Source organism: Thalassobacillus sp. CUG 92003 (genome assembly GCF_013618635.1).
Lineage (GTDB): Bacteria > Bacillota > Bacilli > Bacillales > Halobacillaceae > CUG-92003.
Window position 1 is genome coordinate 1 of the sequence record NZ_JABLSJ010000010.1, and the last position, 56,262, is coordinate 56,262.

62 protein-coding genes, 12 tRNA genes and 2 pseudogenes (1 of these 76 only partly in view) are annotated in these 56,262 nt (G+C 45.2%); 17 read left to right on the forward strand and 59 right to left on the reverse strand.

Annotated features, from left to right (window positions below; all coding sequences use genetic code 11):
* Positions 1–60 precede the first annotated feature (60 nt).
* From HOP45_RS14645 to HOP45_RS14705, 13 genes are all read right to left on the reverse strand, one after another.
* A tRNA-Ile gene (locus HOP45_RS14645) sits at positions 61–137 on the reverse strand.
* 54 nt (positions 138–191) lie between these two features.
* A tRNA-Gly gene (locus HOP45_RS14650) sits at positions 192–265 on the reverse strand.
* 79 nt (positions 266–344) lie between these two features.
* A tRNA-Pro gene (locus HOP45_RS14655) sits at positions 345–418 on the reverse strand.
* 6 nt (positions 419–424) lie between these two features.
* Positions 425–501, reverse strand: a tRNA-Arg gene (locus tag HOP45_RS14660).
* A 78-nt stretch (positions 502–579) separates the two neighbouring features.
* Positions 580–664, reverse strand: a tRNA-Leu gene (locus tag HOP45_RS14665).
* Positions 665–714: 50 nt separating this feature from the next.
* Positions 715–796 (reverse strand) — tRNA-Leu (locus HOP45_RS14670).
* A 5-nt stretch (positions 797–801) separates the two neighbouring features.
* A tRNA-Lys gene (locus tag HOP45_RS14675) sits at positions 802–877 on the reverse strand.
* An 11-nt stretch (positions 878–888) separates the two neighbouring features.
* A tRNA-Gln gene (locus HOP45_RS14680) sits at positions 889–963 on the reverse strand.
* Positions 964–970: 7 nt separating this feature from the next.
* Positions 971–1,047 (reverse strand) — tRNA-Asp (locus tag HOP45_RS14685).
* Between the two features lie 13 nt (positions 1,048–1,060).
* A tRNA-Glu gene (locus HOP45_RS14690) sits at positions 1,061–1,132 on the reverse strand.
* A 10-nt stretch (positions 1,133–1,142) separates the two neighbouring features.
* A tRNA-Ser gene (locus tag HOP45_RS14695) sits at positions 1,143–1,233 on the reverse strand.
* Between the two features lie 2 nt (positions 1,234–1,235).
* Positions 1,236–1,310: transfer RNA gene (locus HOP45_RS14700), tRNA-Asn, on the reverse strand.
* A 232-nt stretch (positions 1,311–1,542) separates the two neighbouring features.
* A complete protein-coding gene (locus tag HOP45_RS14705) occupies positions 1,543–2,016 on the reverse strand; it encodes a SprT family protein (protein WP_255437682.1) in 474 nt (157 codons plus the stop codon).
* A 79-nt stretch (positions 2,017–2,095) separates the two neighbouring features.
* Here HOP45_RS14705 and cmpA point away from each other — a divergent pair, with 79 nt between their 5' ends.
* Positions 2,096–2,206, forward strand: coding sequence for a cortex morphogenetic protein CmpA (gene cmpA, locus HOP45_RS14710; protein ID WP_181350143.1), 111 nt, complete (start codon positions 2,096–2,098; stop codon positions 2,204–2,206).
* Positions 2,207–2,264: 58 nt separating this feature from the next.
* On the opposite strand, the gene HOP45_RS14715 is transcribed toward cmpA, so the two are convergent.
* From HOP45_RS14715 to acpS, 15 genes are all read right to left on the reverse strand, one after another.
* Complete coding sequence (locus HOP45_RS14715; RefSeq protein WP_219914639.1) at positions 2,265–4,469, reverse strand: Tex family protein; 2,205 nt, start codon at positions 4,467–4,469, stop codon at positions 2,265–2,267.
* A gap of 81 nt (positions 4,470–4,550) precedes the next feature.
* On the reverse strand, positions 4,551–5,147 hold the full coding sequence (locus HOP45_RS14720; RefSeq protein ID WP_370458040.1) for a SpoIIE family protein phosphatase: 597 nt from the start codon (positions 5,145–5,147) through the stop codon (positions 4,551–4,553).
* Between the two features lies 1 nt (position 5,148).
* Complete coding sequence (sigB, locus tag HOP45_RS14725; protein WP_181350144.1) at positions 5,149–5,943, reverse strand: RNA polymerase sigma factor SigB; 795 nt, start codon at positions 5,941–5,943, stop codon at positions 5,149–5,151.
* The gene (gene rsbW / locus HOP45_RS14730; RefSeq protein WP_181350145.1) at positions 5,915–6,391 is read right to left on the reverse strand and encodes an anti-sigma B factor RsbW; all 477 of its coding nucleotides are present in this window, start codon (positions 6,389–6,391) and stop codon (positions 5,915–5,917) included. The genes sigB and rsbW overlap by 29 nt, the downstream gene beginning before the upstream one ends.
* Positions 6,392–6,394: 3 nt before the next feature.
* Positions 6,395–6,724 carry an STAS domain-containing protein gene (locus HOP45_RS14735; protein ID WP_181350146.1) on the reverse strand — a complete coding sequence of 110 codons (330 nt, stop codon included), beginning with the start codon at positions 6,722–6,724 and terminating at the stop codon, positions 6,395–6,397.
* Between the two features lie 57 nt (positions 6,725–6,781).
* On the reverse strand, positions 6,782–7,792 hold the full coding sequence (locus HOP45_RS14740; RefSeq protein ID WP_181350147.1) for a PP2C family protein-serine/threonine phosphatase: 1,011 nt from the start codon (positions 7,790–7,792) through the stop codon (positions 6,782–6,784).
* A 12-nt stretch (positions 7,793–7,804) separates the two neighbouring features.
* The gene (locus HOP45_RS14745; protein WP_181350148.1) at positions 7,805–8,206 is read right to left on the reverse strand and encodes an anti-sigma regulatory factor; all 402 of its coding nucleotides are present in this window, start codon (positions 8,204–8,206) and stop codon (positions 7,805–7,807) included.
* A gap of 2 nt (positions 8,207–8,208) precedes the next feature.
* A complete protein-coding gene (locus HOP45_RS14750; protein WP_370458041.1) occupies positions 8,209–8,565 on the reverse strand; it encodes an STAS domain-containing protein in 357 nt (118 codons plus the stop codon).
* A 5-nt stretch (positions 8,566–8,570) separates the two neighbouring features.
* Positions 8,571–9,440: an RsbT co-antagonist protein RsbRA gene (locus tag HOP45_RS14755; protein WP_181350150.1), complete on the reverse strand. Its 870-nt coding sequence runs from the start codon at positions 9,438–9,440 to the stop codon at positions 8,571–8,573.
* Positions 9,441–9,711: 271 nt separating this feature from the next.
* Entirely contained in the window at positions 9,712–10,062 is a 351-nt protein-coding gene (locus HOP45_RS14760) for a type II toxin-antitoxin system PemK/MazF family toxin (RefSeq protein WP_181350151.1), read from the reverse strand.
* 5 nt (positions 10,063–10,067) lie between these two features.
* Positions 10,068–10,349 (reverse strand): CopG family ribbon-helix-helix protein, encoded by a 282-nt coding sequence (locus HOP45_RS14765; protein WP_181350152.1) that lies wholly within the window; start codon positions 10,347–10,349, stop codon positions 10,068–10,070.
* Positions 10,350–10,516: 167 nt separating this feature from the next.
* On the reverse strand, positions 10,517–11,686 hold the full coding sequence (gene alr / locus HOP45_RS14770; protein WP_181350296.1) for an alanine racemase: 1,170 nt from the start codon (positions 11,684–11,686) through the stop codon (positions 10,517–10,519).
* Positions 11,687–11,920: 234 nt separating this feature from the next.
* Positions 11,921–12,937: a LolA family protein gene (locus HOP45_RS14775; RefSeq protein WP_181350153.1), complete on the reverse strand. Its 1,017-nt coding sequence runs from the start codon at positions 12,935–12,937 to the stop codon at positions 11,921–11,923.
* Positions 12,938–12,990: 53 nt separating this feature from the next.
* Complete coding sequence (locus tag HOP45_RS14780; RefSeq protein ID WP_181350154.1) at positions 12,991–14,514, reverse strand: NAD(P)H-hydrate dehydratase; 1,524 nt, start codon at positions 14,512–14,514, stop codon at positions 12,991–12,993.
* A gap of 53 nt (positions 14,515–14,567) precedes the next feature.
* On the reverse strand, positions 14,568–14,930 hold the full coding sequence (gene acpS, locus HOP45_RS14785) for a holo-ACP synthase (RefSeq protein ID WP_181350155.1): 363 nt from the start codon (positions 14,928–14,930) through the stop codon (positions 14,568–14,570).
* Between the two features lie 131 nt (positions 14,931–15,061).
* On the opposite strand from acpS, the gene HOP45_RS14790 reads away from it, so the two are divergent.
* A complete protein-coding gene (locus tag HOP45_RS14790) occupies positions 15,062–15,826 on the forward strand; it encodes a rhomboid family intramembrane serine protease (protein ID WP_181350156.1) in 765 nt (254 codons plus the stop codon).
* Positions 15,827–16,029: 203 nt separating this feature from the next.
* Here HOP45_RS14790 and cshA read toward each other — a convergent pair whose 3' ends face one another.
* Entirely contained in the window at positions 16,030–17,499 is a 1,470-nt protein-coding gene (gene cshA / locus HOP45_RS14795) for a degradosome RNA helicase CshA (protein ID WP_181350157.1), read from the reverse strand.
* A 226-nt stretch (positions 17,500–17,725) separates the two neighbouring features.
* On the opposite strand from cshA, the gene HOP45_RS14800 reads away from it, so the two are divergent.
* Positions 17,726–18,634, forward strand: a complete 909-nt coding sequence (locus HOP45_RS14800; protein ID WP_181350158.1) for a DMT family transporter — start codon at positions 17,726–17,728, stop codon at positions 18,632–18,634.
* A gap of 122 nt (positions 18,635–18,756) precedes the next feature.
* Positions 18,757–19,611 (forward strand): DegV family protein, encoded by an 855-nt coding sequence (locus tag HOP45_RS14805; RefSeq protein WP_181350159.1) that lies wholly within the window; start codon positions 18,757–18,759, stop codon positions 19,609–19,611.
* 174 nt (positions 19,612–19,785) lie between these two features.
* Here HOP45_RS14805 and HOP45_RS14810 read toward each other — a convergent pair whose 3' ends face one another.
* From HOP45_RS14810 to HOP45_RS14830, 5 genes are all read right to left on the reverse strand, one after another.
* On the reverse strand, positions 19,786–21,066 hold the full coding sequence (locus tag HOP45_RS14810; protein ID WP_181350160.1) for an MFS transporter: 1,281 nt from the start codon (positions 21,064–21,066) through the stop codon (positions 19,786–19,788).
* Position 21,067: 1 nt separating this feature from the next.
* Complete coding sequence (locus tag HOP45_RS14815; protein ID WP_181350161.1) at positions 21,068–21,784, reverse strand: alpha/beta hydrolase; 717 nt, start codon at positions 21,782–21,784, stop codon at positions 21,068–21,070.
* Positions 21,785–22,361: 577 nt separating this feature from the next.
* Positions 22,362–22,775, reverse strand: coding sequence for a YppG family protein (locus HOP45_RS14820; protein ID WP_181350162.1), 414 nt, complete (start codon positions 22,773–22,775; stop codon positions 22,362–22,364).
* 92 nt (positions 22,776–22,867) lie between these two features.
* Positions 22,868–23,152: a glutaredoxin family protein gene (locus tag HOP45_RS14825; protein ID WP_181350163.1), complete on the reverse strand. Its 285-nt coding sequence runs from the start codon at positions 23,150–23,152 to the stop codon at positions 22,868–22,870.
* 168 nt (positions 23,153–23,320) lie between these two features.
* A complete protein-coding gene (locus tag HOP45_RS14830; protein WP_181350164.1) occupies positions 23,321–23,953 on the reverse strand; it encodes an SDR family oxidoreductase in 633 nt (210 codons plus the stop codon).
* 131 nt (positions 23,954–24,084) lie between these two features.
* On the opposite strand from HOP45_RS14830, the gene HOP45_RS14835 reads away from it, so the two are divergent.
* Positions 24,085–25,182 carry an SDR family oxidoreductase gene (locus HOP45_RS14835; protein WP_181350165.1) on the forward strand — a complete coding sequence of 366 codons (1,098 nt, stop codon included), beginning with the start codon at positions 24,085–24,087 and terminating at the stop codon, positions 25,180–25,182.
* Between the two features lie 71 nt (positions 25,183–25,253).
* Complete coding sequence (locus HOP45_RS14840; RefSeq protein WP_181350166.1) at positions 25,254–25,529, forward strand: hypothetical protein; 276 nt, start codon at positions 25,254–25,256, stop codon at positions 25,527–25,529.
* Positions 25,530–25,590: 61 nt separating this feature from the next.
* On the opposite strand, the gene HOP45_RS14845 is transcribed toward HOP45_RS14840, so the two are convergent.
* Together HOP45_RS14845 and HOP45_RS14850 are read right to left on the reverse strand one after the other, a co-directional pair.
* Positions 25,591–26,724: an ABC transporter permease gene (locus HOP45_RS14845; protein ID WP_181350167.1), complete on the reverse strand. Its 1,134-nt coding sequence runs from the start codon at positions 26,722–26,724 to the stop codon at positions 25,591–25,593.
* Positions 26,714–27,418 (reverse strand): ABC transporter ATP-binding protein, encoded by a 705-nt coding sequence (locus HOP45_RS14850; RefSeq protein ID WP_181350168.1) that lies wholly within the window; start codon positions 27,416–27,418, stop codon positions 26,714–26,716. The genes HOP45_RS14845 and HOP45_RS14850 overlap by 11 nt, the downstream gene beginning before the upstream one ends.
* A 174-nt stretch (positions 27,419–27,592) precedes the next feature.
* Between HOP45_RS14850 and HOP45_RS14855 the strand changes: the two are divergent.
* Positions 27,593–28,670 (forward strand): annotated as a pseudogene (locus HOP45_RS14855) (DUF3626 domain-containing protein).
* Positions 28,671–28,760: 90 nt separating this feature from the next.
* On the opposite strand, the gene HOP45_RS14860 reads toward HOP45_RS14855, so the two are convergent.
* From HOP45_RS14860 to HOP45_RS14885, 6 genes are all read right to left on the reverse strand, one after another.
* On the reverse strand, positions 28,761–29,234 hold the full coding sequence (locus tag HOP45_RS14860; protein WP_181350169.1) for a thioesterase family protein: 474 nt from the start codon (positions 29,232–29,234) through the stop codon (positions 28,761–28,763).
* A gap of 22 nt (positions 29,235–29,256) precedes the next feature.
* Complete coding sequence (locus tag HOP45_RS14865; RefSeq protein WP_181350170.1) at positions 29,257–30,225, reverse strand: 3-hydroxyacyl-CoA dehydrogenase NAD-binding domain-containing protein; 969 nt, start codon at positions 30,223–30,225, stop codon at positions 29,257–29,259.
* Entirely contained in the window at positions 30,222–31,118 is an 897-nt protein-coding gene (locus HOP45_RS14870) for a beta-keto acid cleavage family enzyme (protein ID WP_181350171.1), read from the reverse strand. The genes HOP45_RS14865 and HOP45_RS14870 overlap by 4 nt, the downstream gene beginning before the upstream one ends.
* Positions 31,119–31,384: 266 nt before the next feature.
* The gene (locus HOP45_RS14875; RefSeq protein ID WP_181350172.1) at positions 31,385–31,921 is read right to left on the reverse strand and encodes a TetR/AcrR family transcriptional regulator; all 537 of its coding nucleotides are present in this window, start codon (positions 31,919–31,921) and stop codon (positions 31,385–31,387) included.
* A 72-nt stretch (positions 31,922–31,993) separates the two neighbouring features.
* Positions 31,994–32,464 carry an NUDIX hydrolase gene (locus tag HOP45_RS14880; protein ID WP_181350173.1) on the reverse strand — a complete coding sequence of 157 codons (471 nt, stop codon included), beginning with the start codon at positions 32,462–32,464 and terminating at the stop codon, positions 31,994–31,996.
* Between the two features lie 25 nt (positions 32,465–32,489).
* The gene (locus HOP45_RS14885; RefSeq protein ID WP_181350174.1) at positions 32,490–32,819 is read right to left on the reverse strand and encodes an HIT family protein; all 330 of its coding nucleotides are present in this window, start codon (positions 32,817–32,819) and stop codon (positions 32,490–32,492) included.
* Positions 32,820–32,998: 179 nt separating this feature from the next.
* Between HOP45_RS14885 and HOP45_RS14890 the strand changes: the two genes are divergently transcribed.
* Positions 32,999–33,367 (forward strand): iron chaperone, encoded by a 369-nt coding sequence (locus HOP45_RS14890; RefSeq protein WP_181350175.1) that lies wholly within the window; start codon positions 32,999–33,001, stop codon positions 33,365–33,367.
* Positions 33,368–33,423: 56 nt separating this feature from the next.
* Here the strand turns inward: HOP45_RS14890 and HOP45_RS14895 are convergent, their stop codons facing one another.
* The 7 genes from HOP45_RS14895 to HOP45_RS14925 all read right to left on the reverse strand — a co-directional run bounded on the left by HOP45_RS14895 (position 33,424) and on the right by HOP45_RS14925 (position 41,112).
* Positions 33,424–34,521 carry an alanine/ornithine racemase family PLP-dependent enzyme gene (locus tag HOP45_RS14895; protein WP_255437683.1) on the reverse strand — a complete coding sequence of 366 codons (1,098 nt, stop codon included), beginning with the start codon at positions 34,519–34,521 and terminating at the stop codon, positions 33,424–33,426.
* Positions 34,518–35,606, reverse strand: a complete 1,089-nt coding sequence (locus tag HOP45_RS14900) for an N-acetyltransferase DgcN family protein (RefSeq protein ID WP_181350176.1) — start codon at positions 35,604–35,606, stop codon at positions 34,518–34,520. The genes HOP45_RS14895 and HOP45_RS14900 overlap by 4 nt, the downstream gene beginning before the upstream one ends.
* A 240-nt stretch (positions 35,607–35,846) precedes the next feature.
* Positions 35,847–36,248, reverse strand: coding sequence for an acyl-CoA thioesterase (locus HOP45_RS14905; RefSeq protein ID WP_181350177.1), 402 nt, complete (start codon positions 36,246–36,248; stop codon positions 35,847–35,849).
* Between the two features lie 97 nt (positions 36,249–36,345).
* Entirely contained in the window at positions 36,346–37,017 is a 672-nt protein-coding gene (locus HOP45_RS14910; protein ID WP_181350178.1) for an SIMPL domain-containing protein, read from the reverse strand.
* Positions 37,018–37,090: 73 nt separating this feature from the next.
* The gene (locus tag HOP45_RS14915; RefSeq protein ID WP_181350179.1) at positions 37,091–37,819 is read right to left on the reverse strand and encodes a YqcI/YcgG family protein; all 729 of its coding nucleotides are present in this window, start codon (positions 37,817–37,819) and stop codon (positions 37,091–37,093) included.
* A gap of 667 nt (positions 37,820–38,486) precedes the next feature.
* The gene (abc-f, locus tag HOP45_RS14920) at positions 38,487–40,370 is read right to left on the reverse strand and encodes a ribosomal protection-like ABC-F family protein (RefSeq protein ID WP_255437684.1); all 1,884 of its coding nucleotides are present in this window, start codon (positions 40,368–40,370) and stop codon (positions 38,487–38,489) included.
* Between the two features lie 277 nt (positions 40,371–40,647).
* Positions 40,648–41,112, reverse strand: a complete 465-nt coding sequence (locus tag HOP45_RS14925) for a MarR family winged helix-turn-helix transcriptional regulator (RefSeq protein ID WP_181350181.1) — start codon at positions 41,110–41,112, stop codon at positions 40,648–40,650.
* A gap of 147 nt (positions 41,113–41,259) precedes the next feature.
* Here HOP45_RS14925 and HOP45_RS14930 point away from each other — a divergent pair, with 147 nt between their 5' ends.
* Complete coding sequence (locus HOP45_RS14930; protein ID WP_181350298.1) at positions 41,260–41,871, forward strand: class I SAM-dependent methyltransferase; 612 nt, start codon at positions 41,260–41,262, stop codon at positions 41,869–41,871.
* A gap of 14 nt (positions 41,872–41,885) precedes the next feature.
* On the opposite strand, the gene HOP45_RS14935 is transcribed toward HOP45_RS14930, so the two are convergent.
* Entirely contained in the window at positions 41,886–42,794 is a 909-nt protein-coding gene (locus HOP45_RS14935) for a diacylglycerol/lipid kinase family protein (RefSeq protein WP_181350182.1), read from the reverse strand.
* A gap of 93 nt (positions 42,795–42,887) precedes the next feature.
* A complete protein-coding gene (locus HOP45_RS14940) occupies positions 42,888–43,550 on the reverse strand; it encodes a DUF4396 domain-containing protein (protein WP_181350183.1) in 663 nt (220 codons plus the stop codon).
* A gap of 189 nt (positions 43,551–43,739) precedes the next feature.
* Between HOP45_RS14940 and HOP45_RS14945 the strand changes: the two genes are divergently transcribed.
* Positions 43,740–44,186: a MarR family winged helix-turn-helix transcriptional regulator gene (locus HOP45_RS14945; protein WP_181350184.1), complete on the forward strand. Its 447-nt coding sequence runs from the start codon at positions 43,740–43,742 to the stop codon at positions 44,184–44,186.
* Between the two features lies 1 nt (position 44,187).
* Positions 44,188–45,570, forward strand: a complete 1,383-nt coding sequence (locus HOP45_RS14950; protein ID WP_181350185.1) for an MATE family efflux transporter — start codon at positions 44,188–44,190, stop codon at positions 45,568–45,570.
* 168 nt (positions 45,571–45,738) lie between these two features.
* Here the strand turns inward: HOP45_RS14950 and HOP45_RS14955 are convergent, their stop codons facing one another.
* The 4 genes and pseudogenes from HOP45_RS14955 to HOP45_RS14970 form a co-directional block, all read right to left on the reverse strand.
* Positions 45,739–46,128 carry a hypothetical protein gene (locus HOP45_RS14955; RefSeq protein ID WP_181350186.1) on the reverse strand — a complete coding sequence of 130 codons (390 nt, stop codon included), beginning with the start codon at positions 46,126–46,128 and terminating at the stop codon, positions 45,739–45,741.
* A gap of 122 nt (positions 46,129–46,250) precedes the next feature.
* The gene (locus HOP45_RS14960; protein WP_255437685.1) at positions 46,251–46,682 is read right to left on the reverse strand and encodes a hypothetical protein; all 432 of its coding nucleotides are present in this window, start codon (positions 46,680–46,682) and stop codon (positions 46,251–46,253) included.
* A gap of 1 nt (position 46,683) precedes the next feature.
* Positions 46,684–47,194: pseudogene (locus HOP45_RS14965) on the reverse strand (GNAT family N-acetyltransferase).
* A 100-nt stretch (positions 47,195–47,294) separates the two neighbouring features.
* Entirely contained in the window at positions 47,295–47,852 is a 558-nt protein-coding gene (locus HOP45_RS14970) for a hypothetical protein (protein WP_181350187.1), read from the reverse strand.
* Positions 47,853–48,043: 191 nt separating this feature from the next.
* Here HOP45_RS14970 and HOP45_RS14975 point away from each other — a divergent pair, with 191 nt between their 5' ends.
* On the forward strand, positions 48,044–48,502 hold the full coding sequence (locus tag HOP45_RS14975) for a LytTR family DNA-binding domain-containing protein (RefSeq protein WP_181350188.1): 459 nt from the start codon (positions 48,044–48,046) through the stop codon (positions 48,500–48,502).
* Complete coding sequence (locus HOP45_RS14980) at positions 48,499–48,912, forward strand: DUF3021 domain-containing protein (protein ID WP_181350189.1); 414 nt, start codon at positions 48,499–48,501, stop codon at positions 48,910–48,912. The genes HOP45_RS14975 and HOP45_RS14980 overlap by 4 nt, the downstream gene beginning before the upstream one ends.
* Before the next feature lie 196 nt (positions 48,913–49,108).
* On the opposite strand, the gene HOP45_RS21040 is transcribed toward HOP45_RS14980, so the two are convergent.
* Positions 49,109–49,639, reverse strand: coding sequence for a class I adenylate-forming enzyme family protein (locus tag HOP45_RS21040; RefSeq protein WP_370458044.1), 531 nt, complete (start codon positions 49,637–49,639; stop codon positions 49,109–49,111).
* A 28-nt stretch (positions 49,640–49,667) separates the two neighbouring features.
* Positions 49,668–50,489: an AMP-binding protein gene (locus HOP45_RS21045; RefSeq protein WP_370458049.1), complete on the reverse strand. Its 822-nt coding sequence runs from the start codon at positions 50,487–50,489 to the stop codon at positions 49,668–49,670.
* 304 nt (positions 50,490–50,793) lie between these two features.
* On the opposite strand from HOP45_RS21045, the gene HOP45_RS14990 reads away from it, so the two are divergent.
* Both HOP45_RS14990 and HOP45_RS14995 read left to right on the forward strand, forming a co-directional pair.
* Positions 50,794–51,462 carry a hypothetical protein gene (locus tag HOP45_RS14990; RefSeq protein WP_181350190.1) on the forward strand — a complete coding sequence of 223 codons (669 nt, stop codon included), beginning with the start codon at positions 50,794–50,796 and terminating at the stop codon, positions 51,460–51,462.
* Positions 51,463–51,480: 18 nt separating this feature from the next.
* A complete protein-coding gene (locus HOP45_RS14995; protein WP_181350191.1) occupies positions 51,481–52,758 on the forward strand; it encodes an efflux RND transporter periplasmic adaptor subunit in 1,278 nt (425 codons plus the stop codon).
* A gap of 59 nt (positions 52,759–52,817) precedes the next feature.
* Here the strand turns inward: HOP45_RS14995 and fabG are convergent, their stop codons facing one another.
* Positions 52,818–53,558, reverse strand: coding sequence for a 3-oxoacyl-ACP reductase FabG (gene fabG / locus HOP45_RS15000; RefSeq protein WP_181350192.1), 741 nt, complete (start codon positions 53,556–53,558; stop codon positions 52,818–52,820).
* A 188-nt stretch (positions 53,559–53,746) separates the two neighbouring features.
* Between fabG and HOP45_RS15005 the strand changes: the two genes are divergently transcribed.
* Together HOP45_RS15005 and HOP45_RS15010 are read left to right on the forward strand one after the other, a co-directional pair.
* The gene (locus tag HOP45_RS15005; RefSeq protein WP_181350193.1) at positions 53,747–54,745 is read left to right on the forward strand and encodes an LLM class flavin-dependent oxidoreductase; all 999 of its coding nucleotides are present in this window, start codon (positions 53,747–53,749) and stop codon (positions 54,743–54,745) included.
* Between the two features lie 102 nt (positions 54,746–54,847).
* Positions 54,848–55,519, forward strand: a complete 672-nt coding sequence (locus HOP45_RS15010) for a VOC family protein (protein WP_181350194.1) — start codon at positions 54,848–54,850, stop codon at positions 55,517–55,519.
* Positions 55,520–55,760: 241 nt separating this feature from the next.
* Here HOP45_RS15010 and HOP45_RS15015 read toward each other — a convergent pair whose 3' ends face one another.
* Positions 55,761–56,262: the 3' portion of a hypothetical protein gene (locus tag HOP45_RS15015; protein WP_181350195.1), read on the reverse strand. It continues 44 nt past the right edge of the window; the window shows 502 of its 546 coding nt (coding positions 45–546); the start codon falls outside the window, past its right edge; the stop codon is at positions 55,761–55,763.

Here is a 56,262-nt window from a genome sequence, read left to right on the forward strand (position 1 = left end):
TATAGAAGAAACTGAATTGACGTACTGGTTGGTTTGTTCAGTTTTCAAAGATCGAAGTAATGGTGGGCCTGAGTGGACTTGAACCACCGACCTCACGCTTATCAGGCGTGCGCTCTGACCGACTGAGCTACAGGCCCCAATCCATTATTAATGACTCGGTATGCTTATCATTAAGTTGCTATTAATTGTAATGGAGCGGGTGATGGGAATCGAACCCACGACATCAGCTTGGAAGGCTGAGGTTTTACCACTAAACTACACCCGCGTTTATAAAGTTTCATTAGCTTTGCTTAGAGTTAATACGAAAATATCCAGAGATATTTAAAATTAGAATGCTAATGGGATCGGGAAGACAGGATTCGAACCTACGACCCCTTGGTCCCAAACCAAGTGCTCTACCAAGCTGAGCTACTTCCCGTTCAAATGGTGCGCCCGAGAGGAGTCGAACCCCTAACCTTCTGATCCGTAGTCAGACGCTCTATCCAATTGAGCTACGGGCGCTTGGTTTATCAAAGCGACATCTTTCAATATACCATGATCTATTAAACTACGCAATAGTTTTTTTAACAATGATATAAATGCGGTCGAGAGGACTTGAACCTCCACGGGGTGAACCCCCACTAGGCCCTCAACCTAGCGCGTCTGCCGATTCCGCCACGACCGCGTGTATGAATCAAAATAAAATGCCGTGTTAATCACAGCAAGAGAATTGAATGCGGGTGGAGGGACTTGAACCCCCACGCCGTGAAGCACTAGATCCTAAATCTAGCGTGTCTGCCAATTCCACCACACCCGCATAAATGGTGAGCCATGGAGGATTCGAACCTCCGACCCTCTGATTAAAAGTCAGATGCTCTACCAACTGAGCTAATGGCTCTCGTATAAGGTTGGCTGGGCCAGCTGGATTCGAACCAGCGCATCACGGTACCAAAAACCGATGCCTTACCGCTTGGCTATGGCCCAACAAAAATGGCGGTCCGGACGGGACTCGAACCCGCGACCTCCTGCGTGACAGGCAGGCATTCTAACCAACTGAACTACCGGACCTAGGTATAAAAAATGACCCGTACGGGATTCGAACCCGTGTTACTGCCGTGAAAGGGCAGTGTCTTAACCACTTGACCAACGGGCCTTATGGATAATGGCGGAGAAGGAGGGATTTGAACCCTCGCGCCGCTTACGCGACCTACACCCTTAGCAGGGGCGCCTCTTCAGCCACTTGAGTACTTCTCCGTTGGCTCCACCGGCAGGATTCGAACCTGCGACAAATCGGTTAACAGCCGATTGCTCTACCACTGAGCTACGGTGGATCAATAAATAGATAAGTAATCCTTAAGCCTGTACGATTGTTGAAATCACTGTCATAGCGATGTGCAAAAAAGATTATGTCAGTGCCGGTTAACGGCTTCACTAATTAACAGCGACGGTAAATATAATATAATATCTCCGCCCTGTTGTCAAACCTTTTTGCCAACAAATTTAGATAAAATCACCGCAGAAACAGGCTTGTTTTTTTAAGGCTTATATAATTTAACATGCGGTTTACGTTTCGTCAATGGGTATAGTCTTCTTTTCGATTTTTCCCTTACAGCGGCCGCAACGATACCGTTTAGTGTCCACTTGTCTGACTCTACGAAATTCCTGCTGACAATATGTGCACATATAATGATGGCGCCTTCGATTTGCCTGGGAGGGTAAAAATTTGCAGTGGCGCGGCGAGCCTGTTTGTTTCATCAATGTCTTGAACGCTTGTGAGCGGTGGTGATAAGGCTGTCCTTCAACGTGCAGATGATAATGGCACAATTCGTGTTTGATGATGCCGATCAATTCTTCCCTTCCCAGTTCCTGCAAATACTTCGGATTGATTTCGATCAGGCATTTATTAGGGATATACCTGCCACCTGTGGTTCGTAAACGTGGATTGAATACGATGTCATCCGGATAGGGCTTTTTAAAATATATGTCTGAAAGCTCACGAGTCAACGCTTGCAGTTCCTGGTCGGTCATTTGCAACATAACTAGGCACACTCCCTGGTGGTTTTGCATAGTTTATCATAACACGTATTTTGCTTAAAAGAACCAAAGGAGGGATTTGATGCCTGAGTGGCTGCGCAACCAAATGTCTCGTGCCTTTTACAAGAAAGATAAATACCAGATCAAAATGCTTAATCAATGCTGGTATTTTTATCGAAGGGAATATAAATAAGACACTAGAACGGAATGGTAATTGTCCTGGCGTCTTAGCTCGATTGCTTACGTGAAGTTTATTTTTGGACCATGGATAGGGCAATTCGTTGCTTCTGCAGGTCGACACTCTCCACCCATACGGTCACGACATCCCCGACGGAGACGACGTCCATCGGATGCTTCACGAATCGGTTGGAGAGCTTGGAAATATGAACAAGCCCATCCTGTTTAACACCCACATCCACAAAGACACCAAAATCCACGACATTCCGAACTGTTCCTTCTAACTCCATTTCCTGTTCTAAATCTTCCATGGAAAGCACGTTCTGCTTTAGGATCGGTTTAGGCAAGTCATCCCGCGGGTCTCGGCCCGGCTGAACCAGGGCTTTGATGATATCCTGCAGGGTAGGTACGCCTACTCCTAATTGTTCCGCCGTTTGGTTGATATCAAGCGATGATAGCCTCTCTTTCAGTTCATCACTTCCCAAGGCTTCATTCTCTTCGCCTGCCATCGCTAATAGTTCACGTGCAGCCTGATAGCTTTCCGGATGAATCGGCGTCCGGTCTAACGGCTCTTCCCCATCCATAATTCTTAAGAACCCAATACTTTGTTCGTATGTTTTATTGCCAAGACGCGGGATGGTTTTAAGCTGCTTCCGATTTGTGAACTTTCCGTTTTCTTCCCGTTGTTTAACCACATTGGAAGCGACGGTTTTACTCAACCCTGACACGTATTGTAAAAGGGATGCCGAGGCTGTGTTCATGTTGACGCCTACTTGGTTTACAGCTGTTTCCACAACAAAGGTGAGGGAGTCATTCAGTTTCTTTTGGGACACATCATGCTGATACTGGCCGACGCCGATGGACTTCGGATCGATTTTGACCAATTCTGATAAGGGATCCTGAACGCGCCGCGCAATCGATACGGCGCTGCGTTCCTCGACTTGAAAATCAGGGAATTCCTCACGGGCAAGTTTGGAGGCCGAATAGACACTGGCGCCTGCTTCATTAACAATCATATAAGCTAAATCAAGCTGATGTTTCTGGATCATGTCTGCGATGAAATGCTCCGTTTCCCGGGAAGCTGTCCCATTTCCAATCGCGACAAGCTGGATCGGATAGCGCTCGATGAGATCAAGCAGGATTTTTTCAGAGCCGGCTATATCACTTTTAGGTGGTGTCGGGTACATTAAGGATATTTCCAGCACTTTACCTGTTTCATCTGTCACGACCAGTTTACAGCCTGTTCGATAAGCCGGATCGACGCCTAAAACAACTTTTCCTTTCAAAGGTGGCTGCAGCAGCAAGCTTTTCAGGTTCTTAGAAAAGACTTCGATGGCTTGATCTTCGGCTGTTTCTGATAAGGATGTACGAATCTCCCGTTCGATCGACGGTAGCGAAAGCCGTTTATAGCTATCTTCAATCGCTTCGTTCAATACTTCGCGCAGAGCGTCTTTAGTTGATGGCTGAATAATTTGCTCCTGCAAATAGGTGAGGACCACATCGACAGGCGGATGGATCGCAACTTTTAAAACGTCTTCCTTTTCACCCCGGTTAAAAGCCAGGATCCGGTGAGAGGCGACGGATTTGATGGGCTCTTCGTAGTCGTAATACATTTCAAAAATGCCCTTTTCATCTATCTCCTTATTCTTCGCTTCTGTATGCACAACACCAGACTGGAATGTTTTCTTGCGGATATATTCACGGTAAGCAGGATCATCTGAAATCCATTCAGCGATAATGTCATTCACGCCTGCTTTGACATCATTGACTGTATGTAAAGCGTGCTCTTCAGCTAGATAAGCTTCGGCTTCTTCGTCAAGATTGATATCTTCCTGGGTCCACACCTGTTGTGCTAATGGTTCCAGACCTTTTTCCTTGGCTTTTGTTGCCCGGGTGCGTCGTTTCTGTTTATAGGGCCGGTAAAGATCCTCCACCCGCTGCAGCTTGGCAGCTTGTTCGATTTCCTGTCTCAATTCATCGGTGAGTTTCTCTTGTTCGTCAATTAACCGGATCACTTCTTCTTTACGTTGCTCAAGGTTCTGAATATATTGCCATTGGTCTTGAATGGCTTTAATTTGGACTTCATCGAGACCGCCTGTAAACTCTTTGCGGTAACGCGCCACAAACGGGACCGTGTTGCCTTCATCCAAGAGATTAATGACCTTACCGACGGTTTGCTTGGCAAGCTGTAATTCGCGCGCAACGCGTTCTATCAATACGGCGTTGTTGTCTATATCACTCAAAAAGATAACCTCCTCAAAAATGTTGCTCTCCCTCATTGTACCAAACTTATATTCTCACTGCTGACTACATTTTGGCAACAAAAAATGACCTTACCCTGCTTTGGATAAGGCCATTTTTTATACGATTTGCATAGCAATCAAGGTTGTATCATCGTTGTGGTTGATCTCATTCATTTCGTCATATCGACGGGTGACAAGATCCACATCTCTCATACTGACGCGTTCGGACGAAAGCTGGCGGTCGTCCACCCCATCAGAAAATAACAGAAACATCATCCCGGATTCTATTTCCCCGCGAATGACTCTAAACTTCCGGGGACGGCCGGCCAAATAACCAGCCAGAGGGATAATGCGCTTCTTTTTTCCTTGATCTGAGACCATAATGATCCCGATATTGCCGATTGAGGAATAAGAGTATGTCCGGTTCACTAAATCCACTTGAAGCAGCCCGAGCACGACGCCTCGTTTTCCACTTAGTGCGTCGTTGCATTTTTTAATGAGCGGTTCCAAATCAAGCTTGGGATTTTGTTCAATCGTATCCATTACAGCTTGAGAGGATTCCATCGCCAGCTGCCCGCTTCCTAATCCATCGGCCAGAGCGCAGGTGAACGTCGTATCTGTCTCCTTGTAAAAGTAACTATCGCCACAGAAATAGTTGCCTTTCTTTGGCTTTTGATAGACGGAAACGTTGATTTGCGGAGCTGATTCACTCACCTTAATACGCCTCCATCGACGATCCTTCTGATTGCAGCGCTTCTCGCAGCTTTCTCAATGCGCGGCGTTGGAGACGTGAGACGTGCATCTGGGAAATACCCAACCGTTCACCCGTATCTTTTTGACTCATATTATCAAAATAGGTGCATTGCAGAATTTCCTGTTCGCGTTCACTCAAAATCGGCAGCACTTTTTCCAAGAGCATTTTTTGGTCGATATTTTCGTAGCCATCCTCTTGATTGCCAATCAAATCCAATATGGTCACGGTGCTCCCGTCTGAATCTGCTTCAATTTTCCGATCAACTGAGAGAGCCTTGTAGCTCTTGCCCATTTCCATCGTTTCGAGGACGTCCTCTTCGGAAACCTCTAAATACTCGGCAATCTCTAACACAGAAGGGGAATGTTGCAGTGTCGTGGTCAACTCTTCTGCTGCTTTTTTAATCTTGGGGCCGAGCTCCTTAATCCGTCTCGGGACATGGACGCTCCATGTTTTATCACGGATAAAGCGTTTGATTTCCCCTATTATGGTAGGGATTGCAAATGATTCGAAAGACTTGCCGAATTCCGGGTCGTATCTGCGAATCGCAGCTAATAGGCCCAACATGCCGACCTGGACGAGGTCTTCGTGGATTGTGCTGTTCTTGGAATATTTTCTTGCGATGGATTCTACAAGATCATTATAGGTGAGGACTATCTTTTCTTGAATGGCCTCATCTGTTGGGTTTTCTTGCAGATAAGCGATCCATTCATAGACCTCACCATCTCTTTTATTGGGTTGATGAGATCCGGTCGCCATCTAGACCCACCTCGTTTTCAGTGAGGTATTTTGTCATCAGGACAATTACCCCGTACTTGCTGCTAATTTCAACCTTGTCCATAAGAGCATCAATCAAAAACAGACCGAAACCGCCTTCGCGCAAGTCTTCGATTTCATCATCCTGCTGATAAGGTCCTATATCTCGTTTCACCTCACCTAAATCAAAACTCCCGCCGTGATCCGCCACCATGACTTCCAGGCGATCTTCATATACGCCGAACCCGATCGTTATTTCACCACCCTCCGATTCGCTGTATGCGTGCTTCACACCATTTGTCAGCGCTTCGGAAATAGCAACTTTCAGATCTTCTATATCCTCATAGGTAAACCCCATGCGATTTGCAATACCTGAGATACTTAGACGTACGACTCCCACATATTCCGCTTTAGCCGGTACTTTTATTTCAATAAAATCAAATGGTTCCATTACTCACATTCCACCTTGTACTGTAGACTCGATGTTCATGATTTCTGTAAGTCCCGTTATTTTGAATAAACGATAAACGCGATCCTGCATGTGAATCAGCTTCATCTCGGAATTGTATTCCTTCGTTGACTTAAGCGCGCTGATGAACACGCCTAGACCCGTACTATCCATATAGTTGACCTCTTGTAAATCAACCTCGACAAGCTGCTCTTCCACTTGTGTGAGAGGCAACAATGATTCTTTCAGCTTTGGCGCTGTAAAAGCATCGATTTCTCCCATTAAGTAGACAATTTTATGGTTTTCTTTATTATTAACATCTATTGTTAAATTCATGTGAAATGAACCTCCTAAATAAATCAATCAGGGTACAGTACCCGATGAATTTTCCTCTTAAACGTTCCGCCTTAAGATAATTAAGGTAAAATCATCCCGAAGCTGAAAATCCTGCAACCTTTCAAAATGCTTGTACACTTGTTCCACAATTTCTTGGGCAGGAAGATGCGTGAACTTTTTAACAATATGGAGCACCTCATCCGGTTCAATGAAGCGATCGCCCTGTCGGCATTCTGTCACGCCGTCTGTCAACAGAATAATCATATCCCCGATCTCAATTTTACGTTGAAATTCGTGATACGTCGTCTCGGAAGAGACCCCCAACACCAGGCCAGAGGCATCGATTTCTTCAAACGAATCGGTCGCTTTATGATAAAAATAACCCGGCTCATGTCCGGCTGATGCGTAATAAAAGGTATGCTCATTTAAATTATAAAGACCATAAAACATCGTCACGAACATACTGGAATCGACATTTTGTTCAACAACACGGTTCAGGCTTCCCAGAATGACACCTGGGTCCATACGCGTTTCCGGAAAACTTTCCATCGAATACTTGATCATGGACATGCATAAGGCAGCTGGCACACCCTTGCCGATAACATCAGCAATGGAAACACCAAGCGAGCCTTCTTTATCCTGCACGAAGTGATGGTAGTCACCGTTCATTTGACGGGCAGGGAAACTGACCGCCCCGATTTCTACCTCTTCTAGCTCAGGCTTCTCAGTAGATAGAAGTGTATCCTGCATATTTGCGGCGACGGAAAGTTCCGACTTCAATTCAAGCTGTTTTTCCCGAAGAGACTGGTATTCCTGATAAGCCAAGCCGTAAGAGATCATCGTTTCCAATAGAAAATTCAAGGAAACCTGAATATCCTCCGGCATGTCCGGGTATATTTCCTCTAGAGATTGGATGTGTACGTTAATGATTTCATCAGGCGATATATTCTGCTGCAATGATTGTTTACTGAATTGTTCTGCTTGATATAAGGCTTGCTCGTCTTGTGTTCTAATATATTCTTGAAGTAATTCCTTATAGTTTTCTAAGTCTAGTTTTAGGGTGCTCATATGTTACCTCCTTTACCGGAGCCATTTAACAGCTTTGATTTCCGTCCCCTGACCTTCTTCGGACTTGATGTCAAACTCGTCCATCAGTCGTTTGACGCCGGGAAGCCCTGCTCCCAGTCCGCCGGAGGTAGAAAAACCATCTTCCATGACATCCGTGAGCTCTCTGATTCCAGGCCCTTCATCAGACGCTATAATCCTGATGCCTTTATGATTCAAATCGTCGATAGCTTCAAAACAGACCTTACCTCTGCCAGCGTAAAGATAGATGTTTCGGGCCAGCTCTGATATGGCTGTAGCAATACGCGCTTGATCGACAGTTCCGAAGCCGATTTTTTTGGCGATATCACGCCCGATTTGACGAGCGCCGACAATGTCCCATTCCTTTTTTATGTTGACACAGGATTGAAGATCCATACCTACTCCTCCAATTCCTGGCGAAGTTTGATCAACCCTTGTTCTAAGTCTAACGCAGTCGGAACGTCCTGCAAATGTATACCTAGATCGATCAAGGTCATTGCAACAGCTGGCTGAATACCTGTCAACACTACTTTAGCCCCCATCAAATCGGACATGGTCACGACATCACCTAACACTTTTGCAATGAACGAGTCGATGATCTCTACTGAGGTCAGGTCGATGACGACGCCACTCGCACCGCTCTCATGAATCTTTTTCAGTAAATCTTCCTGAAACTGAATGGCTGTCTGGTCGTCCAAATCAATCTGGATTGAGATTAGCAGATAATTGTGCAGTTTTAGAATAGGTATTCTCACAGTATTCACTCCCTGTTTAACGAATCGAGTAGATTCTCAATTTCGGCATCGTCTTGCTGGATCGTTTCAATTTTTCTATTTGTCAATTCTAGTGCACTTTGGAATCCTTTCCGAAGTGAGCTTTTTGTAGGGAATTTACCCAGATCGATTCCGAGGTTGACAATCGTTTGGGCAATTTCAGGACGTATCCCGACCAAAATACATGTCGATCCGATCAACCGTACAGCTTCTGACGCTTGGATAATGTGATGGGCAACCATCGTATCGACAACAGGGACCCCTGTGATGTCAATCAGCACCACGTCTGCATTGTGCTTGATAACCCCATCAAGCAAGTTTTCCATGATCAGCTTGGCCCGTTCCGTATCAATCGTACCGATGAGTGGCATGATTGTAATATTATCCATAACCGGAATCAACGGCGCCGACAATTCCTGCAGGGCATTGCGTTGCAGCGAGACGATATTTTCCCAGTTGCCAGAGTATTTATTCACCAACTGCTTAATGATCGGTTCGACCCAATCATCCACCTTACGAAGAACCGTGGAAAAATAATCGGCATCACTCGTTTCCGCTTGCTTTAAAATGAAATCCACCGTCACGCGACGAAAGGCTTGCATCCCATCTGTCAAGTAACTCAGCGGCCACCCCAGATTTAGCAAACGTTCGGAGTAATTATCTAAATCTGAAGACAAATCTTCTTTCTCGATACTCGTAAAAATGACATTGACAAATTCCCGGTTGGTGCTTTCAAACATTTCCTCCGAAATATTTGTCGTGTAATCATTAGTTCGATTCTTGTGCACTTCTTCAAGCCATAGTTTCACAATCTCATTGCTGTTCTCTAAAACGATATTCTTTAATTTGTCATCCATTACCTACCCTCCGCCTAAGGTTTCCTTGCCATATCGTAATTAAAATACTGCTAACTAATTAATATCCGAATATAATGTTACCAAAAAATCTTATTTTTTTCATACCAAATCACTTCTATTTTATAACGGTTTTAGCTTCTATGCTATTACCTTTCGACATTTTAATCAAAAAAACCTTTAGTTAACGGCATTTAGACAGAAAACAACCTTATTCGACATACATAAAATGGCAAAAAAATAAAGCCGCCATTCAACAAGGCAGCTTTATTTATTAGAAGTCAATCAGACCTAGGCTTATCTGCAGCGCATCATTCACACTCTGCATCATTGTATCATCAAGTTGTGTTATTTTGTCGGTCAAACGCTGTTTATCAATTGTCCTGATCTGCTCCAGCAGGATAACAGAATTTCGTTCAAATCCATATTTTTCGGCATTGATTTCGACATGAGTTGGAAGTTTGGCTTTTTGTATTTGCGCTGTAATTGCAGCCACAATTACAGTAGGGCTAAAACGGTTTCCGATATCGTTCTGCAGGATAAGCACCGGACGTACCCCGCCTTGTTCAGATCCCACGACCGGAGACAAATCAGCAAAATAGACGTCACCTCGTTTGACTATCACAGGATTCACACCCCGCCCACTAAGTGATCAAGGGTATTTTCAGCCTCCTCTTCAGCCTGGAACGCTTCTGAAGCAATATTAAGGTTGATTTTCGCCATTTCCATGTAGCCTCTTCGCATCGATTCTCTGATTTGCCGTTGTTTTTTCTCTCGCAAATACATCTTTGTAGCTTGACACATGAAATCGCTCCGATCACTATTTTCAAATTGTAAAAAGCCATCGACTTCTTCTAGCAGGTTCTCTGGAATCCGAATGACAATCTCGTGCGTACCATCTGACAAAATCATCCACCTCCACCGTAAACTCTCTCTCAAAAGAAACCAGTCTCTAAATCCACTTATAATATTATCATTGCCAGAGGTTGAATGCAAAGGCGTTTCGAGATTTTTCGCGGTAAAAACGTTTGACTCCCTCTTGATTTGGGTATTTTATGCTATTCTCAAAAAATAATACATTATGATTTCTCAAGAAGGGGGTTATGCACCTCCAGGATTTTGCCGTCTTTCACGTACTTTCTCGGCACTCTCTGATTGATCATGCATGGTATTTCGTAGGTGATGGTATCCAAATGCTCAGCAAGATCGTCAATGGACACGCATTCGTCACCTTGCGAGCCAATCAACGTCACCTTTTCCCCAACAGCGTATTCTTGATCCAAGCGAATCATGAATTGGTCCATGCAGATGCGGCCGACAATCTCCATCGGTTTCCCATCCACTAATACATGCATGCCCTGTAATTTCCTGATCCAACCGTCACCATAGCCAACCGGCACAGTCCCGATCCATTCTTCTCCCCCGGCCCGATAAGTGATGCCATAACTGAGGGCTTCACCGGGGTTGATTTTTTTGACGTGGACCAAACGACTTTGGAGCGAAAAAGCTGGATGCAGTTCGATTGGCTGCTGGGCCCGCACATCAGGTGATGGATAAAGGCCGTACATACTGATGCCGAACCGGACAGAATCATGCATTTTTTCCGGAAAACGCATGCTGGCAGCACTATTGCCCGTGTGGATGTGAACCTCTTCAGGCCATTGAGTGCGGAAATAGTCGAGCATCTCATTAAATCGCTGCTCCTGTGCCTGGTAGTAGGCCTCACCTTCAGCTTCAACTTCATCTGCTGTAGCAAAATGGGTGAAGATGCCTTCTAACATCACATTTTCGTGGGGAAGGAGCTCCAGCAATGCCTGCATCTCTTCAATTGTCCGGATGCCGATTCTGCCCATCCCTGTATCCCATTTCATATGGAGCTTTAACGGCTTGGATAAACTCAGGCTCTGTACAGTCTCGAGCCATTCTTTATGGAAAAAAGTGACCGAGATGTCATGGTCTGCAGCAAGAGGCGCATCCTCCGGGCGTATCCAGCCCATAACATGAATAGGGGCTTGAATACCATTCCGCCTCAACCTTAACGCTTCATCCAGCAAAGCGACATCAATGCCAGTGGCACCTGCCCGTAATGCTTCCCGGGCTATCTGGAGATCCCCATGACCGTATGCATCAGCTTTGACGACAGCAAATATGTCGGTTTCATCATTTAATCGTCGTTGCAAATTTTTTATATTTTCAGCGATAGCATCAAGTTCGATTTCCACCCATGTATCGCGGTGATAAGGTTTAATTCTCACGGTGAAGCTCCTCTCATAAACGCTTGGTTAAGCTGGGTTCGAGGATCATCCGAACCCGAACGTTATCCTATATTATTTATGGAGAAGGGACCCCTGTCAAATGTTAAAATGCCGCTAATCCGCTCCACCCTCTTCTTTTCACGAAACGTTTCTTAAATCCGTTACAAGTGAGAAAAGTACTTTTGTAAAAATAAAAGCAGACCGATAAGCCTGCTTCCCACCCTGTGACTATTTGGACGTGTAGCTTTGCACTGAACTGGCTACATCGATCATTTCCTCTTTTGTCAGATCTTTGCTGGCCAGATAAAATGTCGCCCCGTTATGGTTCCACTCCAGTGTATCTCCATCAAGTGCTCCGATTGTATAACCTAATTCCACCGGCTCCCCTTCAACATTAATCGTTTGATTTCCGCTGACTGGAGAAGTCGTGGCTGTTTCTTGCACGATGGTATACGTCTTATCACCACCGTAGGTCATAATGACCCGCTTGCCGCTATCAACATCGACTTCCTCTTGCTCAAGCAGTTCAGACCCTAACGTTTCTTCGGGGTACACGACAGCAAGCTCCTCAGGTTCACTCATACTTGCAACAGGCACGTCGGATTCCACAGAAGCCATGTTTTTCTCAACATTGAAATCCTCTTTATTAAAAGTTGGATCCTTGGAGAAATCTGCGAACTGAACCTCGACGAGTGATTGCATATCTTGGTCGAATACTTTGACCATCACAGGCTCGTATGATTTTTTATCAAAATAGATTTCCTGGAATGGCAGTGACTTATTGTTTTGGTAATTGGTTTTGGTCTTAAATACGTAATAATCATCATCAGCCTGGAACTCGCTTTCACTATCTTTTATTATGTCGTTGATAAGTGACGCGTACAAGTAGGGCTGGCTCGTATTATCAGGCCAGGCACTTTGGAATTTAAAGCTCTTATTCAATGCAGGTGTCAGCACAAACACGCCATCGGTGTTCTTCAGGATGATTTGACTGCCTTTTTTATCTTCATTGCTGTTCAATTCAACTTTATAGTAGTCTTTCTTTTTATGCCACACCGCGATATTGTAACTCTGTTCGTCTTCCCCTGTTTTCATGGTCATTTTAGCATTGGTTTTATAGCCGTCCATTTTTTCAGCTTGTTCCTCGAGATTCTTCACAACGTCTTCCTTCGACTTCTCTCCGCAAGCAGCAAGAAAAACCAGTAGTAGTGAGGCGAAAATTAAGATCGAATAGCGTAACTTCATAAATTCAACTCCTTTGTCTCATATAAAGGACAAAGGGAACGCATTCACCTCATTCAAGAAGAAAAGGTACGAAGAGTCCGGGCAAGACCTTCTATCACATCAGTCGCTAACATATCCATTTCAGAATGACCTTCGCCAATCAGCTGTTCTGCTGTTTTCCCATGCACGTGACAGCCATTACAAAGGCCCTCCAGTATATCATCAGATTGCATGATGAGAGCGAGGAGGATGCCAGATAAAACATCTCCTGTCCCCCCTTTTGCCAAACCTGCATTACCAGATAATTCAACCCGCTGCTCGCCCGAGGGAGACGTGATGATCGTCGCCGGCCCTTTCAACACGAGATAGGTGCCGTATTGCTTAACGAACTCCCGGCTGCAGCGAAATGGTTCCATCATCAATTCAGAGACTGACACCCCAAGTAAATGAGCCATTTCACCGGGGTGAGGTGTTAAGATGACGGGCGCCTCTCGGTTTTGAACGATCGCTTGTAAACGCGGAATGTGATATAACCCATCTGCGTCAATCACTAGAGGCTGATCTGCGTGACGCAACGCCTGCGCGACGAGAGCTTGGCCATCCTCATGCCTCCCCAACCCCATTCCGAGCGCAATGCCATCCATCCCCTCAAAATGTTCGCGGGACACCTCCTCTATGATCAGGCCTTGTTGATTCTCCTGAAGGGGGAGAAACGTCGTCTCCTGATTATAAGCTGCAAGCGCAGGGATTGTGCTGTAAGGAGCAGCGACCGTGATCAAACCAGCACCTGCCTTCAAAGCTGCCTTGCTGGCCATAGCAACAGAGCCTGGCATCGAATAACTCCCGCCGATCACCATCCCCTTACCATGACTTCCTTTATGGGAAAATGCATGGCGGCGAGGAAACGTTCGTTTGACGTCTGCTTCCGTCCACACCTTGATAGGCGTTGGAGGCAATTTCGGCTGGGGGAGCCCTATTTCAACGACATTCCACTCTCCGTAATACGCCCGCGTATGCTGTAGGAAAGCACTCTCTTTAAGCGCGGCAATCACACACGTGTAATCCGCTTCGAAAGCCTCTGCAACTTCCACGCCTTCATCAGCCGGCACGCCTGTAGGTATATCCACCGCCAGGCGCAAAGCTTTAGTTTGGTTGGCCTTTTTTAAAACGCGGTCAAACGGAGGACGGAGTTTCCCTTTCACTCCTATCCCCAGCATGGCATCAATGATAACCTCAGCGTTGGTTAACGTTTCAGCAAAAGCAGACTCCTCTTCCACATGAAAGATGGGATAGCCGGAATTCAGCAAATACCCTTTGTGGAGCGCAGCATCTCCCGTTATTTTATCGTCTGGCACAACTTGCCAAGCTTCGACTTTATACCCTCTATTCAGCAAGGTGCGCGCAATAACAAACCCATCTCCGCCATTTTGTCCTGACCCGATTAAAATAAGAATGGATTGCTCAGGTTGAACATGACGGATGAGATCCTGAGCGGCTGCTCGCCCGGCATTTTCCATCAACACATGTCCTTCAATCCCTGCGTACTCTAATGCTGCCCGGTCCCTTTCGTACATTTTCTGTGCGGTGACAACATCCATTTCGTTCCCTCCTACCCGCATTAAATTAATATGAGACAACCTATGCAATTATGTCATATACGTGTTTCTTCTATAATAACTTGAGCGATGGCAACGTCCTTACTGTGCGATATCGACACCCAGATAAGCTGGTCTTCATAACCTGCTGCGGTCATACGCGGGGCGCCGTTCAGGTCGGTAATGATTTCGATATCCGTGAATTGCAGCGCTCCAATCCCCGTGCCCACCGCCTTTGCAAAGGCTTCTTTCGCCGCGAATCGTCCGGCGACATATTCAGCCTGGCGTCTTTCTGATAAATCAGCAGCTTTTTGTTGCTCCGCTTCAGTTAATATTCGTTGAAGAAATCTATCGTTACGCTTTATACTTTGATTAATACGATCGATTTCAATCACGTCTACACCGATGCCTTTTATCATGAACATCTTCCTTTTAACGTATGATATGACTAGTATACCCGATTCATTTTGGCAAAAACAAAACGGTTGATTTATGAACTGAAGCCGGATGCTTCTGTCCCATTATAAGAAGAAAGCTAAGGAGAGCTGCTATGTTTGTCCGCACTGAAAGTTTTAAAGAATTCATACGATCCTATCCTATCATCACGGGGCTTGTTGCCCTTCATTTTGTCTTATGGTTTTTGATTGACTTCCTTCAATTCCCTTTTGCCCAGCAATGGCTGCGTGATGGAGTGGGTGTGAATGCGTATATTACAGCCGGTGAATACTGGCGCTTGGTCACACCAATCTTCCTCCATGCCGGCATCGGCCACGCTCTATTCAATTCCTTTTCGCTCGTTTTGTTCGGGCCGGCTCTGGAACAAATGCTTGGCAAGACGAAATTCATCCTGATGTATTTAGCTGCCGGGATCGCTGGCAACTTAGGAACTTACGCTGTAGACCCCAACTCATTCGGCGGGCACCTCGGAGCGTCAGGCGCCATTTTCGGTATCTTCGGTGTTTACGTCTTTATGGTGGTGTACCGAAAGAATTTAATCGACCAAACCAACTCACAAATCGTCATGACCATTTTCATCATCGGGTTAGTGATGACCTTTGTGCAGCCGAACATTAATATCCTCGGCCATTTATTCGGATTCATCGGCGGTTTTGCGATTGCTCCCCTCGTCCTGCGCAACGCACAACCGTTTTCGATTTGGCGTACGAAACGGTCGCCCCGGGACGATGGTGACATCACGTTCAACCCAGACCGCTGGCGCAAACGCAGATTTCCGTGGACACGGCTCCTCACTTATGTGTTGTGGGGCGGCATCGCCCTCCTGGTGATCATCGGCCTCTTCGGCAGGATGCTATAAACGCATATTTCAGCTGTTTTCGCGCATAAATGGCGATTTTCCCGCATAAATATTTGATTCTCGCTCATAAATCCGGATTCTGCCGCAAAAATACTAATTTTGCCGCATAAACGGCCCACCCAAGTTCGCCTATCGCCTTGGGTGGGCCATTTCTATATAAAAAATCCCATCTCATGACATGAGACGGGATTAGTGCAGGGCGCTTAGTTACGCCCTTTGCTATTTTGATAACGCTTCTGACCATTGAAGTTACGGTTGCGAGATGACTTTTTGCCACCACCACCGCCGCCACGGTTGTAGTTGCGTTTATCATTGCGGTGATTGCCTTTCTTTTTATCCTTGGGTGCGTTTTTCACGCTGATCGGCTGAACAGAAGAAAGATTGACCGGTGTCTCACGGCGTTCTTTCGTCAGCATTTTCAGCGCTGCAGCAACGACATCCACTGAATCGTTTTGCTCCAGCAGCTCGTTAGCTCCTTGACGATACGCATTCAAGTCATTTTCCTGTACAGTTTTCTGCAATTTATCCATTGCAACTTGCTGCTGACCCCGTTTAGCGGCATCAGAGGACGGAACCTGCATCCGCTCGACCTTTTTCTTCGTCAACTTTTCAATCAAGTTGAGTTGTGCTTTCTCACGAGGCGTAACGAAAGAAATCGATTCACCTTTACGTCCCGCTCTTCCAGTCCGACCAATCCGGTGTACATAGCTTTCCGGATCTTGAGGAATGTCAAAGTTATAGACGTGAGAAACGTCTGAGATATCCAGACCACGAGCAGCCACGTCTGTTGCGACCAGAATCTCGATGCGGCCTTGTTTGAACTTGTTGAGAACGGACATCCGCTTTCCTTGTGTTAAATCGCCATGGATGCCTTCTGCTTGAAAGCCGCGCGCTTGCAAGCCGTCTGCTACTTCATCGACGCGGCGCTTCGTCCGCCCGAAGATGATCGCAAGTGCCGGATCGTGGATGTCGAGTAGCCGTGTCAGCGTATCGAACTTGAATTTCTCCGGAATTTCCACGAAGTATTGCTCGATATTTTCAACGGTCATCTCTTTCGATTTCACTTTGACTTCTTCTGGGCTTTTCATCAAGGTTGTTGCAATCTCACGGATTTCCTTCGGCATTGTTGCGGAGAACAATAGCGTCTGGCGCTCTTCTGGCAATGATTTCAAAATGTCTTTGATATCATCGATAAAGCCCATGTTAAGCATTTCGTCCGCTTCGTCCAGCACGGCAGTGTGGACGTTTTGTAACTTGATCGTTTTACGACGGATATGATCCAACAAACGGCCAGGCGTCGCCACTACAATTTGGTTGCTCTTCAAGGCGCGGATTTGACGTTCCATATTGGAGCCGCCGTAAATCGGCAACGCTTTGACACCTTTTGCCTTACCTAAGCGATTGATTTCTTCTGCTACCTGAATAGCCAATTCACGTGTAGGCGCAATGACCAAGCCTTGCACTGAATTTGAGTTTTGATCGATTTTTTCGATCATCGGAATACCGAAAGCTGCTGTTTTACCTGTACCTGTCTGGGCCTGCCCGATTACATCGCGGCCTTGCAACCCTAGGGGTATCGTTTGTTCCTGGATAGGGGTGGTTTCTTCAAACCCCATACTATTCAAAGCTTTCAATATTGGTTCCGACAATCCTAATGAATTAAATGTTGTCACTATAATTTCATACTCCTTTTTCTTAAAATCTCTTCTACCTTCACTATATATGCTTGAGGACATGTTAAAAAAGCCTTCCGCACAAACCGGAGAGGCTTGAGAGTACTTGACTGATAGATTACTTCATCTTAACACACGAACGTAATTAATTCTACACATTTTTATAATGCTTTTCAATCATAACAATGATAAAATGAAAAAAACTAATACGCTAAGGAGGGATCCTATGGATAAACCTCCATTTAACCCTTATATAGCCGTGTTGATCGGCGTCATTTCCGTATCGACGGCTGCCGTGTTCGTGAAAATGGCCAATGAAGCTCCAGCTTCTATCATCGCCAATTATCGGCTGTTATTTGCCGTTATCATTATGGCGCCTTACGTACTCTGGAAGCATCGCAGTGAGTTTTACAAAATTTCGAAACGGGACTGGCTGTTAACAACCGCTTCCGGAATTTTTCTCGCTCTCCATTTCATTCTGTGGTTTGAATCCTTAAATTATACATCCGTGGCGAGTTCTGTTGTGCTTGTTACCTTGCAGCCGATCTTCGCGTTTATGGGGACCTACCTTTTTTTTCAGGAAAAGTTTACTGCAGGCGCTGTACTCAGCATGATCATAGCGATTACAGGCAGCTTTCTCATTGGCTGGGGCGATTTTCAAGTAAGCGGTCTCGCCCTGTTCGGGGATATCCTGGCCCTTCTCGGGGCTGTTATGGTCACCGGGTACTTTTTAATGGGGCAAAACTTGCGTAAGCGCTTATCGTTGATGACCTACACATTTGTCGTTTACGGAATGGCTTCTCTCGCCTTAATCGTGTACAACCTCGTGCTGCAGCACTCTTTCACAGGCTACCCGGTTGATCATTGGACACTTTTCCTGGCGTTAGCGATTATCCCGACGTTCTTCGGCCATACGCTATTCAACTGGTCACTCAAATGGCTCAGTACGTCGACCATTTCAATGAGTATTTTGTTCGAGCCGGTCGGTGCATCGATTCTAGCCTACGTTATTTTAGGGGAAGGCATTACGTGGTTCCAATGGTTAGGCGGTTCGATCGTCATTTTCGGTTTGATGATGTTTATTTTCAGTACCACGAAAAAAGTCAAACCCGTTATCACCCACGCTTCGAAATAGAAGCCACTGGGTCCATTCCTTTGTTATACTAGAGAGACAAACAAAGCTTGAAGGTCAGACGATGTGGGTGTTTTGAGTAGCTCTGCCCCCTTCTGGCTAAACTTTTGAGAGCAGGTGACGTCATGCATATTAAAATTCTTACAGACGGCGGCGGGGACTTTCCCCAGTCGCTGATTGATGAACACCAAGTTAAAATCATCCCTCTTAATATCCATTTCGGACAAGAGCAATACAAATCAGGGGAAACCATTGATTTACCAACGTTTTATCAAAAATTGAAGCAATCTGAAGAGCTCCCGTCCACGTCTTCGCCAAGTCCGAACGAATTCTATGACGCCTTCAAAGCAGAACCCGCGGACTTGCCTCTTCTCGTGTTAAGCTTGAGCCAGGGCTTAAGCAGCACCTATGAGAGCGCTGTGATGGGAAAAAATATGCTGCTCGAGGAAGAGCCTGATCGCCAGATAGCTGTTTTGAATACGAAAACAGCCTCCAGCGGCATGGCGTTGCTCGTTCAAGAAGCAGCCGATAAAATTCAGGAAGGTTATGACTTCGATCCATTGGTCGCCCATATGGAAGATAAAATTGAACATACGGCCACCTTATTCATTCTTAAAACATTGGAAAATGTCATTAAAGGCGGCAGGCTGGACAAAGTTAAAGGCACAATTGCTAAAACCCTTAACATTAAATTGTTGATGCGCAGCAGTGAAGAAGGCAGCATTGAGGTCACGGAGAAAGTTAGAGGCGATAAAAAGTCCATCCGTCGTTTCGTGGACCAGATTGGCGAATATGCCCACCAGTTTGAAGATAAAATGATCGCGCTCACCCACTGCAACGATGAAGAACGCGGCAAATCAGTGCTCGATGCGATTAAGAACCGTTACGCGTTTAAAGATTCGATTTTTACAGAAACGGGCCCGGTCATTTCAACGTATGCTGGTGAAGGCGGCCTCGTCATCGCATTTTTCAAAGATTGATGATGAGAAGCTGCAAAAAATTGAATGAATTATAAAAAACGCCGAACGATTCAGCTGAAATCGTTCGGCCTTTATATGTCAAGGAAGGCGTTCAAATACCGCCCCACTTGTGAGCGTCGTCGCTCCTATGCACGTTTGCAAATTTACATATGTCTTAGACTCAGTGGATTACGATTATTCAGTATGATAGTCCTCGTAGTTCGGTTGAGGAGACAGTAAAGCAAAGATAGCCGCTGTGATCGGAAATAGTATCGTAAGCAGGATAATTTCCTGATAACTGCCAAGCCAGTCATAGAATATCCCGAATGGGAGCGGTCCTAAGGCAGAGCCTATGACCATAACGGTTTGCGCTAACCCTTTAATACTGCCTAAATGTTCACGTCCAAAGTAGTTCGGCCACACGATATTGAGGACGATTCGCTCAAATCCGTTGATGACACCCCACACGACACCAAAGACGAGCGCCATAAAGACTGATTGTGTAATGAAGACGAGAAACAAGGTTAATACATGACCGAAAAACGTCACGGCCAAGACGTAATGAACTTGCACGCGATCAACCAGGTACCCGACAGCAAATGTAATCGGGAATCCGACGACGGCCATTAAGGTCAACACGGTGGCGGCCACCCCTTCTCCTAAGCCTTTCCCATCCATAATGGACACGATATGAAAAGTGATCGCTGTATTGACAAGCGCAGGCACACTGACGCAGAAAAGGATCAGCCAGAACGCCCGCGTCCTCATGGCTTCCTTCAACGTCCAGCTTTTTTCATTGATATCGACGTTCGGATTAAGCTTCGAGCCTTCCCGCGTGGCTTTCGGCGTTCCGTCCGGCACCTCTCCAATGTGTTTAGGTTGATTCCGGACCAGCCAGAAAGCCAAAGGAACAAACACGACCAGCAACATCACACCCCAAACAGACCACGTCATTCGCCAGCCGAAACTATCAATCATCCACGTATTTAAAGGCGGGAATGCAGCGGAACTTGCAAATCCCCCGACTGCCAGAATGCTTAAAGCTCTTCCGCGTTTTGCAATGAACCATTGCGGAATCAGCGTATTAGGAACCAGCGTCATGGACCCTTGCCCAAACAGTCTCAGCATGAAAAAACCGAGAAACATCATAATGGGACCCATTAATAACGCGTTCCAAAACGTCGCTATGGCTAAGAGAAGCCCAATACTCACCATCATGGTACGCTGGCCGAAACGGTCAACGAGGCGACCGACGAGAAATAAACTGAGCCCCGCGCATAGCGTGGCCGCCGAGTAAATTCCCGATACGGTGGAGCGCGAAAAGCCAAAATCATCTATGTAATAATCGATGAATATCGAGATGGAATACGTTTGCCCCGGTCCAGAGAAGAATATCCCCATCGCTCCGATAAAGACAATAACCCACCCATAGTAGAAGGGTGGGTTCACCGGGGCCTTATGGTTAGCAAAATTCATATTATCTCCCTTCCTCGTCATGGTCAGTAGTTAAGAAGGCTAACACAGCATCAAACAGTTCCTCACGATCCTCCCCGTGACAAATCAAGTGCTTCGAATTTTTCAGCAGTAAGAATTCCTTATGTTCGGATGGTATTTCCTGTTGCAAAAAGTCAGCTGAACCACTTGGAACCATCCCATCCAGTTCACCCTGCACAATCATAACGGGACATGTCACGCTCCCAAGATAAGGACGCGTGAAATGGACACATTTTATAAATTCCAGCGTCGAGAAAAAATGGGCGTGCTTCATTTTCTCACGATAGCGCGAAAACAGGTCGTTATCATTCAGCGTGCCCTGCCAAGCATCCTGCACCATCCCCGCAATATCCTTGGCTGTTTGCGAGATGCTAAGATATTTTCCCGCTGCCGACAGTAGAATCAGTTTATCAATCGAATATTTCACAGCCAAATAAGCCCCGAGCATTCCTCCCATGGAGAAACCGATAATGTAGATCCGATCATACTTATCCATCATATTCAATAGGGCAAGTTCAGCTGCAGCCACCCATTCTTGATAGTAATGCCCTTTCAAATCAAGAGCCTGTCCCTTACCGTGTCCAGGCAAAGTCGGCACCTTAAATTCATACGCGGTCCGGTTTGCGAGAAACTCAACTAAAGGCTCAATTTCGTGTGGACTTCCTGTATATCCGTGAATACAAAGGCAGCCTACCTTCATGATCATCGCCACCCACCATTATTTTCAAAATCTAATGGTCAATACTATACCATATGAATCCGATAAGTAAAATTTATTGCATAAAAAAAGGAGGATCTCCTCCCTCAGCTTGTAGAGAAACCCTGTGTTTTTTCTGCAAGCCTTTTTTGTGCGCACGGGCGGGCGAATACCACTCGCTTTCCGCGGACGAACGCCCGATCCTCCTCGTGAAACCCACACTGCGGGGTCTCGGATCGCCCGTTTTTCCGCAGGGGTCTCGCAGTATTCGCCCGCCCGTAACCGAAAAACTACGCTTTCCCAATCTCATCCTACCTAGGTGAAAGGTCATCTTTTTCCTGGGCTGAAGGGCAACTGTCAGTAATACCTGCTCCCGGAGATTTTCCTTTATACGCAAACACCCTTGCAGTCCCTTGGAATCTGCGAAGCTATATAGTACCTTTCAAATTTTATTAAGAAAGCCGGTTTTTTACGAACCTGCAAGACTAACCAATTAACGAGGTGAAAATTTAAATCTTTAGAAAAAAAATAGACTGTCGAGACTTTCTCGACAATCTGAGGGAGGATCCCCTCCCTCTGACTACTTTATCCCCTTCACAAAACTCCCGATGCCTTTAAATATCGGGGAGATCTGATTCACAGTCTGGACCATCTGCCCCATGGTCGACATCATTTTATCAATATCGACTTGCCCCTGGTCATCTTGGAAATATTCCATCAGCCCTTTGGATTGCCCAGGCATTTGGCCATACATTTGCGCGTTCACGTTGTAGGGTTCTTGCAAATTGTATTCATACGCAGCTGCCTGAAACACTTGCGGATTGTAGGGATCATATACTTCAGGCGGTGGAAATTGATTATACCACTGCTGCTGCATAGATGAAGCACCCGGCCAGTTTCTATAATCGTATTCAGGCTGCGGCCACCCATTTTGCTGTGGCTGAGGTGGAGGATAAGGATAATAATTAAAATAATTATTTTGGTACGGATTCATGTTATTCACACCTTTGAGATGCTTTTTACTTCAGCTTATGCCTATCTTAAGAAATGGGTGATAACTGGAACAAAAAAACAAGTGAAGCCGCTTCACTTGTATGAGTAATTAAAAGCATCTGTATTCGCGACTGGGATATCTGTCATTATCCCCAGTGTACGCTTCAATTTTCCTTCTTGATAACCGAGAATTCTTTCATCTCCAATAAACGTGGCCGGTGTCCCGTATATTTTTTCCTGTTGAAGTTCTTTGAAGTGTGTTTTGTTGTCAGAGACATTGCGCACCTCATAATCTAACTCCCATTCCTCAAGTCTAGCCACCACTTTGTCGCAATGGGAACAATTATTACTGACGTACACCACAATAGGTTGATCCATCCATGACCCTCCCCTTACTCCAATAGTAAAAACATAGCCTTAATACCTACATATATATAATAGCGTAGGTACCTTTACCCCTTAACGTTCACTATAAACGTCAAATTTGAAAAAATTATGACGAATCATAAAAAAAGCTGGAATATCCCAGCTCTTTTTGAGTGCCATTTAATATGAGAGTACTTCGCCCAATTGCTGTTGACCACTTAAGAGATCAAAGCTGCCGTGTTCGGCTCGCGGTACACTTAATAAATAAACCATCGTTTCAGCCACATCTTCTCGCGGCACTGTCCCGTTTTCGTCCAATTGCTCGGCCAGACTTATTTTTCCCGTGCCAGGCTCGTTTGTCAATATACCCGGCCGGACAATCGTGTAATTCAATCCCGAATCCTTTAAATATTCATCAGCACGGTGTTTGGCGAATAAGTAATGCCTGAAGCCTTCTGGCCCGGACTCCGGGTGATTGGCTCCCATTGTGCTGAGCATGATAAACCGTTTGACGCCAAATTGCTGCGCCTGCTTAATGGCTTTAATCGCGCCTTCCTGATCAATGATGACCGTTTTGTCGGCGCCAGTATGCGGCCCCGATCCAGCTGCGAAAAGGACGGCATCGATTCCATAGTAAGCACTTTCTATATCCTTATCCAAATCGCCGAGTACGACGCTTACACCTAATTCTTCAAATTGAGGAACTTGATCCGTATCCCTGACCATAGCAACGGGTTCATGCTCAGAATCATACAGCTTTTTAACAATATGCTGACCAACTTTACCATTTGCTCCGATCACTAGTACACGCAATGGTTACTCCTCCTCTCCTTACTTCACATAGCCATCGTTCCCCTCATTCACCTCGCCTAAACAATTACAAATTGGCAGGAATTTCATCAGTTTTCCCGAATAATAAACTAAAAGATCGAGGAGTGTGAACCATGGCCAATACATACTTATTCACCGGGTTTCCCGGATTTATTGCAACCCAGCTCGTTCGAGAGATTTTTTATCAAGGCTACCCCGTCGACCGCATTTACCTTTTACACGAGGGGAATATGAAACAACGCGCGATTGAAGAGCTAGAGGCATTGACGGAAAACCCTATCATTCATAGTGATAAGCTTCATTTAATTGAAGGTGACATTACGAAAGACAAGCTGGGCATCCAGTCTTTTCTCTCCAAAAAAATGCAGCAGGACGTCACGCACGTCTTTCATTTAGCGGCTGCCTATGACCTCGCTGTGCCGTTAACGACTGCATGGAAAATTAACGTACACGGCACCCGCAACGTGACCGACTGGCTGAGAGGGTGCAACGAACTGGAGCGTCACGTCTATTTCAGTACAGCTTACGTGTCCGGCTCTAGAGAAAACACGATCTATGAAACCGAACTCGAACACGACCAAGGCTTTAAAAACCATTATGAATATACTAAATATGAAGCTGAACGTATCGTCAATCAGACCCTTAACTCGATTCCGAGTACAATTATCCGTCCAGGCATTGTGACCGGCCATTCCAAAACCGGGGAAACAGCCAAATTCGACGGCGCCTATTTTATTATGAACATGTTACATGCTGCCCGTTTCATGCCTGTGCATCCTCTAATCGGCAAAGGAGATGCCACCGTAAACTTGGTGCCGGTTGATTATGTAGTCCAAGCAACTATCCAGCTGGCCCACCATGCTGCAGGCGAAGGACAAACGTATCATCTGACCGACCCGACTCCTTATACCGCTCGTGAGATTCATCAATTGATATTAAAAGCGTTATTAAACCGGGAACCCGCGTTCACGCTGCCACTGAAATACGCCGAAACGGCCCTTTCCCTGCCGCCCGTCCGCCGCCGCGTCAAATTCCAAAAGGAAGCTTTAGCCTACTTCACGTGCCATTGCCGCCACGACTCGACCCAAGCGCAACGCGACCTTGCTGGGACGCCTATTCAGTGTCCTGACATGGCTACTGTCATTCCGGAACTGGTCGCTTATTATAAACAGCATAAGCACAAGCAGCATAAGCATGTGTCCATCTATTAAACTCGTAACGAAAGGTCCTCAGCTTGTAGAGCACCCCGTGTTCTACAAGCTTTTTTTGTGCGTAGAGGCAGGTGTCGACGATTACTGGCGGCGGAGCGATGATATTCCTGGGCGGGGCGACGACAATTGCTGGCGATGCGACGATATGGTACGGGCCGACGATAAACGCCGGCCGAGCGATGATATTACTGGGCGGAGCAACGATAAATGATGGAAATACCTTTGGCCGTGCCCGTGGAAAGCGGAGTGTTTTGACGGAGCAATCACGGAACGCATTCTTGGAAACACAAAAATACCGAACTATTTCAGCTAAAGGTTCGGTATTTTTGTGTCTTATTCAGTTTTGACCCAGCCTCTAGGACCTCTCTAATAACGAAAGGTCATAAGAAACTGCGCTTTCAATTTGATTTATAAAGATAGCATCGTAGATACGATCGCGACTATAGCCATTACAAAAAAGCTAGAAAGATAGATCATTTTTTTAAACTGTGCCCATACGGGGTCTGTTATTTGTTTATCATATGGGACGACATGAAAAAATGGATTGGATAACAGCTTAGTGAATGTTGCTTTCAGCCACGAATTCATGAAAAAACTAAATCCTATCAAGACCAACCACTTATACCACAACGGAGTGATCATGATAGCTCCGATGGTCAAACCCATAAGCTGAGCATACATGGACACCATGCTTTTGTTTCGTAAAAAAGCCTTCAAAACTAACGTTGTTAAACCATTTTCCTTCGAAGGTGTTTTGAAAATGGGACTCGAACGTCGAAATACGAAAGCAGGGTGGCTAGCCTGTTTACCGCCACTTTTCTCTACCTCAGTTGAATAAGCCAAAATCAGCCTGATGTAGCGGAATCGCTCATAGTCCTCGATCGCCACTTCCTCGTAGAAGCGGGACGTCGTTCGGGTCATAACAAAAGCATGATAATAACAAATGATACCTAAACCGACCAGGCTCACAAATAGCCCTGGAACCGATGGTACAAAAAGAACGAGCAAGACCACACTTACGGCCGCCCCGCTGATCATTAATCCTCTCACATAGGTATTTCTATAGATTCTTCTTATCGTCATGACAAGGAATTGAAACATACTGGCTTCGAGAGCTAATATAGATGTATCGAGCATGGAAAAGTCATATATGTGCACTAAAATAGGCGCAAGACACATGATTTTCAACGCCATACTGAAGCCGATTTTAATGGCCGATACAAGGAAGCTATATTGCTTCAATTTGTAATAGACTGATTTTAAATGAATTAAAAAAATCACATCAGCTTCTAAAAGATGCGTTCGAAAGTTGCCGCCGACAGATAGGATTAAAAGCACGATAAGCAGCGCAAAAAACGGAATGCTGTCACTCCAATACAGGCTGACGTTCTGCCAGGCGTCCACATAGAAGAACGCAGCCAAAGTCAGGAAGGGAACTACAATATAAAGGAGCACCACCCAATCCACAACTGAGCGCAAAACGTTGAGTTGGAATCGAAACTCGGTGGTCAATCGTTGTTGGAGAATGGTTTTAGCGGACATAGGAGGTGTCCTCGGTCAGAACATCGAAGCAATCAAACAGTGAGCCCTGCTTTAGCCCGCTCGCCTTACGAATATCTTTTATTGTTCCCTGGAAGACGATGCTGCCGTTAAATAACAGAATAAAGCGGTCACACACCTTTTCCGCGGTGTCCAGGACATGGGTAGTCATTAATATACCAGCACCATCGTTCTTTTTCCGCTCCACGTACTGGAGAAGTTTTTTCATGCTTTTCGGATCTAATCCCATAAAAGGTTCATCAATTAAATAAACAGCAGCTTCTTTTAGAAAGGCGATGACAAGCATGACTTTTTGCTGCATGCCTTTCGAAAACGACTCCGGATATTGGAGCATTACGTCAGCTAAATAAAAATCGCGCACTAACTTCTCTACCTTTTCGTTAAACCGTTCACTCGATATATCTAGCGTCGATGAAAGAAAATCGAGGTGTTCTTTTAATGTTAAGCCTTCATAAAATATTGGCCTTTCTGGTATGTATGCATAATCTTTTAAACGCATCTCACCTTCGACGTCCTTTATGATTCCAAGGATTGATTTGATCAACGTACTTTTGCCGGCGCCATTAGGAGCGATGAGTCCAACGACTTCTCCCGGCTCCACAGCAAATTGAATATCATGTAAAACATTTTGATGAGCGTTGTAGCCACTTGATTGAAGGTCAACTTCGAGCGCCATATCTATCAACTCCAATATTGTTTCCTTTTGAACGACCCTTCTGATTATTTAAATTATACTACTAATCTGGCATTAAATACCACCTTTGGTCACTCTGTGTGAGGGGGAAAAATCGAGGCTCAGTGAAGCCGTGTTAGACTATAATAAAGTTGAAATAGTAAAGGAGCAAAAGGTATGGAGTTAACACCATCACAACGACGGGCTTTAATACATATTACCGAGTATGCCAAAGCGCATAGCAGCAATTCTAAGGCCATAATAGATTGTATTAAAAATGTCTAATATCTCACGTGATGTTTTTGAAGACGCTGTGCACAATGTAAAACGTTACGCTAAAATCGGTTTACACTTCCACCCAGACCGACTGCTGCCCAACATGAAGAGTGTCGCTGAATCACTATTAGAAAAAGGAGAGTATAAGAGCCAGTTTGAAACATTCATCTCAAACGGAAGCGTCTCTGCATATTCGGGTGGGGCGCGTGATATGTGGGAAAAAGATTTGTTCGGAGGCGCTTATCAAACTGCAGGCTCATTGCTGAGCGAACGACCTAAATATGGAGCGTTGAATTTAATGTTACATCCAGACGGACCTTCTCCCCGGTTTGGGTCATGCTATTTGCTGTTATCACCTAACGTCTCACACCGGGCTACTTATACCTATTTGGACTCCCATCAGAATCCATCTGAAAAAGGGACATTTAAACAATTCGATATGGTGTTGGCTGCACTTCTTGAGGAGGTATTTTCACGAGATTTTGCCATTGGAGAGAAAGACCTTACTCCTGCTAAACTAATCAATCATTTTATGCATAATCTTGATCGAGATTCTAAGAATGTTAGTCATAAAACTGCCAGTCGAAATCTCAACCATTATATTGAGGCACAGGTTCACGGCCCGGTTTCTCTAAACGAGGATACAGACGTACTTGTTGCAGACCCCTGCTTTAAAAATACGAAAACTGGAAACATACTCAATGATATTTGCTTAGCATTTTCCATCGAACTGGTCTGGCACATGGGGTTCACCCTTAAGACAGATGACGTCCCTTACAACTTCAGAGGACCGACCATGCCATCATTGGCAAAACGGATTTCACATGGTGACACAATTGATGCAAGTAAGATAGGTTTAGCTGCAAAGAGTTTGAAAGAACACCCCCATTCTTGGGAAGATCGCGGACATTACGATGACGTTCTTCAAGAATTGAAGTTATTATGGCACGTATTAGTTAAATTTGGAAAACCTTTATAAGGTGGTATCCTCATATTTAAAAGGGCGCTGAATTGGTTTACAATTCAGCGCCCTTTTTACGGCTTGACGAACAATACTGCGTTCAGTTCATTATTTGCGTTTAATGCCTATTTGTCTGCCGGCTTGCTTAGGATTGCTCAAGTTCTGATGAGCCTCCCTCAAGCCATCAATGCGGCGTGCCACGTGTTCAGGGAACGGGCCAGGCCTTCCCTGAGTGGAGTCCATGCCCATCAGCATTTGTTCACTTGTGGCTATTGTCTCCCCTTGCGCATTTTTCATCGCAAAAAAGACGTGAAGCCGTTTCGTATCATCGTCTAAGAGCTGCACGCTAACACGCAGCGATTCCCCTTCAAGGGCTTCTTGCAAATAGCACAGATGTGTTTCTAACGTGAAAATGGTATAAGCATGATGTTCACGCGCTTGCGCATCAAGTCCAATAAAAGTCATAAACGCATCAACAGCTTCACTGAAAACGATCGCGTAGGCTGCATCGTTCATATGGCCATTGTAGTCTACCCATTCGTGATGGACCTGCTGCTGGTATGAAAAAGTTTCTTCGCTCACGTCATCCCTCCTATGCTGCTAATCAGTTTTTAGCTACTCCTTGTGATTGCGGCCAATAGTCTTCAACCAAATCAAGCAATTTAACGAGAAATTCGTTCCGCTTTCGTTCCAGTTCGGCAATCGATTCATCTCCAGCATGCGTGTCGCAGCCAGAGATGACTTTTTCCTTCAACTCATCGGTCAATTCTGGTGCTTCCAGCTTTGTCCACGGCTGTTTAAGGGCGGGACCGAATTGCTCAAGCATGTGACGCATGCCTTGATCCCCGCCAGCCAAATGGAAGGTGAGGAACGGCCCCATTTGAGCCCATCGCAGACCAGCCCCGTACACGATGGCATTATCCACTTCTTCTGTTGTAGCAATCCCGTCATTCACGATATGCAAGGCTTCCCGCCAGAGCGCTTCCATCAATCGATCTGCAACATGACCTTCAATTTCATGATGAACAATCAGCGGCTTCATGGCAACGTCTTGATAAAATTGCTCCGCGTGATGCAGCACGGCCGCATGTGTGTCCCTGCCTCCTACCAGTTCGACTAAAGGTAAAATGTAGACAGGATTAAACGGGTGTGCCACGATGACACGTTTCGGATGCTTCAGCCCATCCTGCAAAATGCTCGGCTTAATGCCCGACGTACTTGAGGCAATCACCGCGTCCTTCGGGGCGTGCTCGTCAATGCTTGATAAGACATGCTTCTTCAATTCTTCTCGTTCAGGGACATTTTCTTGAATCAAATCAGCTTCGCCCACTGCCTCGGCTAAATCATGAACAAATGTCAATTGAGCACGCTCCGCATTCGGAGCAAGTCCCATTTCTTTTAACGAAGGCCAAGCTTGCTGCACAGCATTTCGCGTTTTCGCTTCGGCCCCTTCAGCAGGATCATAGGCGATGACGTCATATCCATTTGCTAAAAACCGCGCGATCCAGCCATTGCCAATAACACCTGTACCGACGACAGTCAGCTTATTAATTGCTTGATTGGAGGAGGTCATGCTGAGCTGCCTCCTTTGGGATCGCGCAAGTTGAATTGAGCACGCGCTTCTTGAGGTGACAAAACGTGTATCCCATTGCCATGCAGCGTGTGGACCGCTTTTTCGACAAGCTGGTCGTTTCTGGCCGTCACCCCTTTACGCAAATAAATGTTATCTTCTAATCCGACCCGGACATTTCCGCCTAACAAAGCAGCCTGAGCCACAATCGGCATTTGCTTTCTCCCAATGCCGAAAGCAGACCAGCTGGCGTTTTCCGGTAAGCGATTTTTCATATACAGAATGGTTTCAGCGTCGGCTTCTGCTCCCCAAGGGATGCCCAGACAAAATTGGAACATGGGATCGCCGTCAACTAAACCTTCATCGATTAGTTGTTTGGCAAACCGAAGATGCCCCGTGTCAAAACACTCCAACTCTGGTTTCACACCACTTTGCTGAACTAATTTGGCCTGATCGCGAAGCCAGTCAGTCGGACTCATATAAACCATATCCCCGAAATTGACACTGCCGCAATCTAACGTGCACATCTCGGGAAGCAATTCGCCTACAGGTTCGTGACGCTCTTCAGGGCGCTGCATATCAGTGCCGTTTCCACCGGCAGCAGGCGTGTCCAAACTTGGGATGAAATCGCCGCCCCCGCCGGACGTGATATTAATGATGACATCCGTTTCAGATTCCCGGATCCGATCAACAATTTCCCGGTAATGATCCAGATCATGGCTGATTCCCGCCGTTTCTGGATCGCGGGCATGAACGTGGGCAACAGTTGCCCCGGCTTTAGCTGATGCAATCGCTGCCTCAGCAATTTCCTTTGGTGTGACAGGGACGTCCGGATTTTTGTGTGTCGTGTCGCCTGCCCCTGTTACAGCTGCTGTCAGTAATACTTTTTGACTCATCGTATTTCCTCCTTTGGAATATTTCTATCATATAGATGGTTTATTTATTGATTAACACATCAAACTATACCATCCAGACGGTAATGTTTCAACCCCGTTTCACCGCTGAATATACCGACTTGCAAAGAAATCACTAAAAGTTGCTTATAAATTCGGGGAAGTCGCTTAGAAAATCGAATGAGTTGCTTAGAAAGCGGTCAATGTTAACAAGAAAACCTCCAAAGTCGACCAGAACAGCATAAAAAAATGACCCGCTCTCCAGCAGGTCACTCGTTCGCCCAATCTTGTAACGTTTGATACACTTCTTGTTTCTTCTCTTCTTCAATTTGATAGATGTCAAAAAGCTCAGAGAGCCACATGCCATCGATCGCCAGACGCAGTATCGTCGCTTTGACGGGATCCAGCCCATCATGCTCAATTTCATGCTGCCATTCGGCATAAGCATCACGGATCGGGTCGAGCAAGTCTGAATTAACCGCCTTGGCTGCGAGCAATCCAGCATTCATATCCTTATTTTGATAACTTTGTTTAAACGTGACATCCAGAAACGCTCGCGTCCATTTTCCCTTTTCTTTGGGATCGGCCTCAGCATTATTCGCTATTTTTTCACTGTAATTATTCGCTAAATGTTCCACCATGCCTTGCACGAGCGCTTCCTTTGAAGGATAGTGATAAAGAAGGCCGCCTTTGCTGATCCCGGCCTGTTCGGCCACCGCTTCCAACGTTAAATTAAATATGCCGCGCTCCCTAACGATACTTGATGCCGCGTGAAGAATATCTATTTTGCGAGAACTTCTGCTCATGCTTATCTCCTTCATCTAAATGTGTTAAATATTATATCACGCTCATTACTATACCAGCTGGACGGTCTCCTATCAACTCGATCTGCAGTCTTTAGTTTGCAGGTCATTCAAGTAAGGCGTTATATAGGAACGATATTCATCAGTCAATCCGTGCGGAAGATCATCCAGTTGAAAAAATTGAATATCGTGCGATTCAGTTCGATCGATAACCACCCTACCTATTACCTCCTCCGTCAAGTAAACAGCAGTAACAGAATAGAGTTCATCTCCATTCGCTACCTTAAAATAGTACGCCTCCCCGGAAAAAACGCCTAACAGCTTTAGCGCTCCAACCTCTAATCCAGTTTCTTCTTTCACTTCCCGACGTGCAGTCTCTTCCAGGCTTTCTCCTAATTCCATCAAGCCACCCGGAAGGCCCCATCCTCCATCGGTTCTTTGCTGAAATAACAACTCACGGTTTTCATTTAAGGCTAAGACCACAGATCCTGTCAGAATCAACGGCCTATGCCCTACTAATTGTCTGAGTTCACTGACGTAGTCCACTCTAACACTCCTAAATTCAGGTATCTCATTTTATTTTTTCACCATGAACGATATGCCAGTGCAAGTGCTTGGATTCCTGGTATGCTCCTAAGTTGGTCATCACGCGGCAGGCACCGTACTCTGCTTCGATTGTCGAAGCAACATGTTGAACTGTTTCCACTAATTCATCCAGGGTATTTTTGTGTTTTGCTTCTACCGTTGTAAACGAGGGGATATGTACCTTAGGGATGGCTACAATATGAACCTCGTAAAACGGCCGCGTATGATAATAAGCTAGTGTAGACGCCGTTTCATAGAATTTATCTACTTCTATGTTTCCGCTTAACACTTCTTCGCAATAAAAATCCTGCCCCATGCCATTCCTCCATTACTTCGTTGTCCTAACTATCTTTCAACGGAAACGATACCGATTCCTTTTTTGTAGTGGAATCATGATATAATCAAGTCGAGAATAGGGGATAATGGACTAAAGCCGGAGCGCGTTGTTTCGTTTTATCACCACATAATATCATACAAATGTTAGGAGGGAAGCACGTGAACGTATTTGAAAATTACCTAGCTGGTATCGATCATCCAGATCACCGGGAGCGAACGGAGGAAATCTTAAAGTGGGTTGGTAACACCTATCCCCAATTAGAACCGCATATCAAGTGGAATACGCCGATGTTTTCAGATCACGGCACATTTATCATCGGTATATCCACAGCGAAACATCACTTAAGCGTAGCACCTGAAGAAGTATGCATGACGCATTTCGCCGATGAGATTAAACAAGCTGGCTACAGCTCAACCAAAGGCTTGTTTCGGATTCCCTGGAAAGATCCGGTCAATTATGACTTGCTTGGGAAAATAATCGAATTTAACATTGAGGATAAAGCAGAATACACGAACTTTTGGCGGTAAATAGAACCCAAAAAAGGGCTGTCGCGTTTTTCTCGACAGCCCTTTTTACGGTATTACTAGGATACTGTGTTCAATTCCTGAGTGGCAATGACATACTTCTTAGCTACATACGGGGAGGTCATCACTGACAACAGCGCTCCGTAATCAAGATCGAAGGCAACCTCGTCCCCCGGAGATAATGGCGCATTCTTCGTATCGATCAACGTGTGGTCGCTGCTTGCTCCCAAGATTTCAATGTCGCTTTTCGGTGTTAACCCGGTCACGATAACGTCTTGCAACCCTGAGCCCAATATCGCACGTTTCATGAGTCCTTTATCAGTGAAGGTGGTGGTGTTGCCAAAGGCGTCCTGCCCCCGTTCACCGTAGGGTGCGGAAGGTTTGACTTTCGTTTCGATCACTTCGGAAACAAACGTGAAGGCGTCGGTAAATAAACCGGGAATTGCTTCTCTCTCTAGCGTTTCCCGCCCTAAATAAATCGACTCTCCTAACCGCAAGTTGTTGATTCGGCCGACATCATCACACGTGCTAAACCACTGGTAATTAGCTGAATTCCCGCCGGAAACAAACTCCAAATCCAATCCAAATGTAGTGTCAAGGTCGTCAGCAAGTTGCGAAAGAGCATTCATTTTCGCCGGACTTGGCTTAACTCCGCCAAAACAGGCAAAATTGGCTCCGATGCCGACAATGCGAACTCCGCGCATCTGCAGAATTTTTCGGACTGTTGATTTTACATCTTCCGGCATGATGCCTTCCCGGAGATCTCCCATTTCCACCATGAGAATAATCTCGTGCATGGTGTTTTGCGCCAGCGCCTCTGTTGAGAGCTTTTGGATGACAGCAAGCTCTGTATTCAAACTGATGTCTGCATATTTTACTACCACGTCAAGCTCACTCATCGCAGGTGTTCGCAACAATACGAATCGGGCTTCAATACCTGCTTCACGCATTGTCTTCAAGTTGGCGATTCTAGAATCGCTCAACGTACGGATCCCTTTATCGACAAAGACTTGCGCAATGGTTGGGTCACCGCAGACTGTTTTAGTGACTCCCATGACTTCAATACCTTTCCTGCCGTATAACGCAACAAGCTGTTCTACATTATGAGCGATTTTATCTAAATTGATATCAACGCGGGGCAGCCTGACTTTGTTCAATTGACGAGTACACGGTCAAGCTTCTGGTTCAAGGCCGGGAATGTGTCGCATAAACCTGATACCAATTTATCGCATCCATATTCCAATACATCCGTAACCGGGATGTTGAGATCCGTTTCATACTGATGGATCGCATCGCGAATTTCTTCAGAAGTCATGTTCTCATGGTTGATGGTGACAGCCATCACGTTTGAACCCGAGAATGTTTCAATGAGATGAATTTCACTTTCTAGTGTCGGCATCTCGACAAACGGGAAGTCCCCAAGAACTTTACGTTTGGGTGGATGCTGGACGATGACCGTTCCTGGACGCGCCCCTTTCAAAATGCCAGATGAACTGATGTAAGCGGGGTGGCTTAATGCCCCTTGTCCTTCCACAATCACTACATCCGGATGTTCTGTGTCATGAGCTTTCATAATCTCGTTTTCAATTTCACCGGTAATGAATTGCGAAGGCAGCGCATCGATGGCCGCTCCATATTTAGCGCCTTGAATTAACCCGGTTTGGCCTGTGGCAATTAGTGCAACGTTCAAGCCCCGTTTCACTAACGCTTCTTCGAGCAGTACTGCCGTCGTCCGCTTGCCCACCGCTCCATCTGTTCCTAATACAGCTATGACAGGCGTATCAATATGAAAAATCCTTCCGGAAAACAAATGTAAATCCTTTTTCTGCGGCGGCTTACGGACATCCTGGATCGTGACGTGATATCGTTTAGCCGTCGCCATAAATTCAGCATCATCTGTAAAAAATTCATGCAGCGTATTCACGATGTGCATCTCTTTTTTCATGGCTTCGATTACAATTTTTCTTTCGTTTTCTTTTAAAAAGGCTTCAGATGGAGCGATACCGTAGATGAAGTACTCAGGTCGAATGGCCAAATGGATGAAAGCATGGTCGATGCTCGCAAATATCGGGATGCCGTTTTTTTCGCCTTGCAGGCATTCTCCCGCATCAAGTCCGGCCTTGGTGCTGTCAATGACGCCGACAATTTCATATTTCTTAGAATCTCTGACCAAACCATTTGCTGTTTTGCCATCCATTGTACCGAATTCATTTTCACAGTATACAATTGCAGTTTTCTTCATCTAACGTCCACTCCTATTGATTTAGGTTAAAAATATTTTAGAATATTCTTCCATTTAAAGCCATAAAAAAACACCTGACCATTTGATAGATTCAAGAGACCCAGGGACCAAGAAACAAAAGGCAGGTGTTCATGCATGGACAATGTATTATTTCTCCGTCTTTAATTATACCACACATTTTGAAGAAACAAGCTTTTAAATCCAAATATTTCAAAATAATAGAATATACCTACAAAATCCTTAAGCTTCAGGCTCGTACACATGCTTCGCGAGCTCCGAGCGAATGGCCTCCGGAATTGGTTCAGACCGCTCTGCCTCCAGATTGTAATTGACGTAGGTCGCATGGCCTTTCGCACATATACGATCCTGTTGATAGATTTCCTCGTATAATGTCAAACTGGCATTTCCGATTTTTTCTACCCATGTGTTGACGATGACGTCGGTCCCAAAATAAATTTGGCTGATATATTCAACGTTCATATTCAGGATGATCATTTTCCAATTCAAAAAGGAATCATCTGGTGTAAACAGCTTGAATATCTCGTTCCGGCCGGCTTCAAACCAGATCGGAAGCGTCGTATTATTGATGTGACCCACCCCGTCTGTTTCAGACACACGGGGTTCGATGATTTTCCGGTACATATATCGGACTCCATTCTCGGTTTAAAATCAGGTGGTTGCCACCTTGTTAATCCTTTTCAACGCTGTTCATCAAAATTCCTTCTTTTCCTCAGACGCGTCAGGCGAAATAGTGGTATTGCACATCTACTGTTGCCTTTATTTCCAATTGGCCGGGTTCCACCGGCGTCGCGCTCGCAGATTGCGTTTTGAATACAGCCGTATTGAACGGATCCGGGGAATCACTATTCCGTTCAGCGATCTTAATCGGAACGGGGTCCAATTTGACACCCAGCTTTTCAGTCATTGCCCGTGCCTTTCCCGCAGCATTCTCTAATGCCAGTGTCAAAGCTTGTTGATAATAAAGGGACGGGTGGTTAACCGTAAAGTTGATGTCCAGGACCCGGTTCGCTCCATTCTGCACGGCGGTATCAATTACGGTACCTGTTTGATTAATCTCGGCAATTTTAACGGACAGCATATGTGTGACTTGATAGCCTCGGAATTCCTGTTTTCCATCGACATAATCGTACTGCGGTTGAATTGAATAGTCGATGGTTTGGATCATCTCCGGTGGGATTCCGAGCTGCTGCAGCGATTGGATCACCTGGTTCATAGTTTCGGCGTTGGTTTCTTGCGCTTCGGTGAGGGACATCGCCTGAGTGATGACACCCAGTTCGACATCAGCACGATCAGGTTTTACAGCCACCGCGTCGCTGCCTTCTACAGTCATGATGCGATAGGAGGGTGCACGGTGCCGGTCGGGTGCAGGGTTAGTCGGGTAATAAAACATTTTCCTTCGCCGCCCTTCTTTTCATTACGTTATTTCATGAATCCGTCTTTTTTCCATAACAAGCGTGAAGCAACTAGTTGTGACGAAACGGGCATTGACCCTGAATCGGCTTTACATCATCGCCGATAAAATACTGTTTCCACTCCCTGTGACCCGTGTCGCCATAATGACTGATATTCGGATGTTTCGGAAGTCCGTCCCACTTTTCCACACGTTCACGGACTTTAGCACGGGACATGATGCCTCCTTCAGAGGTCCCTTCCAGCCCTTTAAAAATACGGCGTGGTTGAAACCCTAATACTAAGCCATTTCCAAGATCCCTTGTTTTTCTTTGTTTGTACGCCGGGGCATTGCCAAACGTGAAAAAGGGTTCCCCCGCAAATGAGAATGCCCATAAGTGGTGCTCCGGGTCCTCGGGATAATCCGGCGGCCATGGTTTTGTATCTTGATCATGAAGATACTGCAGCACTTCCCAAAAATAGCGCCGATAATAGGAGAGCGTTTGCGTTTCAATTTCGGGTTCGACAAACAGAAACAACCCATGACGAATAAATGTGGTTTGGTGCTCAAATAACCCCACGAATGACTCGAGTGTCCGGGGCAAATGTGACCAATCATCATGTGTGATATAGGAATACCGCAACTCCCCGCGCTTTTGTGCTGATTTCCCAAAGTAGCAAGGAAACGTTTCATCAGTCACGATGCTACGAAAGATCTTATACTCCTGGATCAGCCAGGCGGGGACACGATCAGGCTTTGTCATATCTTCCCTGGTCAACAGATGACCACCCATTTCAGCCATACCTGTTACCTCCCATCCGATTTCTCTCCTTATGTTTCAGTGGTTGGTTGGAACGAAGCGCTCTTCAATTATTAGACAGAATAGTTGATAACTAGATTCAGATATAAAAGGGCATTATATAGGATAAAATGATGTATCACTACTTACCATGTCTAGCTAAGCGAAGCAGTTAAATGCGACTGCCAAATTAACAAGAGAGATTCAAGCTACATATATTTTCCCTGAAGAAAGGCCGTTCACCAAGATAATCACGGGGTGGTTTGGAAACGACGAGACTCCATCATGAAAGCGGAGGCGTCTTGGTCAGCGGCGTATGGACTGGACTGAGCTGAAGGAGATAAAGGAAACACGAAGAACGACGTGATTCGATGTTGACTTATCGTACAGAAGCGAGGGAAGTCTCACTAGCCGCTAGGCCGGAGCTGGATAGTTCAAGTAATGGCAACAAGCGACCGAGGAGGCTTGCCGGTTCCCCGTAGGAAAGCGAGTTGTTTCCAAGCCAACCCGCGCTTTTATAATGTATCGGCCCCCAACCAATCCTGAAACTGATTCTTTCAGGGAATTATTGATGACCTGTACACATTACTTTATTACAGCTTGCTGCTAAATATTAACGCATTCTTCAAGATAAAAAACACGCTGGCGCTCTGCCAGCGTGTTCGCAATACTATTCTTCCACCCATTTGGCATAAAGTGCTTCAAGCTCATCATTCAACCGATCCTTCTCTTTCTGCCATTTCATCAATTCGTCCAGCGCGTCAGTTGCTTGCATGAGGTTTTCAACCTCCTCAATCTGCGTTTCAAGTTGACCGATCTCGTGCTCTGCTTGCTGTTCATCGATAACGAGCGCTTCCTGTTCTGTCTCGTTTGAACGTTGCTCATTAACGGGAGACTGTTGCGTTTTCTTCGTGTCTTGCGCTAGTTGCCGATCAGCCAGCACCCTTTCCCATTTATCCTTTGTTTCTGAAAAAGTGCCAGGGTATCGGTGCAGCAGCCCTTCGACCAGATAAGCGGTTTCGTTAAAACATTGATTTAAGAAATAACGGTCATGCGAGACACCGATTACGGTTCCGGAAAACCGTCCCAGTGCTTCTTCCAACACTTCTTGCGATTCAATGTCCAGGTGGTTTGTCGGCTCATCGAGCACGAGGACGTTTACGCCTTGATGCATGAAGATGGCCAGCTTCACCCTCATCCTTTCGCCACCGCTTAATTGCGACAGCTTTTGGAATACGGTATATCCGAAAAACATGAACTGCGCTAATATGTGACGCGCCTGTGGTTCTGTTACACGGATATGCTCACGAAAATAATCAATCATTCTCGTATCAGTGTCCGCTTCCTTCAAAGGGGTTTGGGATAAATAACCGAGTGTAACCGAACTTCCCCGTTTCACCTCACCATGATCAGGCTGCTCTTCTCCCAACAGGATTTTGATCAACGTTGTTTTTCCGCTGCCATTGGGTCCCACAATAGCTAAGCTTTCCTGGTAACGCACGTGCAGGTCCACTTTATTTAAGATGCGACGATCTCCGAATGTTTTGGAAACCTGATCGAGCACCACGACATCTGTACCGCTACGTTCTTCAGCCTCGAGCTTTAGATTCATTTTCTTCGGGTCCAGAACCGGGCGTTCCACTTTTTCCATCTTTTCTAACGCCCGCTCCATGCTTTTGGCTTTTTTAAACAATTTCGGGTTAGGGGGTGTCGCTTCATTTGCCCATTGACGCAGCCTCCTAATCGCTTCTTTAATCTTCTTTATTTTCTTTTGCTGCTCTTGGTAGTCTTTGAATTCAGCTAACAGTTTTTCTTCCTTTTGCTTTTCATAGGAGGTGAATCCCCCTTTAAACTTTGTGATGTCCCCATTCTCCAAATCGGCGATGGCGGAGACCGCTTGATCAAGAAACGACCGATCGTGGGAGATGATGCAAACAGCTCCTTCATACTGGGCGATATACTGCTCCAGCCATTCAATGGCTTCCAAGTCCAGGTGATTGGTCGGCTCGTCAAGTAACAGTACATCTGGCGAGGACAGCAGAACCTTGGCTAAGCCAAGCTTCGTCTTCTCTCCTCCGCTTAACTGGGCAAACGGCTCTTCAAGCAAATGCATTAATCCAAGGCCGGATGCTACACGGTCGATATCGGCTTCCATTTCGAATCCTCCAGCTTGCATGAAGGCTTCCTGAAGTTGGCCATAACGCGATAACGCTCGTTCCATGCGTTCCGGATCCTGCATCGCTGCTTCTAAATCGCGCATCTCCTCAATCATGGCTAATACGTGCTGAAAGCTTGATTCCAGGAAAGACCGGGCATTCCCTTCCCATTCTGAGGGGATTTGTTCCAAATAGCCGATGGTCACGCCTTTCTTAATAAATAAATCGCCTCCGTCCAGAGCTTCTTCCTGGGTAAGCAGCCGGAACAAGGTGGATTTGCCGCTGCCGTTGCGCCCTACTAGGCCGATTTTTTCCTGGGCTTTCAATTCAAAGTTAATCGCTTCAAATAAAACACTGCCGCCGACAATTTTATAGGCATCTTTTAATGTAATGATCATCATATTTTCCTCCTAAAGACAAAAAACGTCAGAGGTGTCCTGCACCTCTGACGCTTGCATAATAAATTATGATTTAATCAGGCATGAGACACTATTTTCCATTATTTAACTGATAAAAAAGACACACGTATCCTGTCATCAGTTAAATCATGGATAATCGCGCGATAAACATACAGGGATTCACAGTTCAGCCCGCGCGAATAATTGAATAGCATCTCTCTACCTCCTTTATCCTTAGGATATTACATATGAGTATAACAGACGAAAGGCCCGTTTGCTAGTTATTTTGTTGATCGGCATACTTCCCAAGCTTCTTCAGCAAGGCGATCGCCTGCTCTTTTTCCTCCGTTGACAAACCATCCGTAATCGCTTCGATCTGTTTCCAATGATCGGGGAAAATGCGTTTGAGCAACTGTTCTCCTGCTTCTGTAATAGCAGCATAGGTTATCCGACGATCTTCCGGGCATGCTTTACGCTCAAGCAGCCCTTTCTTTTCCAATTTATCGACTACATACGTGATACTCCCGCTTGCAAGCAGTATCTTTTCGCCGATTTTCTGCAACGGTTGCTCGCCGTTATGATAAAGCAATTCTAATACCCCAAACTCTGTAGGGTTCAGACCGTGATGTCGAATATCATCTTTTACAAGATCGGCCACCGCTCGTTCTGCTTTCGACAGGACGACAAACAACTTCAGCGATGGGTCTTGTTTCTTTTCTCTATACCGTTCCTGTTCATCCATACGTCTTCTTCCCTTCTCCATGATACGTGCGCATTATGCCGACCCGAGAGGGCTTTGTCCCGATGTCATGATTGGTTGCAACGATCATTTTATGACATAATGACAGTGTTCTACTTATTTTATCATATTGAAAGCGGTGAATACGAATTGGTAGAGGATACAGGAGAACGCGTCATTCCCGCGTTTATGAAAGCTTCCAATAAATTGTTATTAGAACATATGGCCAGATACCAATTTGCCCTGCCTTACGCCCATGGCAGAGTTTTGGATTTATCCTGCGGGGCAGGTTACGGGACGCACATGACAGCTAAGGAACGCAAACAGGATGTCGATCAAGTCATTGGCGTGGATATCGATCAAGCCATTATCGATTACGCTCGCTGCGAATACTACCACCCATCCTCCCACTTTTATGTGATGGATGCAGTAGATCCGGCGCTCCCGGACAAGCTCGGCACCTTTGATACGATCCTCAGTTTTGAAACTTACGAACATATCGCGGAGGAACAACAGTTATTGACCAATTATTATCATTTACTAAAGAAAGGCGGCACACTGATCGTGTCGACACCTTTCGGTCAAGGAAGAGGAAAAGCTTGCGGCTCTCCCTTTCACGTCCACCAATTAACACCGTCAGAATTCCAGAACCTATTTGGTGACTATGCCGAGGTGGAATATTTTTATCAAAAAGGCGTGCTGATTGAACCACCTCGCCAAAACATCCATTACCCGCTCGGCATAGCCGTCTGTCGGAAATAGCAAACCTTAAAGAATCAATTGAATCCCGAGGTATTATTTTCTAAAAAGGTGAGGTGGCGCGGCAGCACGGTAATGGTAGAGGGGGTCTCCCCGTCTATTTCCCCGTCCATATCCAACTCTTGTACAGGTTCTGTTGTGATTTCAATGCGTTCAGCTTGCTTATGTGCCAATTCCTCGAAATTATTTTCAGCTGTCCATGGTTGGTTCATGGCCAGAATTTCACGGAATAGCTTCAAGTTCGAGTTCTTGACCACCAAAACATCCAATTTCCCATCGTCAGAGCTGATCGATGGAATCGGTATCTGTCGCGTCCCGATAAAACGTCCATTCATGACGACAATCATAACCGCCTCATCTTCAATAGTTTCACCATCGATGGTCATCTTGAATGAAAAAGGGCTGACTTGATTCATGGTCTTAAGCGCGCTCATAAAGTAACTCAGAACACCGAAGCGGCTCTTTTGTTGTTTATCAATATTGAACGAAGCTTCCGTCACAAGACCGATGCCCCAGAAATTAATGAAATACTCCTCTCCAAGCTTGCCGACGTCCACACGGGTCTCAGATCCTTGAATCAGGGCGTTCGCTGCTTGCTGGATGTTTTGAGGGAGATTCAACATACGGCTGAAATCATTGCAGGTGCCTCCCGGAAGCACCCCGACGACAGGTGGTGACTCCATCGTGGCCAGCACATTGATGCATTCATGAATCGTGCCATCTCCTCCGAGCACCAACATTAAATCGACTTCCTCTGCATGCGTGCGACAGGCGTCTTTAAACTCGTCAATGCTCTTCGTCTGTAATAAGTGTAAATGTTTAATTTCCTGCGCCAACACCGGAACAGATTGTGAGAGCTTCATTTCAATATCTTCTCCCCCGGCATTGCCATTATAAATTAATATTCCACGTTCATAACGGGGCATCGTCCTCCTCCTTCGCTTACCTTTCTACCCTATGTTTTCCACTTCATGGCTGCTTGAAACACAGGGGGCAAGCCTATCTTCGTAGGTCGTTTTTCACATCGCTTCTTTTATTCCTTTTTTCACGAGCCATAGGTTAGCTGGATAACTGGTAAGGAACCCTAGAATCATGGCAATTTGCATCATAAACCAATACGTGAAACCACTAGGCTTGGGTGGTTCTGAAAACAAGACGAAATGGACGAGAGCCATCCAGCCGAACATGCCGACTTCAAATGCAACAAGCGATAACGTATCGGCTTTAATAGCTGATTTAATAGCATGAAATTTACCCTTCGATTGATTCATCGGGTAAATCGCCCAAAATTGAAAAATGATGCCAAATAGATAGGCTAATGAAAACTGAATGGCATAATGAGCAAGCAGAGTGGAACCAACAATAGCCATACCTGTGATCATGACAATGGGTACACCCACAGCGTCCCCTAACGTACAGCCTGCCGAACAATGACTCGTCGACATAAACACTTTTGCCCTCTCTCCTCGATTGTCTTCTGTCTGAGCATCTTTAGCCTTCAAACGCCCCCATTTATAATAGGTCCAAAGTGCAACCGGCCCAAAGAACCATCCATTTATCGGCCACACCACATTCATGATCGCCATCATCTGAGGGTGCCGCACGATATCCACGATGATGATGAGCGACGATAATCCCCCTATAAGAAGTGCTGCCAAAGCGATAATCGTTAAGCTGTCCATTGCTATCACCTTCCTTACGATATCTCCATTCAACAATACCCCCATCCCGTTTATACTTAAACACACTCTTATCGTTAGTAAGCTAAATAAATATTTCGATAAATCCTCCTGATATTTGGCAATATTTATCGGTTTACTTTTCGTATGTTTACCTATATACTTAGTATTCGTTTAGGAGGCTAAGTAATTATGGAACGAAATTTTCAACAAAAAATCGGCTACAACATTCATGTCATTTCCCATTTCATTCAAAATATTTATAACGAAAAACTGGCTGAATACGGTTTAACGATGTCACAAGCTAAAGTGATCTATTTTCTCGCTCAATCTGGTGAACACACACAAACGGATCTGCAAAATAAGCTCTACATCAAGCCATCTTCCATGAACGGTATTCTTGAATCACTATTGAAAAACGCTTTAGTCGAGAAACGCGAAAGCCCAGAGGATCGAAGAACGAAATTGATCCAATTGACAGAGAAAGGCAAAAACTTCGATGCGCACATATGGGAGGTCATTCTTGGTTTAGAAGAATTGATAGGAGAAGGGTTTTCCACCGAAGAAATTCAAATGCTGAACGCTTGGCTGATTAAAATGAAGCAAAACCTGACTTCCTACTGTACAGGAGGAGAATAATATGAAAGAACAAAGTCAACGTCTAGGCACTCAGCCTATCCCTAAATTACTCTGGAATTTATCTGCCCCGGCCATGATCGGTATGTTTGTCATGGCCCTCTATAACGTCGTTGACACCTTATTTATCGCCCGTGGCGTCGGTATCATGGGTGTAGCAGGTGTCAGTATCGGCTTCCCTGTAATGATGATCATCATGGCCATTTCGGCTGCCATTGGTATCGGCGGTGCCTCTGTCATTTCAAGGCGCTTAGGTGAAGAACGTCCGGAGCAAGCGAATTACGTCTTTGGCAACATTCTCTTTATGGTTGTTGCCGTCAGCTTGATTGGCTTAATCGGAGCCTTCACCTTCATGGAGCCGCTGCTGATCCTATTCGGTGCAACGCCTGATATCCTGCCGTATGCCACCGATTATCTGTATCCGATCATGCTCGGCTCCATCTTTTTCTCATTCGCCTTTACGACGAACAACATCATTCGCTCAGAAGGCAATTCCCGTTTTGCGATGATGACGATGATCATCCCAGCCGTCTTGAATATTGCACTTGATCCAATTTTTATATTCGTCCTTGATATGGGCGTAATGGGAGCTTCAGTGGCAACGGTCATCTCCCAGGCCTCTGTATCCATTATTGTGCTCCGCTATTTTCTGGGAGGCAGCAGTACATTGAAAGTCCGCCTGGCAAATTTGAAACCTGATTTCACGCCGATCAAGGAAGTCATTAACATCGGTATGCCAGCGTTTGTCCGCCAGGTAGCCGGTAGCGGCATGATGATCGCGATCAACTTCATGCTGATTAAGTTTGGAGGAGAATTTGAAGTCGGCGTATTTGGCATTGTCCAAAAAGTGACCCTGTTTGCGATTATGCCCATGATCGGTGTCCTGCAGGGGATGCAGCCCATTATCGGGTACAATTACGGGGCCCAGAACTACGACCGATTACGAGAAACAATCATTTTGGGCATGAAAGTCGTCACCACCATTTCAGCGATTGTCTTTGTCGTGATGATGATCTTCCCCGAAGTCTTAATGCAAATTTTCACGGGTGATGCCACCACCATTGAATCAGGCGCCCACGCTATGCGGATTATGTTCGCGCTAGCCATATTGATCGGGATCCAAGTTGTCAGCGGCGGCCTATACCAGGCTCTGGGCATGGCGAAACCAGCTATGGTTCTCTCCATGGCCCGACAAGTTTTATTCCTTATTCCGCTCGTTTTGATTCTGCCGTATTTCTTTGAAGTAACGGGCGTGTGGCTCGCCTTCCCACTTTCCGATATACTCGCGTTCACTTTGTCCGTCTTCTATCTTTACAAGGACCGGCATTTGTTCTTTAAGTTCCCAAATCATGATGATAATAGCTATGCAACAGCCCCATCTTCTTAAATGACGCAGGCACCTCTAATGCAGGGGTGCCTGTTTTAGTCAGAAATGTACGTTTTGCGCATAAATCCTCGAGTTTGCCGCATAAATCGAAAAAGTTGCTCATAAATTGGGGAAATTTACTCATAAATTCTGATTTTGCTGCATAAAAGGGTGACGACGCGCGCATTGCTAGTTTATCACCATTTTTTCTTCGTTTTCATCCCATTTAATCGTCACTTTCACCGATTGATCGCTATCAAAGGAACTTCTACTGCTCCCGCCATAGTGTGAGAACGATTTTTCTTGCGGAGGTTCTTCACTAAAGTTAATCTCTGATTTACTACTGGATGCAGCAGTCTTATAAGAATACTCCAACCTCCTTGTGTCAGCTAATTGTTCGACATCACCTTTGAAGGTTACTACAAAATCTTGTGTTATCCTCTCTTCCATTACAGTTACTTCTAACTTTGCTCTCCAATGATCACTTTCACCCTCTAATATGTATTGTTCGAGTTCTGCACAACCCACTAATAAGAAAGTTAAAAAAATGAACATAACTCCAATATCTATTACCCTCATGACACTCTCCTAACTTTTCAAACTGACAGACAAGGTATAATTCCCTTTATTTGATTGATAGAAAGTAGGGGGGTACTGTAACGATCATATAATCTATAAATTGGTAATTCTGACTACCTCTCCTAAATTAAAGCCAACCCAACCCAACCACCTATAAACGGAAAATAGCTTATCGGAAAGTTGAAGCTTCCAGAATCGAATTCGATAACGAATAATAAAGTTGTAAGAACAACGCTCATAATACTGACAAGGGCAAACTCAGTTATTTTACTTCGCTTCCAACGCTCCTCCCCCTTATGAGACTTGTCAAAATCCTCGACCAGGCGGCTTGTCTTTGTGCCGATCGTCTTCCCGGTTTTAAGGGTATATAGCATACTCATTGTTATGGCCCACATAAACACGCAACATAATACAAACAACACATAACCCGATCCTACTATTTTGAAATAATAAGGAAGCAGCCCGGCTAGTAACAGCATGACAAGATTGTAATGAACTAACCGCTTCTTTTTTAAATGCTTACCTTCTTGTATATCCCATTCTGTGTCACTCATCTTACCCTCCCTTTCTATCGTTCTTCTTGAGTCCATTTAATACCTTTAATAATTCGATTTCATCTCTGATAGGAATACCATCATGACCAATAAAGGGGATCTCTGGTTTGTGCTTTCTGGCTTTCTCAACTGCATTCGTTTTTAGTTGGGATAGAATAAAGCCTCTTTTTTGGTAGAACTTTAACGCTAATAAATTGTCGTTGGTCGTTACGAGTTTAATGTGTTGACACCTTTGTTTAATAGCGAAGTTTTCTACTGCTTGAACTAACGATGTTCCGATTCCTTTTCCTGCTTCCATACTATCTAGTGATATAATGTCACACGCGTTTTCTTTAAGCATGTAAGTAATTAAAACCGATAATTTCCGCTTCTTCATTTACAACAGTAAATCCATCTAATGTACTGCAATCATAAACGCCACTGGACACAACCATTTCCGGACTTCCCCAACGCAGCTCAAAAAAATCTATTAGTTTGTTTTTCGGTATATCCTTAATGGAGCAAACCTTCATTATCTCATTTCCCCTGTCCCATAGACTCATAGAAGCGACATTTCACTTAAGCCTTAATCCCCTTGTTAAATTTCACCTAAATAGTCAGCTATGTACTTCATTATTTACTCAGATTTCCTTCAGTAATGTATGGAACGCTATCAGTTGAAATGTTGTGATACTTTTTACTGTTTCCTTTTTTATACACGTGATTGATGTTAGAAAAATAAAACTTTCCATCCAGCTTATCCAGAAATAGGATGTATTCGCCTGTCTCGATGGGAATAATTCCATCAGAAAGCTGATGAAGGTCCTCCTCAAGGGTACCATCCTTCATCTGTTTAAAACCTACGGGATACACAATGTCTAGCTTGTCGCCATTTGTATATTGAGCTCCTTTTGGTTCTTTAAAACGATCCTCTACTGTCGCCGTGTACACTCTGTCAATTTGATAAACATCATTCTCTGCGTCAGCCACTTGTTTTTCCATTTTATAATCCCCATTAACTGTAGCATGAATAATCATATCTGCATGTTCCTCTAATGATCGTAAGTTTTTTTCAGCAGCGACAGATAATCCAACACCTTGGGTGGTTTCGCGATGGTTATGAACGACTACACTAACAACGAAGACGAGCACGATCGTTATGCACACTGTTACGATTACTTTGATTTTCAACCCTCTCCCCCTTTCATAACAATCATGAGAAAAACATGCGCAGACAAGCGGCCTCGATTTTTATGTAGATCAGCGCCTTCTTTCTGCATCTTGGCATTTCAAATCGACGTCTTACCTTCATTCTGATGACATCCAACGCTCCCAGTCTTATACTAACCTTAAGAAAGCCACACATAAAGGATGGGGAACAGATGAAAGTATTACTCGACGTCGACAGTAAATACGAAGAAACCAGTGTCACCATTCACTGCAAAGAAATGGATGAGTCAATCAAAGATATTCTCAATTATGTAAATAGAAAAGAGGCGGACTTTATTGTTGGCCGAAATGGGGAGCAGCACCACATCTTAAAACCGAATCACGTCTATCACTTCCATTCAGAAGGCGATACCGTGATGGCCACGACCTCTGAAGGCACATTCAAAGTGAAGGAAAAATTATACGAGCTGGAAGAAATGCTGCCATCCACTATGTTTATCCGGCTTTCTAAATCCGTCATCGCCAACCTTCACGAGATCAGCCACTTTGAGCCGTCTTTTAACGGCACTCTTTCCGTGCACTTTCAATATGGTGGAAAAGAATATGCGTCCCGGCACTATGTCGCAAAGATTAAAGAAATCCTTAAACTTAATAGGAGGGAAAATAAATGAAAACATTTTTATTCAGAAGTATGATTGGTATCTTTTTTGGAGGATTCCTGGCGATTTTAATAACGTATTCCGTCATTTTTTTCGGCGAACAATCGACGCTTGATTCCAGTCTTTTTGTCAAAAACTCATTAGGCTCCATTTTTTGTGGATGGTTATTTACAGTAACACCGCTTTACTTTGAGTTGCGTAAACTCAAGCTTTCCCAGCAAACAGCCTTACACTTTTTCACCGTAACGATCGTTTATTTCATACTGGCTTATGGAATCGGCTGGATCGCCCCGGGAGCTTTGAACATGCTTATCTTCATTGCTATAGCTGTGGTGCTCTACAGTGTGATGTGGACCGCTTTCTACTTGTATTTTAAACATGAGTCCAAAAAATTGAACGAAGACCTTCAGCATTTTAAATAAAGTGCGTCTCTTTCCTGGCGCCTCGTTCATAAACACACCTGATAAGCATTAAAATCATAAGCACCATTATTTATGAGATAATTTCTATTTCTTACCTCGCCCTTCCTGCTACTATTCATTAAGGCTTTGTATGGCAAAATATGCCTTATTCCAGATAAATGGAATAGGGCATATCGTTAGTTTTGCTCAATCTACTTTAACTGATCGGCCTTTTCACTTTTTGAATCAAAGCATTCTTATCTATTTTTCCTACATGCGTCTTGGGCAGTTCATCAACTATATGAAACTGTTTCGGCACTTTATACACGGCTAGTTTTTTTCGGCAATAAGCTGCTAATTGCTCCACAGTAGGAGGCGTGCTGTTATCCTTCATGGATAGAAAAGCGATGACGATTTCTCCCCATTTTTCATGGGGCACTCCGACCACCGCAGCTTCGTCCACGTCAGGGTGTGCATCCACCCAATGTTCAATCTCCAAAGGGTATACATTTTCGCCGCCGGTGATGATCATTTCTTTTTTACGACCGACAATATAAACATATCCATCCTGATCATGTCGTGCTAAGTCCCCCGTATACAGCCATCCCTCATCCCACACCTGATCAGTTGCATGTTGTTTGTTCCAGTAATATTCAAATGTGTGATAGCCTTTCAGTAATAATTCACCGACTTGATGTGCTTCAACATCTTCCCCGTTTTCATCAACAATCCGAACGTGGTTCAACACCATAGCTTTTCCGACCGATCCGCGTCGTTCATTCGCCTTCCTTTGGGGTGATAAAGAAATTGTTTGGGCCCGCTTCTGTCAGGCCATATCCTTCTTTAAAATCGAGTGTCTTTGCTGCAAAGGCTTCATATATTGCGATGGGGCAAGGGGCTCCGCCCGAGAGAAACACCTTCATGTCGGTAAAATGTTCATGGCGAAAGCGCTCAGTTTGAATGATCATGTGATACATGGTCGGTACGAACAAGACTATAGTGCAGCGGTACGTGACGAGGTCGCGTACTGCCTGCGCAGGTTCAAATGCTTCGGATACGACAACAGTGCCTCCAGCTAGCAATACGGGTATGGACAGAGCGTTAAGTCCGCCAGTATGAAACATCGGGATACACGTTAACGTCGTGTCTTCTTTGGACAGATCCCAACTGATGATGGTGTTTAATGCATTCCATAAAATCGACCGATGCGAAAGGACCGCTCCTTTTGGCTTCCCAGTCGTTCCTCCGGTGTAGATCATAGCAAGTGGGTCCTCTTCGGCCATACTTGCGACCGATCTTGTTTCACTTGCTTCCCATTTATCTATATACGTTTCATCCGATATCTGGAGCGTAGGGTATGTTTTTTCGATTAAGGTTAATTTTTCTTTAAATTGATGATGAACCGCAACGAGCCCCCGGGCCGAATCGTCTAAAATATAGCACAGCTCCTCATCTCTTAAACGCCAATTCAAGGGAACAAAGACGGTGCCTGTCTTCATGCAGGCAAACAATATATCAAAATAGCTGATATGGTTCGGGGCTAATAAAGCGACACGATCACCTTGTTGCAAGTGGTGATGCTCGAATACCCTTCCCAGCCGTTCTGCCCGTGCGTTTAACGCTTGATAAGTCCAGCTTGCCCCGGTGCACTATCAGCGATCGCTTGTTTATCGGGATGTAATTGTGCTCGGGTTTGCAGCCAATCTAATTCATAGCTCACAACGGATCTCTCCCTTTTCACTAACATGGTATCTCCCAGTATAAAGATAAGGGTTACAAACCAGTTACAGCACACACGACACTATCGCAAGAAAACACTTCATAGATTTTGACAAATTATAGCACCCTGGCGAATTTTGGGTTAAAATGTAGAAAGAGCCGAAGAAGAAAAGGATGAACTTCATGTATGCTATTAATCTATTAAAATTATTTTCCAGGCGGGAGGATCATTTATTTAAAATAAATGAAGCGGAACGGCTGAAGAACTTTTGGAACCTGACGTTTATCCTGTTAGCCCTGACCATCCTTACATTTATTTGGACCAGCTGGATGGGGCTCGGAACCGATGGGATTTCCGCTGACATGACCGATTTGAACCGGATTGAATACGAATTGAATAAAGTCTGGTTCCTGCTCGGGCGAGCTGCATACGCGATTCTTTTATTTGTGTTTGTATTGTTCATATCCAGTTTTATATTCTGGCTGTTCAACGATGTCGCTTATAAAAAAATCATTGTCTTGCAGATGAATGTTCTCCTGGTTATGCTGCTTGAGCGCGTGATCTGGATTCCATTAATGGTTTATGCCGGGATTGACTGGTATGTATCACCGTTCTCATTCGGTGTGATCGCGGCTTACATAACGGATATTGAGTGGGTCATTTACTTTTTTGGAGCTCTGTCCCTCTTTCAATTGTGGATTATCTGGTATCAGGCGAAAAGCTTACGCTATTTGTCCTCAACGAAAAAACAGTGGGTGTGGATCGGGGTCGTATTCTGGCATATCCTGCTTTGGGCTGGAACAGCTGCCTTGTCTTACTTCGATATGTCCTTGCTTTACTTAATCCGATAGAAATTGCAGGTGGAATCCATGAAGAAGAAATATAAACTGAGAATCATAGGTATACTGGCCTTGTTATTTGTCACGACAAATGCCTTCATGATTTATTTCGATCAGGATAACAAGGTTGAGCAAAAATCCTATATCAATGAATGGTCGAAGTCGTTTACGTTTGATTTATACAAAGAGCTCCATACCGAAGGGGTCTTTGCGTCGACTGAAGCAAAACCCGTCTATTTCGATGAAAGCCTCGGGTCGTTTCAGGAATTTATCACGAGTGAAGGTACAGAAGTCTCAGAGGGAGACGAATTGTATGAGTATGAAGTGAACAACTATGAGCAACAGCAGCGCAGCCTCGAAGAAAAAGCGGACAGACTGGAAGAAGAGATTTCCGCGATTGAAGACTACATAGATGAAATTGAAAGTTTCACTGTTCCTGAGTCTGAGAATGATGACAGGCCTTCGAGTCCGTTTCCAGGGCTGAATGACGACAGCACAGATAACGATACAAATGATGAGGAGAGCCAGGACGAAACATCCACGGTCGATACTGAATTCCTCAAAGAAGAAAAACTGGCCCAAAAAGAAATGGAACTTGCTCAAAAAGAAGCAATGCTGACAACGACTGAAAATCAACTCGAATCTCTTGAGGAAGACGGTCAGACGATCACGGTCGAAAGCCCGGTCAGTGGTGTGGTGACGGAAATCTCAGAAGATCTGCAGGCTCCCCTCATCACGATCAAAGCTACATCATTACAAATCGAAGGCGAGCTGAATGAATCAGAACGGAAAGAAGTGGAAGAAGGTCAGACAGTCGAGATCCAAGTGTCGGAAAATGATAACCGAACGACTGGTTCACTGGAGACGGTACGCCAGTTCCCTGACGAAGTGTCCGTCAACACCTTCAGTGAATACGGCTTCTCTGTGAATACGGAAGAGTCTTTTGAGGAGGCCTTGCCAGGCTACCATGCCGAGCTCGATATCATTACCGAAGAAGCTGAAGAGGCAACCGTCGCCTTCAAAAATCTGCTGATTACAGAAGAAGACTTATACGCATGGGTGATGACTGAAAACGGCGATCTCGAACGTCGCGTCATTGAAACGGAATTAGAGGAAAATGGACTTGTGGAAGTAACCTCGGGACTGGAGTCAGGGGAATGGCTGGCTTATACACCTCGAGATGAATTCAGAAACAATGCTCCTTTCTTCACACCGATTGATTTCGACGAACTCTATATCCAGGAATTATTCGATGTAGATGAAACCACGATGAAGACATACGGCTTATTAGGTCTGCTTGCCCGTTAATAAACATCAGGGGTGCCTCGAAAATGCGAGCACCCCTGATGTTTTGATATGATCTCTTGTTACATGACAATGCCGCCATCGACGTGAAGCACATGGCCATGGATGTAATCAGATTCAGATGAGGCTAAAAATAGATACGCATTTGCTATGTCGCGTGGCTTAGCCAGCCGTTGCAGCGGTACCTGCTCCGTCAGTTGCGACAAGATTTTATCCGGAACGCCTTCTACCATGCTCGTTTCTGTAAAACCCGGTGCTACCGCATTCACGTTGATTCCTTTACGACCTAATTCTTTCGCCCACGTTTTCATCATTCCAAGCACCCCAGCTTTAGCCGCTGCATAATTCGTCTGGCCGGGATTTCCATAAGCTCCTGAGACGGAAGAGGTAACGATTACCTTGCCGTGACCCTGCGCACTCATCAGAGGCAAGGCAGCTTGCGTGCAATGAAATACACCCGTCAGGTTCACATCGATGACCTGCTGAAACTGGTCCGGAGTCATTTTTGACAGCATGGCATCTCGCGTAATCCCTGCGTTATTAATGAGAATATCGATGCACCCATACTGCTCCTCTACTGTCGCCATTAACTGATCAACACTTGAGCAATCAGCCACGTTCACCTGGATAAATGAGACGTTTCTGCCTTCTGCTTCAAACTCGTTTACGCGTTGATTTCCTGTGGTTTCGTCAAAATCGGCCAAAATGACATGTGCGCCTTCATCAGTAAATACGCGCGCGGCCTCTAATCCGATACCGTTGGCCGCTCCTGTTATAATGGCTACTTTATCCTGCAATCGCATGTTAAGCTACTCCTTTACCTTGTAGAAATTGTTCTAATTTCCAGTCTTGTATTATTCTATCACATTTCATGAGAACGCTAACATAAACGCTAGAATTGGCGCTCATAAAGCAGATACGTTGCAATCTCTTAAGTCTAGTGGGAGCATAAATAATGAAAATATGAAAAAACCTTCAGGGGGCATTATAGATGAAACTAAGTATCCTGGATCAATCTCCTATATTAACAGGGGCCACCCCTGCTGAGGCTTTACAGCAAACGACAGAGTTGATTCAATTCGTCGATAAGCTGGGGTACCACCGATATTGGGTATCCGAGCACCACAGTACACAAAGTCTCGCCGGTTCAGCACCTGAAATGTTAGTGGCTCACCTCGCCGCTCATTCCAAACAGATACGTGTCGGCACAGGAGGGGTGTTATTGCCTCACTACAGCTCTTATAAAATAGCTGAAGCATTCCGTCTGTTAGAAACACTGCACCCCGGGCGAATCGACTTAGGAGTCGGACGCGCTCCCGGCGGTATGCCCAATGTAAATTTAGCCTTGAATCGTGGAAAATATCCGAATGTAGAAGGATATCCGAAGCAAATCGAAGAACTTATGGATTACCTCCGCGGAAAAGATGCGCAAAATATGGAAGTCTTCGCCACACCCATTGGCGAAACAGCCCCGCCGATTTGGATGCTCGGTTCAAGCGGGACCAGCGCCCGTCTTTCTGCTGAACTGGGAACTTCTTATTCGTTCGCACACTTTATCAACGGACACGGCGGCACGCGTGCAATGGATCGTTATATGAACCATTTCACACCTTCCGTTCAGCAACAAGAACCACAAGGAAATGTTTCGGTGTTTGTCATCTGCGGCGAGTCAATGGAACATGCCGAATATTTGGCATCGAGTCTCGATTTAGCCATTTTGAAAATTGAACAGGGCGGGGTACGCCATAGCTTCCCTACCCCCGATGAAGCGCAGCAGTATTCCTATTCGATGTTTGAACGCGAACGTATCCGAGAGAATCGCAGCCGCATGGTGGTTGGCGATCCTGAACACGTTCAACAAGAATTGACCCGTCTGGCCGAGGCTTATGGTGTTGAAGAAATCATTGTAAACACAATCGTTCACCCTTTTGAAGAACGTTTGAAATCCTATGAACGTTTAGCTGGCATTTTTAATCTGCAACCCTCCTAAACTAATAGCTGGCCGTCATGTAGGCGGCCGGCTCTATAACGTTTATGAGTATTTTGTTAGAGGAAATAGAATCATTAATCCCAATCGAAAGGGGAATCCGTTATGCTTGCATTTGATCACATCGTCGTCGCTTCTCCACAACCCAAAAAGGCAGCGGAACAGTTTGCAAACCAGCACCGTCTCGTCCATGTCGAAGGCGGCAGACATAGCAATTGGGGAACCTATAACAGCCTATGCCATCTTAGTAATCACGTTTACATTGAGTGGCTGGGGATCGAACACCCCAATACCGCCAGGCACTCACACAACCCCTTGATCCAACACTTACATCAATCTCTTCAAGACGACCCACATACCCGCCCGATTCAGCTGGCATTCAGAACCACTCAATTAGACAACCTGATCCACCATATGAACACAGAAGGCATCGGTTATGCCGGTCCTTTTCCTGGAGAGCGCCAAAAACCGGACGGCTCGCAGTTAAAATGGCGGATGCTTTTCCCACAGCATAGCTCGTCCCCTGGACTGCTGCCGTTTTTGATTGAATGGGAAGGCGATCACCTCCCCTCCGACTCAACCGTCGTCAACGATTCCGTCCTTAAAGCAGTTGAGCTAGGTGTGAGTGCCCCGGCACACTCCGTCCAATTGTTCGAGCAGATTTACCAATTGAAATTTGATTCTGATCGTACTTCTCCAGCGCTTGAAAATGGAAGCTTACGTATAAATGCCGGGTCAGATCTCCGAGTACAATTCAGCCAGTTTACACTAGAGTGAATCTACTAGTAAGAAAGGAGTATAAAAAATGTAGGCTCGTGCTTTCATATTTGGCTAATTGCAATCTCATTTTTCCCTGAGAGAAGAGAATACATTCCTCTCCCCCCTTTTCTGCCATTTTAGTGCGAGAAGAAACCTTTTCCCACAAAAAATAGAGGGCTTATCTTTACTGCAGATAAGCCCTCTATCTCGTAAATATAGAATAATATATGAGGTGATTTAACACTCGAATATATGTGTATTACTTCCATATAGCCTTATACTTTTTTTGGTACTTAGTGTCCTCAACCGTATCGATCAAATTTAATGCAGTTTGTTTAACCGCCTCATCATTAACATGGTCATATATATTTCTCATATTTTGAATGATGTCATTACGAATTAACGTGTAATTTTTTTCATGTGTTCCATTTTTAAATCGGTCTGTCATATACTCCATAACCATTTCTTTTTGAGGAGTTCCAGCTATCCCGACTTTCCATATTGATTGGAGGCTATGTCTAGCTGTTACAAACTTTTCATCTTTTGTTACCTCCCACAACCTAGGGAAATCTTCCATCATCCTCATCTCTGGATCACTTTTAGCTAAATTTGCTAAATATTGAGCTGCCCGTGAACGTTGATGGTTATCGGAATGCGTCAAGTCCTCTAATAGTTGATCCCAAACTTCATACGTCCAATCAACTTTTTGGTCCGTTTCCTTTAAAATGGTTTGATAGGCTTCAAAACGCTCATCTTTATCA

Excerpts from the sequence above, each read along its gene's own strand:
- HOP45_RS14715 (WP_219914639.1), bottom strand. The coding sequence starts at position 4,469 with ATGAGGGAGAGCAACATTTTTGAGGAGGTTATCTTTTTGAGTGATATA.
- HOP45_RS14850 (WP_181350168.1), bottom strand. The coding sequence starts at position 27,418 with ATGGCGCTCGAAGTTGACCTTCAATCAAGTGGCTACAACGCTCATCAA.
- HOP45_RS14745 (WP_181350148.1), bottom strand. The coding sequence starts at position 8,206 with ATGGATCTTCAATCCTGTGTCAACATAAAAAAGGAATGGGACATTGTC.
- HOP45_RS14900 (WP_181350176.1), bottom strand. The coding sequence starts at position 35,606 with ATGAAGAAAACTGCAATTGTATACTGTGAAAATGAATTCGGTACAATG.
- HOP45_RS14980 (WP_181350189.1), top strand. The coding sequence starts at position 48,499 with ATGAAAACATTTTTATTCAGAAGTATGATTGGTATCTTTTTTGGAGGA.
- HOP45_RS14780 (WP_181350154.1), bottom strand. The coding sequence starts at position 14,514 with ATGGATGTTGTCACCGCACAGAAAATGTACGAAAGGGACCGGGCAGCA.
- HOP45_RS14765 (WP_181350152.1), bottom strand. The coding sequence starts at position 10,349 with ATGATTTTGTCAGATGGTACGCACGAGATTGTCATTCGGATTCCAGAG.
- HOP45_RS14865 (WP_181350170.1), bottom strand. The coding sequence starts at position 30,225 with ATGACCTCCTCCAATCAAGCAATTAATAAGCTGACTGTCGTCGGTACA.
- HOP45_RS14950 (WP_181350185.1), top strand. The coding sequence starts at position 44,188 with ATGAAAGAACAAAGTCAACGTCTAGGCACTCAGCCTATCCCTAAATTA.
- HOP45_RS14945 (WP_181350184.1), top strand. The coding sequence starts at position 43,740 with ATGGAACGAAATTTTCAACAAAAAATCGGCTACAACATTCATGTCATT.
- HOP45_RS14990 (WP_181350190.1), top strand. The coding sequence starts at position 50,794 with ATGTATGCTATTAATCTATTAAAATTATTTTCCAGGCGGGAGGATCAT.
- HOP45_RS14810 (WP_181350160.1), bottom strand. The coding sequence starts at position 21,066 with ATGAATTTTGCTAACCATAAGGCCCCGGTGAACCCACCCTTCTACTAT.
- HOP45_RS14705 (WP_255437682.1), bottom strand. The coding sequence starts at position 2,016 with ATGTTGCAAATGACCGACCAGGAACTGCAAGCGTTGACTCGTGAGCTT.
- HOP45_RS14975 (WP_181350188.1), top strand. The coding sequence starts at position 48,044 with ATGAAAGTATTACTCGACGTCGACAGTAAATACGAAGAAACCAGTGTC.
- HOP45_RS14915 (WP_181350179.1), bottom strand. The coding sequence starts at position 37,819 with ATGGCTGAAATGGGTGGTCATCTGTTGACCAGGGAAGATATGACAAAG.
- HOP45_RS14825 (WP_181350163.1), bottom strand. The coding sequence starts at position 23,152 with ATGGATCAACCTATTGTGGTGTACGTCAGTAATAATTGTTCCCATTGC.
- HOP45_RS14790 (WP_181350156.1), top strand. The coding sequence starts at position 15,062 with ATGTTTGTCCGCACTGAAAGTTTTAAAGAATTCATACGATCCTATCCT.
- HOP45_RS14815 (WP_181350161.1), bottom strand. The coding sequence starts at position 21,784 with ATGAAGGTAGGCTGCCTTTGTATTCACGGATATACAGGAAGTCCACAC.
- HOP45_RS14875 (WP_181350172.1), bottom strand. The coding sequence starts at position 31,921 with ATGAGCAGAAGTTCTCGCAAAATAGATATTCTTCACGCGGCATCAAGT.
- HOP45_RS14885 (WP_181350174.1), bottom strand. The coding sequence starts at position 32,819 with ATGGGGCAGGATTTTTATTGCGAAGAAGTGTTAAGCGGAAACATAGAA.
- HOP45_RS14910 (WP_181350178.1), bottom strand. The coding sequence starts at position 37,017 with ATGTTTTATTACCCGACTAACCCTGCACCCGACCGGCACCGTGCACCC.
- acpS (WP_181350155.1), bottom strand. The coding sequence starts at position 14,930 with ATGATAAAAGGCATCGGTGTAGACGTGATTGAAATCGATCGTATTAAT.
- HOP45_RS14735 (WP_181350146.1), bottom strand. The coding sequence starts at position 6,724 with ATGAATTTAACAATAGATGTTAATAATAAAGAAAACCATAAAATTGTC.
- HOP45_RS14940 (WP_181350183.1), bottom strand. The coding sequence starts at position 43,550 with ATGGACAGCTTAACGATTATCGCTTTGGCAGCACTTCTTATAGGGGGA.
- HOP45_RS14925 (WP_181350181.1), bottom strand. The coding sequence starts at position 41,112 with ATGGATGAACAGGAACGGTATAGAGAAAAGAAACAAGACCCATCGCTG.
- HOP45_RS14870 (WP_181350171.1), bottom strand. The coding sequence starts at position 31,118 with ATGAGTCAAAAAGTATTACTGACAGCAGCTGTAACAGGGGCAGGCGAC.
- HOP45_RS14960 (WP_255437685.1), bottom strand. The coding sequence starts at position 46,682 with ATGAGTGACACAGAATGGGATATACAAGAAGGTAAGCATTTAAAAAAG.
- HOP45_RS14995 (WP_181350191.1), top strand. The coding sequence starts at position 51,481 with ATGAAGAAGAAATATAAACTGAGAATCATAGGTATACTGGCCTTGTTA.
- rsbW (WP_181350145.1), bottom strand. The coding sequence starts at position 6,391 with ATGGAACCATTTGATTTTATTGAAATAAAAGTACCGGCTAAAGCGGAA.
- HOP45_RS14955 (WP_181350186.1), bottom strand. The coding sequence starts at position 46,128 with ATGAGGGTAATAGATATTGGAGTTATGTTCATTTTTTTAACTTTCTTA.
- HOP45_RS14800 (WP_181350158.1), top strand. The coding sequence starts at position 17,726 with ATGGATAAACCTCCATTTAACCCTTATATAGCCGTGTTGATCGGCGTC.
- HOP45_RS14740 (WP_181350147.1), bottom strand. The coding sequence starts at position 7,792 with ATGAGCACCCTAAAACTAGACTTAGAAAACTATAAGGAATTACTTCAA.
- HOP45_RS14935 (WP_181350182.1), bottom strand. The coding sequence starts at position 42,794 with ATGCCCCGTTATGAACGTGGAATATTAATTTATAATGGCAATGCCGGG.
- sigB (WP_181350144.1), bottom strand. The coding sequence starts at position 5,943 with ATGGCGACCGGATCTCATCAACCCAATAAAAGAGATGGTGAGGTCTAT.
- cmpA (WP_181350143.1), top strand. The coding sequence starts at position 2,096 with ATGCCTGAGTGGCTGCGCAACCAAATGTCTCGTGCCTTTTACAAGAAA.
- HOP45_RS14775 (WP_181350153.1), bottom strand. The coding sequence starts at position 12,937 with ATGAAGTTACGCTATTCGATCTTAATTTTCGCCTCACTACTACTGGTT.
- HOP45_RS14905 (WP_181350177.1), bottom strand. The coding sequence starts at position 36,248 with ATGTACCGGAAAATCATCGAACCCCGTGTGTCTGAAACAGACGGGGTG.
- HOP45_RS14820 (WP_181350162.1), bottom strand. The coding sequence starts at position 22,775 with ATGAATCCGTACCAAAATAATTATTTTAATTATTATCCTTATCCTCCA.
- HOP45_RS14755 (WP_181350150.1), bottom strand. The coding sequence starts at position 9,440 with ATGGATGACAAATTAAAGAATATCGTTTTAGAGAACAGCAATGAGATT.
- HOP45_RS15005 (WP_181350193.1), top strand. The coding sequence starts at position 53,747 with ATGAAACTAAGTATCCTGGATCAATCTCCTATATTAACAGGGGCCACC.
- HOP45_RS14845 (WP_181350167.1), bottom strand. The coding sequence starts at position 26,724 with ATGTCCGCTAAAACCATTCTCCAACAACGATTGACCACCGAGTTTCGA.
- HOP45_RS15010 (WP_181350194.1), top strand. The coding sequence starts at position 54,848 with ATGCTTGCATTTGATCACATCGTCGTCGCTTCTCCACAACCCAAAAAG.
- abc-f (WP_255437684.1), bottom strand. The coding sequence starts at position 40,370 with ATGATCATTACATTAAAAGATGCCTATAAAATTGTCGGCGGCAGTGTT.
- fabG (WP_181350192.1), bottom strand. The coding sequence starts at position 53,558 with ATGCGATTGCAGGATAAAGTAGCCATTATAACAGGAGCGGCCAACGGT.
- HOP45_RS14805 (WP_181350159.1), top strand. The coding sequence starts at position 18,757 with ATGCATATTAAAATTCTTACAGACGGCGGCGGGGACTTTCCCCAGTCG.
- HOP45_RS14835 (WP_181350165.1), top strand. The coding sequence starts at position 24,085 with ATGGCCAATACATACTTATTCACCGGGTTTCCCGGATTTATTGCAACC.